Source organism: Frateuria sp. (assembly GCF_035695185.1).
Lineage (GTDB): Bacteria > Pseudomonadota > Gammaproteobacteria > Xanthomonadales > Rhodanobacteraceae > Frateuria_A.
On the sequence record NZ_DASSES010000063.1, the window covers coordinates 1 to 44,925 of the forward strand.

43 protein-coding genes and 1 rRNA gene are annotated in these 44,925 nt (G+C 69.3%); 26 read left to right on the forward strand and 18 right to left on the reverse strand.

Annotation, left to right across the window (positions count from 1 at the left end; genetic code table 11):
• Positions 1–231 (reverse strand): 16S ribosomal RNA (locus tag VFH59_RS04430); the annotation flags it as partial.
• A 442-nt stretch (positions 232–673) separates the two neighbouring features.
• Between VFH59_RS04430 and VFH59_RS04435 the strand changes: the two genes are divergently transcribed.
• Positions 674–1,126 carry a DUF192 domain-containing protein gene (locus VFH59_RS04435; RefSeq protein WP_414655849.1) on the forward strand — a complete coding sequence of 151 codons (453 nt, stop codon included), beginning with the start codon at positions 674–676 and terminating at the stop codon, positions 1,124–1,126.
• A 203-nt stretch (positions 1,127–1,329) separates the two neighbouring features.
• Here the strand turns inward: VFH59_RS04435 and VFH59_RS04440 are convergent, their stop codons facing one another.
• The gene (locus tag VFH59_RS04440) at positions 1,330–1,524 is read right to left on the reverse strand and encodes a rubredoxin (protein WP_325163676.1); all 195 of its coding nucleotides are present in this window, start codon (positions 1,522–1,524) and stop codon (positions 1,330–1,332) included.
• 88 nt (positions 1,525–1,612) lie between these two features.
• Between VFH59_RS04440 and thiE the strand changes: the two genes are divergently transcribed.
• Complete coding sequence (gene thiE / locus VFH59_RS04445; protein ID WP_325163677.1) at positions 1,613–2,251, forward strand: thiamine phosphate synthase; 639 nt, start codon at positions 1,613–1,615, stop codon at positions 2,249–2,251.
• Positions 2,248–3,537 (forward strand): glutamate-1-semialdehyde 2,1-aminomutase, encoded by a 1,290-nt coding sequence (gene hemL, locus VFH59_RS04450; protein ID WP_325163678.1) that lies wholly within the window; start codon positions 2,248–2,250, stop codon positions 3,535–3,537. Before thiE ends, hemL begins: the two co-directional genes overlap by 4 nt.
• Before the next feature lie 243 nt (positions 3,538–3,780).
• On the opposite strand, the gene VFH59_RS04455 is transcribed toward hemL, so the two are convergent.
• Positions 3,781–4,200: a lactoylglutathione lyase gene (locus tag VFH59_RS04455; RefSeq protein ID WP_325163679.1), complete on the reverse strand. Its 420-nt coding sequence runs from the start codon at positions 4,198–4,200 to the stop codon at positions 3,781–3,783.
• Entirely contained in the window at positions 4,197–5,441 is a 1,245-nt protein-coding gene (locus VFH59_RS04460; protein ID WP_325163680.1) for an acetylornithine/succinylornithine family transaminase, read from the reverse strand. The genes VFH59_RS04455 and VFH59_RS04460 overlap by 4 nt, the downstream gene beginning before the upstream one ends.
• 337 nt (positions 5,442–5,778) lie before the next feature.
• Here VFH59_RS04460 and VFH59_RS04465 point away from each other — a divergent pair, with 337 nt between their 5' ends.
• From VFH59_RS04465 to VFH59_RS04490, 6 genes are all read left to right on the forward strand, one after another.
• Positions 5,779–6,276, forward strand: a complete 498-nt coding sequence (locus tag VFH59_RS04465) for a hypothetical protein (protein WP_325163681.1) — start codon at positions 5,779–5,781, stop codon at positions 6,274–6,276.
• A 27-nt stretch (positions 6,277–6,303) separates the two neighbouring features.
• Positions 6,304–6,912, forward strand: coding sequence for a hypothetical protein (locus VFH59_RS04470; RefSeq protein WP_325163714.1), 609 nt, complete (start codon positions 6,304–6,306; stop codon positions 6,910–6,912).
• Between the two features lie 27 nt (positions 6,913–6,939).
• Positions 6,940–7,944 carry a hypothetical protein gene (locus VFH59_RS04475; protein ID WP_325163682.1) on the forward strand — a complete coding sequence of 335 codons (1,005 nt, stop codon included), beginning with the start codon at positions 6,940–6,942 and terminating at the stop codon, positions 7,942–7,944.
• Between the two features lie 126 nt (positions 7,945–8,070).
• Positions 8,071–8,763, forward strand: coding sequence for a C39 family peptidase (locus VFH59_RS04480; protein ID WP_325163683.1), 693 nt, complete (start codon positions 8,071–8,073; stop codon positions 8,761–8,763).
• Positions 8,764–8,774: 11 nt separating this feature from the next.
• Positions 8,775–9,542: a hypothetical protein gene (locus tag VFH59_RS04485; RefSeq protein ID WP_325163684.1), complete on the forward strand. Its 768-nt coding sequence runs from the start codon at positions 8,775–8,777 to the stop codon at positions 9,540–9,542.
• 46 nt (positions 9,543–9,588) lie between these two features.
• Positions 9,589–10,905 carry a hypothetical protein gene (locus VFH59_RS04490; RefSeq protein ID WP_325163685.1) on the forward strand — a complete coding sequence of 439 codons (1,317 nt, stop codon included), beginning with the start codon at positions 9,589–9,591 and terminating at the stop codon, positions 10,903–10,905.
• A 9-nt stretch (positions 10,906–10,914) separates the two neighbouring features.
• Here VFH59_RS04490 and VFH59_RS04495 read toward each other — a convergent pair whose 3' ends face one another.
• Together VFH59_RS04495 and VFH59_RS04500 are read right to left on the reverse strand one after the other, a co-directional pair.
• Positions 10,915–12,261, reverse strand: coding sequence for a sigma-54 dependent transcriptional regulator (locus VFH59_RS04495; protein ID WP_325163686.1), 1,347 nt, complete (start codon positions 12,259–12,261; stop codon positions 10,915–10,917).
• Between the two features lie 143 nt (positions 12,262–12,404).
• Positions 12,405–13,226 carry an NAD(P)-dependent oxidoreductase gene (locus VFH59_RS04500; protein ID WP_325163687.1) on the reverse strand — a complete coding sequence of 274 codons (822 nt, stop codon included), beginning with the start codon at positions 13,224–13,226 and terminating at the stop codon, positions 12,405–12,407.
• A 124-nt stretch (positions 13,227–13,350) separates the two neighbouring features.
• On the opposite strand from VFH59_RS04500, the gene VFH59_RS04505 reads away from it, so the two are divergent.
• On the forward strand, positions 13,351–14,274 hold the full coding sequence (locus VFH59_RS04505) for an ABC transporter ATP-binding protein (protein WP_325163688.1): 924 nt from the start codon (positions 13,351–13,353) through the stop codon (positions 14,272–14,274).
• The gene (locus tag VFH59_RS04510) at positions 14,271–15,674 is read left to right on the forward strand and encodes a hypothetical protein (protein WP_325163689.1); all 1,404 of its coding nucleotides are present in this window, start codon (positions 14,271–14,273) and stop codon (positions 15,672–15,674) included. The genes VFH59_RS04505 and VFH59_RS04510 overlap by 4 nt, the downstream gene beginning before the upstream one ends.
• 30 nt (positions 15,675–15,704) lie before the next feature.
• Here VFH59_RS04510 and mpl read toward each other — a convergent pair whose 3' ends face one another.
• Both mpl and VFH59_RS04520 read right to left on the reverse strand, forming a co-directional pair.
• Positions 15,705–17,075 carry a UDP-N-acetylmuramate:L-alanyl-gamma-D-glutamyl-meso-diaminopimelate ligase gene (mpl, locus tag VFH59_RS04515; RefSeq protein WP_325163690.1) on the reverse strand — a complete coding sequence of 457 codons (1,371 nt, stop codon included), beginning with the start codon at positions 17,073–17,075 and terminating at the stop codon, positions 15,705–15,707.
• Positions 17,076–17,249: 174 nt separating this feature from the next.
• Positions 17,250–17,834 (reverse strand): adenylate kinase, encoded by a 585-nt coding sequence (locus VFH59_RS04520; RefSeq protein ID WP_325163691.1) that lies wholly within the window; start codon positions 17,832–17,834, stop codon positions 17,250–17,252.
• Between the two features lie 171 nt (positions 17,835–18,005).
• Here VFH59_RS04520 and VFH59_RS04525 point away from each other — a divergent pair, with 171 nt between their 5' ends.
• The 6 genes from VFH59_RS04525 to ppa all read left to right on the forward strand — a co-directional run bounded on the left by VFH59_RS04525 (position 18,006) and on the right by ppa (position 25,932).
• The gene (locus VFH59_RS04525) at positions 18,006–19,268 is read left to right on the forward strand and encodes a 6-phosphofructokinase (protein ID WP_325163692.1); all 1,263 of its coding nucleotides are present in this window, start codon (positions 18,006–18,008) and stop codon (positions 19,266–19,268) included.
• 129 nt (positions 19,269–19,397) lie between these two features.
• Positions 19,398–19,727 carry an RcnB family protein gene (locus VFH59_RS04530; RefSeq protein ID WP_325163693.1) on the forward strand — a complete coding sequence of 110 codons (330 nt, stop codon included), beginning with the start codon at positions 19,398–19,400 and terminating at the stop codon, positions 19,725–19,727.
• 214 nt (positions 19,728–19,941) lie between these two features.
• Positions 19,942–21,966 carry a sodium-translocating pyrophosphatase gene (locus VFH59_RS04535; protein ID WP_325163715.1) on the forward strand — a complete coding sequence of 675 codons (2,025 nt, stop codon included), beginning with the start codon at positions 19,942–19,944 and terminating at the stop codon, positions 21,964–21,966.
• Positions 21,967–22,227: 261 nt separating this feature from the next.
• Positions 22,228–24,339 (forward strand): prolyl oligopeptidase family serine peptidase, encoded by a 2,112-nt coding sequence (locus VFH59_RS04540; RefSeq protein ID WP_414655850.1) that lies wholly within the window; start codon positions 22,228–22,230, stop codon positions 24,337–24,339.
• Between the two features lie 40 nt (positions 24,340–24,379).
• On the forward strand, positions 24,380–25,210 hold the full coding sequence (locus VFH59_RS04545) for a 2OG-Fe(II) oxygenase (protein WP_325163694.1): 831 nt from the start codon (positions 24,380–24,382) through the stop codon (positions 25,208–25,210).
• A 188-nt stretch (positions 25,211–25,398) separates the two neighbouring features.
• Positions 25,399–25,932 carry an inorganic diphosphatase gene (gene ppa / locus VFH59_RS04550; RefSeq protein WP_325163695.1) on the forward strand — a complete coding sequence of 178 codons (534 nt, stop codon included), beginning with the start codon at positions 25,399–25,401 and terminating at the stop codon, positions 25,930–25,932.
• A 42-nt stretch (positions 25,933–25,974) separates the two neighbouring features.
• On the opposite strand, the gene VFH59_RS04555 is transcribed toward ppa, so the two are convergent.
• Positions 25,975–26,901 carry a LysR family transcriptional regulator gene (locus tag VFH59_RS04555; protein ID WP_325163717.1) on the reverse strand — a complete coding sequence of 309 codons (927 nt, stop codon included), beginning with the start codon at positions 26,899–26,901 and terminating at the stop codon, positions 25,975–25,977.
• 97 nt (positions 26,902–26,998) lie between these two features.
• On the opposite strand from VFH59_RS04555, the gene VFH59_RS04560 reads away from it, so the two are divergent.
• From VFH59_RS04560 to VFH59_RS04570, 3 genes are read left to right on the forward strand one after another with little or no spacing between them, the layout of a single operon-like run.
• On the forward strand, positions 26,999–28,192 hold the full coding sequence (locus VFH59_RS04560) for an MFS transporter (RefSeq protein WP_325163696.1): 1,194 nt from the start codon (positions 26,999–27,001) through the stop codon (positions 28,190–28,192).
• A 30-nt stretch (positions 28,193–28,222) separates the two neighbouring features.
• Positions 28,223–29,284, forward strand: coding sequence for an aldo/keto reductase (locus VFH59_RS04565; RefSeq protein ID WP_325163697.1), 1,062 nt, complete (start codon positions 28,223–28,225; stop codon positions 29,282–29,284).
• A complete protein-coding gene (locus VFH59_RS04570; protein WP_325163698.1) occupies positions 29,281–30,300 on the forward strand; it encodes a zinc-binding alcohol dehydrogenase family protein in 1,020 nt (339 codons plus the stop codon). The genes VFH59_RS04565 and VFH59_RS04570 overlap by 4 nt, the downstream gene beginning before the upstream one ends.
• On the opposite strand, the gene VFH59_RS04575 is transcribed toward VFH59_RS04570, so the two are convergent.
• Complete coding sequence (locus VFH59_RS04575) at positions 30,301–30,918, reverse strand: ferritin-like domain-containing protein (RefSeq protein WP_325163699.1); 618 nt, start codon at positions 30,916–30,918, stop codon at positions 30,301–30,303.
• Positions 30,919–31,055: 137 nt separating this feature from the next.
• Positions 31,056–31,706, reverse strand: coding sequence for a TetR/AcrR family transcriptional regulator (locus tag VFH59_RS04580; RefSeq protein WP_325163700.1), 651 nt, complete (start codon positions 31,704–31,706; stop codon positions 31,056–31,058).
• Between the two features lie 345 nt (positions 31,707–32,051).
• On the opposite strand from VFH59_RS04580, the gene VFH59_RS04585 reads away from it, so the two are divergent.
• Both VFH59_RS04585 and VFH59_RS04590 read left to right on the forward strand, forming a co-directional pair.
• Positions 32,052–32,711: a protein-L-isoaspartate O-methyltransferase gene (locus VFH59_RS04585; RefSeq protein WP_325163701.1), complete on the forward strand. Its 660-nt coding sequence runs from the start codon at positions 32,052–32,054 to the stop codon at positions 32,709–32,711.
• A gap of 31 nt (positions 32,712–32,742) precedes the next feature.
• On the forward strand, positions 32,743–34,083 hold the full coding sequence (locus VFH59_RS04590; RefSeq protein ID WP_325163702.1) for a TolC family outer membrane protein: 1,341 nt from the start codon (positions 32,743–32,745) through the stop codon (positions 34,081–34,083).
• Positions 34,084–34,134: 51 nt separating this feature from the next.
• On the opposite strand, the gene waaA is transcribed toward VFH59_RS04590, so the two are convergent.
• On the reverse strand, positions 34,135–35,397 hold the full coding sequence (gene waaA, locus VFH59_RS04595) for a lipid IV(A) 3-deoxy-D-manno-octulosonic acid transferase (RefSeq protein ID WP_325163703.1): 1,263 nt from the start codon (positions 35,395–35,397) through the stop codon (positions 34,135–34,137).
• A 169-nt stretch (positions 35,398–35,566) separates the two neighbouring features.
• Between waaA and lpxL the strand changes: the two genes are divergently transcribed.
• A complete protein-coding gene (gene lpxL, locus VFH59_RS04600; RefSeq protein ID WP_325163704.1) occupies positions 35,567–36,478 on the forward strand; it encodes an LpxL/LpxP family Kdo(2)-lipid IV(A) lauroyl/palmitoleoyl acyltransferase in 912 nt (303 codons plus the stop codon).
• Here lpxL and VFH59_RS04605 read toward each other — a convergent pair.
• The 4 genes from VFH59_RS04605 to VFH59_RS04620 form a co-directional block, all read right to left on the reverse strand.
• Positions 36,469–37,248, reverse strand: coding sequence for a glycosyltransferase family 2 protein (locus tag VFH59_RS04605; protein WP_325163705.1), 780 nt, complete (start codon positions 37,246–37,248; stop codon positions 36,469–36,471). The two genes, lpxL and VFH59_RS04605, sit on opposite strands and share 10 nt — an antisense overlap.
• A complete protein-coding gene (locus VFH59_RS04610; protein ID WP_325163706.1) occupies positions 37,241–38,497 on the reverse strand; it encodes an O-antigen ligase family protein in 1,257 nt (418 codons plus the stop codon). Before VFH59_RS04610 ends, VFH59_RS04605 begins: the two co-directional genes overlap by 8 nt.
• Positions 38,498–38,614: 117 nt before the next feature.
• Complete coding sequence (locus VFH59_RS04615) at positions 38,615–39,739, reverse strand: glycosyltransferase (protein WP_325163707.1); 1,125 nt, start codon at positions 39,737–39,739, stop codon at positions 38,615–38,617.
• 87 nt (positions 39,740–39,826) lie between these two features.
• On the reverse strand, positions 39,827–40,033 hold the full coding sequence (locus tag VFH59_RS04620) for a zinc-finger domain-containing protein (protein ID WP_267172059.1): 207 nt from the start codon (positions 40,031–40,033) through the stop codon (positions 39,827–39,829).
• A gap of 255 nt (positions 40,034–40,288) precedes the next feature.
• Here VFH59_RS04620 and VFH59_RS04625 point away from each other — a divergent pair, with 255 nt between their 5' ends.
• Positions 40,289–41,485 carry a Yip1 family protein gene (locus VFH59_RS04625; RefSeq protein WP_325163708.1) on the forward strand — a complete coding sequence of 399 codons (1,197 nt, stop codon included), beginning with the start codon at positions 40,289–40,291 and terminating at the stop codon, positions 41,483–41,485.
• Between the two features lie 109 nt (positions 41,486–41,594).
• Here VFH59_RS04625 and VFH59_RS04630 read toward each other — a convergent pair whose 3' ends face one another.
• Both VFH59_RS04630 and VFH59_RS04635 read right to left on the reverse strand, forming a co-directional pair.
• Positions 41,595–42,173 carry a YceI family protein gene (locus VFH59_RS04630; RefSeq protein ID WP_325163709.1) on the reverse strand — a complete coding sequence of 193 codons (579 nt, stop codon included), beginning with the start codon at positions 42,171–42,173 and terminating at the stop codon, positions 41,595–41,597.
• Positions 42,174–42,194: 21 nt separating this feature from the next.
• Positions 42,195–42,800, reverse strand: coding sequence for a malonic semialdehyde reductase (locus VFH59_RS04635; RefSeq protein WP_325163710.1), 606 nt, complete (start codon positions 42,798–42,800; stop codon positions 42,195–42,197).
• A 136-nt stretch (positions 42,801–42,936) separates the two neighbouring features.
• Here VFH59_RS04635 and VFH59_RS04640 point away from each other — a divergent pair, with 136 nt between their 5' ends.
• Complete coding sequence (locus tag VFH59_RS04640; RefSeq protein WP_325163711.1) at positions 42,937–43,902, forward strand: mitochondrial fission ELM1 family protein; 966 nt, start codon at positions 42,937–42,939, stop codon at positions 43,900–43,902.
• Between the two features lie 83 nt (positions 43,903–43,985).
• The coding region (locus VFH59_RS04645) for an IS481 family transposase (protein WP_325163712.1) at positions 43,986–44,925 on the forward strand (940 nt) is incomplete at its 3' end.

A 44,925-nucleotide genomic window follows, 5' to 3' on the forward strand; every position in this document is an offset into this window, starting at 1 on the left:
ATCGGTCCATCCAACCGCGCGAGGTCCGAAGATCCCCCGCTTTCTCCCGTAGGACGTATGCGGTATTAGCGTAAGTTTCCCTACGTTATCCCCCACGTCTGGGCAGGTCCCGATGCATTACTCACCCGTCCGCCACTCGCCGGCATCCCGAAGGACCCGCTGCCGTTCGACTTGCATGTGTTAAGCATGCCGCCAGCGTTCAATCTGAGCCAGGATCAAACTCTTCACTTAAGTTTTCGACAGTCCGAAGACCGTCTATCTTTCTGAAGCGTTGTCCTAACCGTAAAACGTCAAGCTTTTGAATTGACTCTTAGGTTAGACGCTTGCATTTGTGGACAGTCATCCATCCACCGCAAGGCGCCCACACAAGTCACCTGCGCACACTGTCAAAGATCAATCACTTGCGAACTTTTCTTCAGTTCGCCCCGAGACATTTCGTCCCGGGTGAGCCGCCCATTCTACATTTGTTTCCTGGTCCGTCAACACCCTGTGAGAAGAAATTTCGTCGCAGGAGGTGAGGGGAAAACTCTTCGCGAGGGCGGCCTCGTCGAAGGGGCGAGAATCATAGCGCCGCCGGAGGGTCCTGTGAAGGGGGCGTAGAGCTTTTTTTGCTGCCGTTGGGGTCCGGTTCAACCACTACACTCGAGAACCCGCCTCACGATGGATCCGAGCGATGAAACGACTCCCCCTGGTGTTCCTGCTGCTCACCGCCGCCGGTTGTGCGACCGCTGTACCAAAGGTGCCGGCCCGCGGGGTGGAACTGCACGGGCAGCATTTCACGACGGAGCTTGCAACCGACGACGCGAGCCGTGAGCACGGTCTGATGATGCGCACGCAGCTGCCGGCGGATCACAGCATGCTGTTCGTCTTCCCTGACACGCAGCCGCGCTGGTTCTGGATGAAGAACACGCTGATCCCGCTGGATATCCTCTACTTCGGCGCCGACCGCAGGCTGGTATCGATGCAGTTGGATGTGCCACCGTGCAAGGCCGATCCCTGCCCGGTCTACCCGAGCGACGCCCCGGCACGCTACGTGCTGGAGCTGCCTGCAGGGACGGCCCGCCGCATCGGCGTGGAGACCGGAGACGAGCTGACCGTTGATGGCAGCATCGGCGCAGTGCACTGACCGGCGCCCCGCTGGCAGGGCAACCCCGCCTGGTAGGGAACCAGTCGCGACGGGTCGATCCGCTCCAGCATGTCCCAGTCGTCCTCCAAGGGAATGAACTGTTTCATGAGTGCCTCCGCTGTCGATAGGGAGACAGGAAAACAGACGGCCCGGTCCGCACGATGACGGAACCGGGCCGTTCGATGACGGACGCGGGGCGCGCTTCAGTCGGTTTCGACCATCTCGAAGTCGTCCTTGGTCGCGCCGCAGTCAGGGCAGGTCCAGGTGTCGGGCACGTCTTCCCAGCGCGTGCCGGGCTCGATGCCCTCCTCGGGCAGGCCTAGCGCCTCGTCATAGATGAAGCCGCACACCACACACATCCATTTGCGGTTCGCGGCGGGTCGGGCGTCGGTACTCATCGGATCATGTCTTCGTCTGCAGTGAATGATCCATTCTCGCAACTCGCCCGCCGGAGCGAAAGCGCGACGGTCAGATACAAGGAACCCCATGCCCCACTTTCCCTCGCGTGGCTTGTACGCCATAACCGACGGACCACGCAGCGACCTGCTCGACGTGGCACGGAACGCGCTGCTCGGCGGCGCAGCGCTGCTCCAGTACCGCGACCCGACCGATGACCACGCACGCCGCCACGCCGAGGCCCAGGCGCTCAAGCGGCTGTGCCAGGAACACAGTGTGCCGCTGCTGATCAACGGCGACGCGGCGCTGGCGGAAGCGGTGGGCGCCGCCGGCGTGCACGTTGGGGAGACGGGCGAGGACCTGGCGAGTGCGCGCACCCGGCTCGGTGCGCAGGCGATCATCGGCGTGTCCTGCCTCGACTCGCTCGAACGCGCGAAGGCCATGGTCGCGGCCGGTGCCGACTACGTTTCGTTTGGCGCCTTCTACCCGTCATCGACGTTGCCCCATGCGCGCCTGGCGCCGCCGGATCTGCTGAGTCAGAGCGCCGCACTGGGTGTTCCGCGGGTGGCGATCGGCGGCATCACGCCGGAAAATGGCGCAGTCCTGGTCGAGGCGGGCGCCGACTATGTGGCCGCCATCTCTGCCGTGTTCGGCGTCGCCGACGTGCGCACGGCCGCGCGTCGCCTGGCCGACCTCTACCGTTCCCCCTCCAGCGAGCCCCATCCATGACCACCAACCATGAACTCTTCCAGCGTGCGCAGCGGCTGATGCCCGGCGGCGTCAATTCGCCGGTGCGCGCCTTCAAGTCGGTCGGCGGCGAACCGTTCTTCACGGCACGTGCCAGCGGCGCCTATCTGTGGGACGTGGAGGGCACGCGCTACATCGATTACGTGGGCTCGTGGGGTCCGATGATCGTCGGTCACAACCACCCGCATGTGCGCGAGGCGGTGGAGCGTGCCGTGCAGGATGGCCTGTCGTTCGGTACGCCCTCGCCGGCTGAAGTGACCATGGCCGAGACGATCACGCGCCTGGTGCCTTCGGTGCAGATGGTGCGCATGGTCAATTCCGGCACCGAGGCGACAATGTCGGCGATCCGGCTGGCGCGTGGCACGACCGGGCGCAGCAAGATCGTGAAGTTCGAGGGCTGCTATCACGGCCATGGCGACAGCTTCCTGGTCAAGGCGGGCTCCGGCGCCCTGACCTTCGGCGTACCCACCTCGCCGGGCGTGCCCAAGGCAGCCGCCGACCTGACCCTCACCCTGCCCTACAACGACCTGGCGGCCGCGGAGGCGTTGTTCGCCGAACAGGGCGCGGACATCGCCGGCCTGATCATCGAGCCGGTTGCCGGCAACATGAACTGCATCCCGCCCAAGGATGGCTATCTGGCGGGCCTGCGCGAACTGTGCACGCGCCACGGCGCGCTGCTGATCTTCGACGAAGTGATGACCGGCTTCCGCGTGGCGCTCGGCGGCGCACAGGCGCACTACGGGGTGACGCCCGACCTGACGACCTTCGGCAAAGTGATCGGCGGCGGCATGCCGGTGGGTGCCTACGGCGGGCGGCGGGACCTTATGGAGCAGGTGGCGCCGGCCGGTCCGGTCTACCAGGCCGGCACGCTTTCGGGAAATCCGGTGGCAATGGCAGCCGGCCTGGCGATGCTCGAGCTGGTCCAGGCACCTGGCTTCCATGAGGCGCTCGCTGCACGCACTCGACTGCTGTGCGATGGCCTGCAGGCGGTGGCCGACGCCGCAGGCGTGCCGTTCAGCACCAACCGTGTGGGCGGCATGTTCGGGCTCTTCTTCACCGGGGAAACGGTGACGAGCTATGGACAGGCCACGGCGGCCGACACCGCGCTCTTCAATCGTTTTTTCCATGGCATGTTGAAGCGCGGCGTTTACCTGGCACCGAGCGCGTTCGAGGCGGGCTTCCTGTCCAGCGCGCATGGCGAACAGGACATCGCCGAGACGCTGGAAGCCGCTCGTGGTGCGCTGCGCGAGGCCACCGGGCACGCATGAACTGTCGATCGTCTGCCGTGCCCGGTTGACTCTCGACGGCGCTTCCGCCGACCGGCCGGTGGCACGCGGGTCGGCGATCACGCCGCATCCCCCGGGCCGGGCGCCAGTGCCGGCGGCCAAACCGATCGTCGGGTCACCACGCCCGGGCATGGCCGGCGCCTGCGATCCCGCCGCCAAGGCAAACGGGTCCCGGCCGCGCGGCTGCCGCCCAGGCGCCGGCGGCCGGTCTCGACCGAAGTCCTGCTACCAGCTGCCCGTGTTGGGCATCGACACCCACGGCTCCTGCGCTGGCAGGTGTCCGTCCTGCAGCAACTCGATCGAAATCAGGTCGGGCGAGCGCACGAACGCCATGTGGCCGTCGCGCGGGGGACGGTGGATCGTGTAGCCCATGTCCTTCAGGCGCTGACAGGTGGCGTAGATGTCTTCCACGCGGAACGCCAGGTGCCCGAAGTTGCGCGCCGAGCCATAGTCTTCCTCCGATCCCCAGTTCCAGGTGAGCTCGATCTCCGCCTCGGGGCTGTCCGGCGCGGCCAGGAACACCAGCGTGTACTTGCCTTCGGGAACCTCCTTGCGGCGCACCTCCCGCAAGCCCAGGCCTTCGCAGTAGAAGCGAAGCGAGGCGTCGAGGTCGCGCACGCGGACCATGGTGTGGAGGTATTTCATGGCGATTCTCCGGCAGGGACGGCGAGGAAAGCGATGAGCGCCGTGCGCAGTCGCCGCAGGCCCTCGGCGATTTCCTCATCGGTGACCGTCAGGGGCGGCAGCAGGCGCAACACGTCCGGCCCCGCCTGAAGCAGCAGCACGCCGTGTTCGGCGGCGGCGTCGAGAATGGTGCCGGCCTTGCCGCGATGCGGTCCGGCAAGCGCCGCACCCAGCATCAATCCGCGCCCGCGCACCTCCTCGAACAGGCCCAGGTCGGCGTCCAGGGCCGCAAGGCCGGCGCGCAGTTCGTTGGCCTGGCGCTCCACGTTGAGGAGCACCGCGGGCGAGCCGAGCTTGGCCAGCGCCACGCGCGCCACTGCCGCGGCCAGCGGGTTGCCGCCGAAGGTGGAGCCGTGCGCGCCGACCTGCATCACCCCGCCCACCGCCGGGCCGGCCAACATGGCACCGATCGGGAAGCCGGCGCCGAGCGCCTTGGCCAGCGTCACGATGTCCGGCACGACGCCATCCTGCACGTGGGCGAACAAGGTGCCGGTGCGGCCCATCCCGCACTGGATCTCGTCGAGCACCAGCAACGCGCCATGCCGGTCGCACAGTTCGCGCGCCCGCCTGAGGAAGCCGGGCGCCGCCGGGCGCACACCGCCCTCGCCCTGCACGGGCTCCACCATCACGGCGGCCACATCGTCGTGCGCGAAGGCTGCCTCGAGTGCGCCGACGTCGTTGAATGCGATGTAGCGGAAGCCTCCGGGCAGCGGCTCGTAGCCTTCCTGGTACTTGGGCTGCGCGGTGGCCGTGACGGTAGCCAGCGTGCGGCCGTGGAAGGAGCCCTGGAAGGTGACGATGGTGCGTCGCCCGGCATCACGGCCCTGCGCGGCCGCCCAGCGGCGCACCAGCTTGATTGCCGCCTCGTTCGCCTCGGCCCCCGAGTTGCACAGGAACACGCGCTCGGCAAAGCCGGAAGCCTCGACCAGATCCTGCGCGAGCTTCAGCGGCGGCTCGGTGTAGAACACGTTGCTGCTGTGCCACAGCTTGTGCGCCTGTGCGGTCAGCGCGGCGAGCAGGTCGGGATCCTGGTGGCCCAGGCTGTTGACGGCAATGCCCGCGCCGAAGTCGACGTAGTCACGTCCCTGCGTATCCCACAGCCGCGCGCCGCGGCCATGGTCGAGCACCAGCTCGCGCGGACGGTAGACCGGCAGCCAGTAGCGCCGTGCCAGGTCGATCAGGGAAGCGTCTTGCGTGGACATGGCCTCTCCGGCGGCGCGGGCGCCGTCGCGACTTGCGGGGAAAGCGACCGGGGCGTCGCCCCGCACATGCTAGCACCGCCCTCCTCCGGCGACCCGACGCCTGGGCTGTAACAGCCGCACAAGGTGTATCGCTCCTGTTACACCGCGTGCCGGCCTCGCTGCCATGCGGGCTGGACCGCCCAACCACCCCCGCTGAGGTTCCCGCTGTAACACCGGGCGCATCACCGCTCCCCGGCATGCACGCTGGAGAACCGCGCCACGGCGCGATTTTGCCTTGCCCCGGGGGCTTGGCACGGCGCTTGCCACCAAGGCTCTCACCGAAGGAACGAGCCGTGCCATGGATTCCGCAGTCAGCCCTGCCTCCCGTCTTCTCGCGCTAGCGCCACTCGCGGCCATGCTCGCGTTGCCCGGCCTGCCGTCCATCGGTCATGCGGCGGATGCGCACCGGGCGGTCGACGCCAGGCCGGGCGACATCGTGCTGTTGCGCAACGTCTCGACGCGGCCGGCAGCCCGGCCGGCGCCGCCGGGGATGGCCCTGATGGTCTCGCCCTCACCGCAGCCCGAGGTGGCCGACGCGCTGGGCAGCGGCGAGCTTTCCGACGAGGACATCGCCCAGCTCGGCGCCGCGCCCTCGCCAGCGGCACAAATGCAGTCGACCGTGGGCCGCCCGCTCGACGTCATGCTGGTTCGCGGCAGCGGCGGCACTACGGCGGCAGGCAACGGCGTAAGTAACACGATCGCGACCCCGATGGGTACGGTCGGCGGCGCGACCCGCGGCATCGGCGACCAGGTGCAAGGCGCGCTGGCGCAACTGCCGTTCGGCAACGGGCACTGACCGATGCGCCGCCCGATCATTCTCTCCATGCTCGCCGGGCTGGCCATGCTCAGCACCGGCGTCAGCGCCGGCGACGATGACTACGCCGCCATGCTCGGCTACCTCACCAGCAGCCACCTGGATGGCCATGTCCTGCAGGGCGCCGACGGCAGCATCGTGGTGAACATGGCGGCGGGCGATCTCAACAGCCAGGCCAACCTGCGCGCCTTCGCCAGCGGCCCGGAGGCGCAAGCGTCGATCGACGCGCGCCAGCGGCAGCTCGGCAACCAGGCCAATGCGCCGCTCGTGGCCCAGGCCTCCATCGGGGGCCAGGTCCTTGCCGGCGCGCATGGACTCGTCTCCATCAACCAGGCCAGCGGCACTGCGAATACGCAACTCAATGCGGTCGCTGCGGCGCTGGCCAGCCAGGGCATACGCGAGACGACGGACGGCTCCCTGTCCGCCGCCGTCTCAGCGTCGGCAGAAGTGCAGCCGGGAGCGGAATCCGGTGCACCGGGCGAAGGCACGCGGAGCGTGTCGGTCGCCGCGGGCGCCATGCAGGGGTTCAGCGGCGTGCTGCAGCTCAACCAGACCGCGGGATCGAGTAACGCCACGGGCAACGTCCTGTCGCTGTCCGTGTCGGAACTACCGCGGTGACCCCATAAGAACCGGAGTGAGGACACCATGAACGCATCCATGAAGAAGACCCTGATCGCCCTGGCGGTCGCCACGATGTTCGGCAGCTCGATGGCCTATGCCCACGACCACGGCCATGATCACGACCGGCCGAGGATCGACTCGGCGGCGACTGCCTCGGTCGACAACGACCAGTCCGTCTCGTTCAACCTGACCAGCAACGACAAGCTGAGCAACACCAGCAGCATCAAGGACCACACCGCCGGCCAGGCGTCGGGCAACATCGGCATGAACGTCGCCTCGGGCAGCAACAACGCCCAGGACAACGCCGCCGCGCTCGCCGCCACGGACGCCAGCTTCGCCTTCGGCGTGGCCGATTCGGACGTGGATGTCGAGCAGGGTGGCTGGGGCAACGTGACCATCAACAAGGGCGTGACCAACGCGGCCGACGTCACCGACAACGCCTTCCGCTATGCCTCGGGCAACATCGGCGTGAACGTCGCCTCGGGCAGCAACAACGAGCAGAAGAACGCGCTGGCCGCCTCGGTTGCCACCACCCGCTTCGCGCATGCCAACGTCGATGTGGACCAGAACTCCTCGCACAACGCGGTGAGCAACGCCGGCTTCGTCCAGAAGTACTACGACACCACCACCGTGCACATGAGCGGCACGGTAAGTGGCTTGTCGCTCGGCCTGGGCCTGGGTGGCTATCAGGGCGAAACCAGCAGCACCTCGCACGGTGGCGAGATCGGCCTGTGGACCGTCGGGCCGTTCCCGGCCGGCTTCTATGGCGGCCTCACGGCCAGCGAGTCGCAGGGCCAGGAAGAGGGCCAGCTGGGCTTCGTCGAGGTCTCGCAGAGCGACCTGCTGGCGGACCTGTGCGGCACCGTGCAGACCGCGCGCTGGGTGGTGGTCGATGCCACCAACGACGCCAGCCTGTCGGGCTACGCGTTCCAGCACGCCACCGGCAACATCGGCGTGAACGTGGCCTCCGGCACCGGCAACCTGCAGGCCAATACCCTGTCGATGGCCGTGTCCCAGCCCACCCCGTAACACCTTCGGCCAGGGATGGCCAACGAGGGCGGTACCCGGCTGCAAGGCCGGGTTCCTATGGAACCCCCCGGCCCGACCCCTGCGGGCCGGGGGGCATTCCTCCAACTGGGGACACCCATGCGACTGATGACCCGGACAATCCTGCTCTCCTGCCTCGCGCTCGGCATGCTGGCTACCGCGCGCGCCGGCGAGGTGCGCTTCGGTGGCGTCCTGCCCAACGGCGGGCTCTACGTGCACCCGGTCGAGAGCATGCAGGAAGCGCGCTTCCGCAACCTGGTCCGGCAGCAAACCGACTACAGCTGCGGCGCTGCCGCGCTGGCCACCATCCTGCGTTATGCGTACCACCTGGACGTGGATGAGGCGGTGGTGATCCAGGGCATGCTTGGCGTGTCCGACGGGAACCTGGTCAAGCAACGTGGATTTTCGTTGCTGGACATCAAGCACTACGTCGAGGCGCTGGGGATGCGCGGCCGCGGCTACCGCGTCGACGTCTCGCGCCTGCGCAGCCTGCGCGTGCCCGGCCTGGTACTGATGGACGTGCACGGCTTCCGCCATTTCGTGGTGCTCAAGCAGGTCCATGAAGACACCGTGGAACTGGCGGACCCGATGCTGGGCAACCGCAGCCTGCGGCTTTCCGAATTCCTCCAGGCGTGGCCATCCCGCGCCGTGTTTGTCGTCATCGGCAACGATTTCGACCGCCGCACCGTGCTCCTGCAGCGCGAAGGCAAGGCCAGTGCCCGTGCCCTGTACGCCCGGCAGGGACCCATCACCGACGCCGAATTGCTCGATTTCGGCTTCAGCAACGCCGACCTGTTCTGAGGGACCGCGCCATGTTTCGCCGCTCCTGCCCCCTCCTCGCCTCCGCACTCCTGCTGGCCCCCGCGCTCGGTGCCTACGCGGCCGACCGCGCACCCGGCGCGGGCCTGCACGAGCTGGCCGATCCCGAACTCAACGTCATGCGAGGCCGCTACACGGTCGACAGCAACACCGTCGCCTGGTTCGGGGTCAGCATGATCTCGACCTGGCAGACCGCCAGCGGCCAGCTCCTGCAGGGGACGCTCGCCTTCGGCATGGACTTCGACCATGGCCGCGGGCAGCCCAAGCTGACCTTCACGCCCAGCGTGACCCTCACCAGGGCGGACGCCCCGGTGCCGATGCCCGCCACCGGCACCCGCAGCGTCGACGGCAGCGGCCTGGCCAACGTCGGCGGCCTGCTGCAGAGCGTGCAGGTGGCAGGCGACGGCAACCTCGCCAGCAACGTCACCCGGCTGACCGTCCGCGATGGCCACGCACCGGCATCGACCGGCGCGGCCCCGGAATCCGGCAGCGCCAGCGTGAGCGATGGCGATGCCAGCGTGTCGGTGGGCTTCGACGGCAAGTCCGCCGGCGTGCAGCTGGCCATCGCGGGCCAGGGTACGGTGCAGCAATGGATCCGCAACGGCAGTCTCGGCCAGAGCGTGCAGCTCACGTCGGACGGCCAGAACGTGAGCAACCGGCTGGAGATCGACCTGGTGCGCCAGGTCACTGCGGCCAACACGCCGCTTGCGCTGAACGTGGCGCAGGCGATCGGCCTCACCCGAGGCATCGCAGGGAACTGAGCGCGCGCCACCGCCCGGCCCGCCCTCGGTTCAGGGGAGCAAACACATGCAAAAGACCTTGTTAGCCACCGCGGTGGCGTGCGGGCTGCTCGTCGGCCTGCCCTTCGAACTCGCCGCCCAGAGCGCGCCCACGGCGCAGGACGAAGCACAGGTACAGACCCTGCTGGCGCAGCTGCAGGCCTTGAAGGCCAGCTACGCGCAACAGGTGCGCCAGCTGAGGGAGCTGGACATGCAGGTGCAGGCACTGCAGGCGAAGCTGGCCGGCAAGACCGCACCGGCCACCTTGCCCGCACCGGGCGGTACGCCGCCACCCGCCCAGGTGGCCCAGTCCACGCCGCCGACCGACGAAGGCAGCCGCGCCGGTAGCACCGAGCAGGCCGAAGCCGCCCGCCAGGAGGCCCCCACGCGCAGCCTCAAGGATGCGTTGCAGCAGGAGCATGCGCTGTTCGACCGCAAGTTCACGCTCGAGAACAGCGTCAGCTACGCGCGCTACGACCGTAGCCAGATCACGCTCAACGGCTTCCTTGCGCTGGACGCGATCTTCCTGGGCAATATCGCGATCGAGGACGTCAAGTCCGATTCGCTGACCTACAACCTGGCCGCACGCTACGGCGTCAGCCCGCGCCTGACATTGAATCTCGACGTGCCCTACCTCTACCGCAAGACGGTCTACCAGAAGGGGGGCGCGGGTGGTTCGGCCGCGGCGATCGCCGAGCAGGACACCAGCGGCGCCGGCCTGGGTGACGTCGGGCTGAGCGCAAACTACAAACTGTTCGACGAGACCGATGCGCGACCCGACACCGTACTCACGCTCGGGATCACCGCACCGACCGGACAGTCGCCCTATGGCATCGACTGGAAGGTGCTGCAGCGCAACGACGACCAGTACATCAGCTTTGCCGTGCCGGAAAAGCAGCCGACCGGCAATGGCGTTTGGCAGGCGAACCTCGGCCTGTCCGCGGTCAAGACCATGGATCCGGCGATCGTCTTCGCCAATGCCGGCTACATCTATTCGAAGTCGCGCGATTTCGGCGACATCAACACCGATCCGGAAACGCGGAACCCCGGTACCGTGAAGCTCGGGAACACCTACTACTTCGGTGCCGGCGTGGCCTTCGCCTTCAACGAGCGCACCAGCCTGAGCCTTTCCTTCAGCGACCGGCTGAGCGCCAAGGCCTCGCTGCGCTACAAGGGCTCGTCCTGGTCCAAGGTGATCGGCTCGGACGCCAATGCCGCGACCTTCAACATGGGCGTGACCCACGCACTGAGCCAGCACACCACGCTGGTCTCGATGCTCGGCATCGGGCTGACCCAGGACGCCCCGGACTTCAGCCTGACCTTCAAGGTCCCCTACATGTTCTAGGCACGCAGGTCAGCGCACGGCCTGGGCCAGCTCGTCCAGCGCCAGGCCGTGCTTCTTGCACAGGCGGTAGACGGTCACCCGCGCGATTCCCAGCCGGCGGGCGCATTCGCTGACGTTGAAACGCGTCTCGCGCAGGCAGGCGACCAGCGCGTCGCGCTCGGCCGAGACGCGCACGCGATCCAGCGCGGCCGGCACGTGGCCTGGCCGCACGGGGAGGTCCAGGTCCTGCGCGCTGATCAAGGAGTCCTCGGCGACCACGGCGGCCCGTTGCACCCGGTTGACCAGCTCGCGCACGTTGCCCGGCCAGCCGAACGCCCGCAAGGCCCGGCGCGCCGCCGCGCTGAAGGCGCGCGCGCGGCACTCATGCTGCTCACGGAACACGTCCAGGAAGTGCTGCGCGAGCAGCTCCACGTCGCCCCCGCGCTCGCGCAATGCGGGCATCTGCACGCGCAGGACGTTGAGCCGGTAGTACAGGTCCTGGCGGAACCGGCCGGCGGCGACGGCCTTTTCCATATCCACGTGCGTGGCGGCCAGCACGCGCACGTCCGCACGCAGGCTCTGGCTGCTGCCGACGCGCACGATCGTGCCCTCCTGCAGGAATCGCAGCAGGCTCGTCTGCGCATCCAGCGGCAGGTCGCCGATCTCGTCCAGGAACACGGTGCCGCCGCTGGCGCTTTCGATGTGACCGATCCGCCGCGTGGTGGCGCCGGTGAACGCGCCACGTTCGTGGCCGAACAGCTCCGACTGCACCAGGTTGCTCGGCAAGGCACCGCAGTTGATCGCCACGAACGGGCGCTCCGCCCGCGGTGACAACTGGTGGATGACGCGCGCGGCCACTTCCTTGCCGGTCCCGGTTTCGCCGGTGATCAGCACCGGCAGGTCCACCGGGGCGTACTTGCGCAGGCTGACCCGCAAGGCCCGCATCGCATCGCTGGAGCCGACCAGGCCGGGCATGTCCGGCTCGCTGCGGGCGGGCACGCCGCCCTGGGCCAGGCGATCGAGCGCCTCGTACAGGCGCGGGAAGTCGATGGGGCTGGTGAACACCGCCATGCAGTCGCGCAGGATGGAGGTCACGCGGGGTTCGTGGGCCGGTGTCTCGGGTGAAACCAGCGCGATCCAGGGCACGCCCGGATGTTCGGCCACCATGACTTCCATCGCCCCCAGCGTGTCCAGGTCGCCCTGGCGCAGGTCGGCCAGCGCGACCACGATGTCGCCGTTGCGGGCACCCACGCCACTGGCCTGCACGTCGGCGACACGCACCGGCCAGCCTGAACGAGCCAGTCCATTGCGCTCCGGGCCGTCGGGCCTTCCGAACCAGACGACGCAGCGCCTGGGTGATGCCAATGCCGCGATCATCGCCACCTCCGCCCCTGAACGGATGTCCTGTGTCGATCCAGTCGATACTGCCGACTGCGATGCCGCCCATCCGGGGCGGCGGACTGTGATGAATATCACAAAACCGGGTGTAAAACCTAACGACACCGGCCGTGAAGGCGAGGTCAACCCAGGAACAGGTCCGGCAGGAGGGCGGCGCCGGGCTGGACCGCGTACCGGTCGAAATCGACCACGCCCAGTTCGCGCAGCACATCCTCGTCCAGGTGGAAATGGCCGCTGTGCTCCCGCGCCGGGCGGCGAAGGATGGCATACGCGGCGTCGGCGACGATTTCCGGCCGGCGACACTGTTCCGGCCGCACCCCCTCGATCATGGCGATGGCTGCCGTGGCGATCACCGTACGCGGCCACAACGCATTGACGGCGATGCCGAGGGGAGCGAACTCCGCGCTCATGCCGAGCACGCACAAGCTCATGCCCATCTTGGCGATCGTGTAGGCGGTGTGCGGGGCGAACCACTTCGGATCCAGGCTGGGCGGCGGCGCCAGCATCAGCACGTGCGGGTTGGCCGCGCGCTTCAGGTGCGGCAGGCAGGCCTGCGTGACCAGGAAGGTGCCGCGCGTGTTGACCTGGTGCATCAGGTCGAAACGCTTCATCGGCGTGCCTTCCACGCCGGCCAGCCAGATCGCGCTGGCGTTGTTGACCAGGATGTCGATGCCACCGAAGCGTTCGGCCGCCTGTGCCACGGCCGCGCTGACCTGGTCTTCCTCGCGGATGTCCACCTTGAGCGCGAGCGCCTTGCCGCCCGCCTCTTCCACCGCCGCCGCGGCCGTGTGGATGGTGCCAGGCAGCTTCGGGTTGGGCACGCCGCTCTTGGCGGCTATCACCACGTTGGCCCCGTCGTGCGCCGCGCGCAGGGCGATGGCCAGGCCGATCCCGCGCGAAGCGCCGGTGATGAACAGGGTCTTGCCGGCCAGCGTGTTTTCCATGGCGGTGCCGTGCGTCAGAGGGGATCGCAGGATAGCGCCGCCGGCGATGCCGGATGACAACCATCACTGGACGCGCGCGCCCTCGGCCACCACAGTGCAGTGGTCATCACCGGAGCCGCCGCCGATGGCTACCCTGTTGCCCTTTCCAGCGCCCGCCGCGATCCCCGCGGCAGCACCCCAGGCGGTCCTGCGCATGCAGGGCCTGCGCAAGTCCTTCGAGCGGCGCCAGGTGCTGTGCGGCATCGACTGGGACGTGCCGGCCGGACGCGTGATCGGGCTGCTGGGCCGCAACGGCGCCGGCAAGACCACGTTGCTGCGGTGCGTGCTGGGGCTGGCACCGATCGACGCCGGCACGGTCGAGCTGTTCGGCGAGCCGATGACCGAACCGGGCGGCGCACGACTGCATCGGGTCGGCTTCGTGCCCCAGAATTTCGAGCTGTTCCCCTGGATGAAGGTGCGCGCCTACCTGGACTTCACCGCTGCCTTCTACCCGGGCTGGAACCACGTACTGGCCACGCGCCTGCTGCAGGAATGGGAGCTCGACCCGAAGCAGAAGATCGGCCGGCTTTCGCAGGGGCAGCGGCAGAAGCTCGCCATCGTGCGCGCGATCGCGCCGGAGCCGGACCTGCTGGTGCTGGACGAGCCGGTGGCAAGCCTCGACCCCCAGGCGCGGCGCGCCTTCATGGCCGAACTGCTCGCGCTGATGCGCGGACCGGGCAAGACGGTGATCTTTTCGACCCACATCACCGCCGACCTGGAGCGAGCCGATGCCGACATCGCGCTGCTGCGCGACGGGCGCATCCAGTTCACCCGTCCGCTGGCCGAGCTCAAGGCGCGGTTGTGCCACGCCGTCCTCAACCGCCCGGCCGGCTGGGCTGCGGCGCCCGCGCTGGCCGGCGTGATCAAGTCACGCATCACCGGCGCGAGCCTGCATCTGCTGCTGGAAGACGTTCCCGCCGAGCGGCTGCACCAGCTTGCCAAGGACGAGGACGCCAGCCTGCGCATCGAGATGCCCACGCTGGAAGACCTCTTCGTCGAACTGGCATGAGGGCGATTGCGCAGCTGTGGCTGTTGCCGTGCCGGCAGATGCCGCTGCTGGGCATCCTCGCCCATCTCTTGTGGATGGCGGCGCTGGCCTGCCTGGTGTGGATGACCCCGCATCCGGCCGACGCGGCGCTGGGTGCCGGCCTGCTGGCCATGGGCAGCTGGTTCTGGCATCTGGGCCTGGCCACCACGCTGCGCGGTGCGTGCCAGCCGGAGACCTTCCTGCTGCCGGCATTCCGCCGTCGCCTGGCGGCTTTCGGCCTGCTCGATGCGCTGGCCTGGGTCGGCCTGCCGGCGATGCTGGCGCTGGCCCGGGGCGTGCCGCACGTCCCGCTGGGCGCCGCGCTGCTGCTGCTTGCCGGCGCGATGGGCTTCGCCATGGGCGTGGAGCGCTGGGTGAGCCTGCTGTTCTGGCCTTTGCTGGTGCTGGCCGGCTGGATGCCGGGCCTGGCCGGCGTGATTGTCCAGGACGCACTGAACTCGCCCCTCACGCTGCCACTGCTGCTGCTCGTGGCGGCGTTGCTGCTGCGCGTCGCACTGCGCCCGATGCTGCAGGTGGCCGACCGGCCGCCGGACGCCTCGCCGCTGGAAGGCATCGCCCTGGGGCGCAACGTCGGCACCGGCACGGCGCCTCGTCGAAGCGCCCTGGGCCAGCGCATCGAGGGCTGGTTCGATGCGATCGCACAGCAGGCGATGGACCGGGCGCTGGCCCGCTACCGGGAGCAGCCGTCCGCCAGTCGACGCCGCACCCTGGTTCGCCGCCTGCTGCTGCCGCATGACAACGCGGCGGCGATCGGGCTCCGCATCGCGATCATGGCGGTGTTCGCCACGCTGTACGTGGTCGTGGCGCTGCATCGCCAGCATTTCAACGCCACCGTGGTGGGCGCCTACGCGGTGCTGATCGCGCTGGCGCGGTTCCCGCAGATCGGTCGCGGCATGCAGCGCATGCGCCCCAACCTGGCCGACCTGTACCTGACGCTGGCTCCAACCACGCGCACGGAGTACCAGCAGACGCTGGCCGACGCCCTGCTGGTCCTGGTGCCGATCGGCACGCTCACCGCCGTTGCCTATACCGCGCTGGGCATCGTGCTGACGCATGCCACGCAGCCGGGGCTGATGCTGCTGGTCACGCTGGTGGTCGCCACCGGCGGCGGCCTGGTGGCGCTGGCGGTCCACCTGGTCGGACCGCAGCACGCGGTCGGCCGGCAACTGGTCAACGCGGCCGTGCTGATGGGCACGATGGCGGTCTACTGGGGCGGCGTCTGGCTGGTCGACACGCTCGGCTACGGGTTCGGCGGCGGCCTGCTCGCACTGGTCACGCTCGGCTTCGGGCTGGGCGCGTGGTTCGCCGCACAGCGCGAGTACCAGCGGCGGGCGCCATGCTTCGAAACACCCCTGGCGTGACACCTCGCTTCCGCGCGAGGGTGCGCCAGCTCAGCCCAGCACGTCCACGAAGCGCCGTGGCGCGTTTTCGAACCCGCCGTTGGACATGAACACCACATGGTCGCCCGGCCGTGCCTGCGCACGCAGGGCATCGACCAGTGCCTCCACCGTCGGCGCCGTCCGCCCACGCCCTTGCAAGGCCTCGGTCACCCGCGCGGCGTCCCACGGCAGTTCGGGGCGGTGCAGGAACACCACCGCGTCCGCGTCGGCCAGCGAGGGCGCCAGCCCGGCCGCATGGGCACCCAGGCGCATGGAATTGGACCGCGGCTCCAGCGCGACCAGGATGCGGGCCTTGCCGACCTTCGCGCGCAGGCCAGCCAGGGTGGTGGCGATCGCGGTCGGGTGATGCGCGAAGTCATCGTAGACGCGCACCCCGCCGGCCTCACCCACCAGCTCCATCCGCCGCTTGACGCTCTGGAAACTGGCGAACGCCGGCAACAGCGCGCGTGGGTCGGCCCCGGCCGCCGTCGCAGCGGCGAAGGCCGCCAGTGCGTTGAGCACGCTGTGGTTGCCCAGCAGCGGCCAGCACACCTCGCCGATCGCGCCGCCGCGGTAGCTCACCTCGAACGCCGAGCCGTCTGCCTCGATCAGCCGCGCCTGCCAGTCGCCCCGGCCGATACCGAAGGTCTCCACGGGGGTCCAGCACCCCATCGCCAGCACCTCGGCCAGCGCGGCGTCGTGCGCGTTCACGATCAGCCGGCCGTTGCCCGGCACGGTGCGCACCAGGTGGTGGAACTGACGCTGGATCGCGGCCAGGTCAGGGAAGATATCCGCGTGGTCGTACTCGAGATTGTTGAGGATGGCGATACGCGGACGGTAGTGCACGAACTTCGAGCGCTTGTCGAAGAACGCGGTGTCGTATTCGTCGGCCTCGATCACGAACGGCGCCGCCTGATCACCCAGCCGTGCGGAGACGCCGAAGTTGCCCGGCACGCCACCGACCAGGAAGCCGGGCGCCATGCCTGCCCGATCCCGGAAGGCATGGTCCAGCAGGTGCGCCAGCAGGCTGGTGGTGGTGGTCTTGCCGTGGGTGCCGGCGACCGCCAGCACCTCGCGCCCGGCCAGCACCGTCTCGCCCAGCCACTGGGGGCCGGACACGTAGCGCAGGCGCGCGTCGAGCATGTGTTCGACCGCCGGGTTGCCACGGCTCATCGCGTTGCCGACCACGACCAGGTCGGGCGCGGGCACCAGATGTTCGGCGGCATAGCCGTCCATCAGGCGGATGCCGAGCGCCTCGAGCTGATGGCTCATCGGCGGGTAGACGGCGGCGTCGGAGCCTTCGACGGTAAGGCCGAGTTCGCGCGCAAGCGCGGCGACGCCGCCCATGAAGGTGCCGCAAATGCCGAGGATGTGCAGGCGCATGTGTTTGAAAAACCCTCCCTCTCGCCGGATGGTGCTCCCCTCTCCCGCCGGGAGAGGGGCTGGGGGTGAGGGTACGGGGCTTGCGGGGTGAACGGGCTTTCGTGGCTCGGAGCATCCTCGCTCCGCCGGCCCCACCCCAACCCTCTCCCCGGCGGGGAGGGGAGTCGAGGCGCGTCAGCCGTTGGCGGCGGCCGACTCGCGCTCCAGCGCGCGCTTGATACGGGCGGTCACTTCATCCAGTTCGCCGACGCCATCGACCACCTGCAGCTTGCCGCGCTTGGCGTAGAAATCGGCCACCGGCGCGGTCTGCTCGGCATAGACGCCCAGGCGCTTGCGCACCGTGTCGGGGTTGTCGTCCGCGCGGTTCTCGGCCTGGAAGCGGATCTGGCAGCGACCCACGATCGCCTCGTTCGGCACCTCGAGCTTGATCACCGCGTCCAGCGGCTGGCCGATGCGGGCCAGCAGATGGTCCAGCGCATCGGCCTGGGCCAGGTTGCGCGGATATCCGTCGAGGATGAAGCCGTTGCGCGCATCGTCCTGCGCCAGGCGTTCCTCGAGCATGCCGAGCAGGATGTCGTCGGAGACCAGCTGGCCGGCGTCCATTACCGCCTTGGCCTTCAGCCCCAGCGGCGTACCTGCGGCCACGGCGGCGCGCAGCATGTCGCCGGTGGAGATGTGCGGTACGTTGAGGTCGGCCTTCAGCCGCGCGGCCTGCGTGCCTTTGCCCGAACCGGGCGCACCGAGTAGGACGAGTCGCATAATGCTCCAGGGCGTGTGGTCCGCACGCACGCTGCGGCGGTTCGTCAGATTTCACCCAAGGGGCGTCAAAGTACCGTCTGGACCCGGTAGCGTCAAACCGAACCGCGCCCAGATGCGCGGCAAGTCGCTGTTTCGCAAGGGTACATGCGTGTGCCTGCCAAGGAGATCGTCATGAGTCCTGCTTCCCGCCCCGGCCGCCTGCTCTACGCCCAGTCGGGCGGGGTCACCGCGGTGATCAACGCCACCGCCGCCGGCGTGATCGAAACCGCGCGCGCGCGCGGGGTGCCGGTGTACGCCGCGCGCAACGGCATCCTGGGCGCGCTGCGCGAGGACCTGATCGACACCACCAAGGAGTCGAAGTCCAGCATCGCCGCGTTGCGGCACACGCCCGGCGGCGCCTTCGGCTCCTGCCGTTACAAGCTCAAATCGCTGGAAGACAACCGCGCCGAATACGAGCGACTGATCGAGGTGCTGCGCGCGCACGACATCCGCTGGTTCCTCTACAACGGTGGCAACGACTCGGCCGATACGGCACTGAAGATCTCGCAGCTGGGCAAGGCGATGGGCTACGACGTCCGTTGCATCGGCGTGCCCAAGACGGTGGACAACGACCTGGCGGTGACCGACTGCTGCCCCGGCTTCGGCTCGGTGGCCAAGTACACCGCCGTGTCGGTGCTCGAGGCCAGCCTGGACGTCGCCTCGATGGCCGACACCTCGACCAAGGTGTTCGTGCTGGAGGTGATGGGCCGCCACGCCGGCTGGATCGCCGCCGCCGCGGGCCTGGCCGGCGAGGGTCCGGATGCGCCGCCGCACGTGATCCTGTTCCCCGAGAACGTGTTCGACGAGGCCGCCTTCCTGGCCAGGGTCAAGGCCACGGTCGAACGGGTCGGCTGGTGCACGGTGGTCGTCTCCGAGGGCGTCCGCGACGCGACCGGCCGCTTTCTGGCCGAGGGCGGCACGCGCGATGCCTTCGGCCATGCGCAACTGGGTGGCGCCGCATCCGTGTTGGCGCAGCGGGTCAAGGACCGCCTCGGCTACAAGGTGCACTGGGCGCTGCCCGATTATCTGCAGCGCTCGGCGCGCCACCTGGCCTCGGCCACCGACGCGCTGCAGGCCTATGCGGTGGGCCGCGCCGCGGTCGAGTTCGCGCTGGCCGGCATGAACGCGGTGATGCCGGTGATCGTGCGCACCTCCGGGTCGCCCTATCGCTGGAAAATCGAGCCGGCGGAGCTGAAGAAAATCGCCAACCGCGAGAAGAAGCTGCCCAGGGGCTTCATCCAGCGCGACGGTTTCGGCATCACCGCCGCCGCGCGCCGTTACCTGTCCCCGCTGATCCGCGGTGAGGCGCCGCCGCCGTACGGGAAGGACGGCCTGCCCGCCTACGCCACCCTGCGCAACCTGCCGGTAGCCAGGCGTTTGCCTGCCTTTCCCTGAGACGACAGGCGCCGGTTTCCTTGCTGAGCATCACGTGAAGGGTGCGTGCAGGCGGCTACCATGTGTTCAGACGCAGCTTCCTACGCTGCCAGCCACCCGGGCCGCTGCGCCCGGTCAAGGGAGAGACACATGAAGATCCTGCTGAGCGCCCTGTTTGCCCTGCCCCTGCTCGTCGGCAGTGGCGCGGCGCTGGCCGACCACGGCCACGGGCACGACCACGGCTACGGGCACGACCGCGGCCATGACAGGCACGACCATGACGAGGGCTGGCACGGGCACCGCCATCACCACTGGGAGCGCGGCCACCGCTACGACGGGCGCGTCGTGGTCATCCACGATTACGAGCGTGTGCGCCTGCGTCCGCCGCCGCGCGGCTACCACTGGGTGCGCGACGACAACAACGACTACGTGCTGGTCGCCATCGCGACCGGGATCATCCTGGACTACGTGCTCAACTGAGCCCACCGTGGTCCTGACGCGGCCGGGGCGCCCTCGCCCCGGCCGCTTGCGTTTCCGCCCCGGCGCTGCGGCGCACAACAATCAATCACACGACCCCTGCCTATACTCGCCGAGGCCGCTGTCGAAGCGGCCTGGGGCGAGCTGCCCGTGAGGCAACCCGCCTGTCGCGGTATCCACTCACCTGGGGAGGCACCGAATGCAGCAGCAGGACGGTATGTGGTTGTGGATCGCGCTGGGGTGCGCGGTTCTCGCGATTCTCTACGGCGTGGTCTCGGTACGCTGGGTTCTCGGTCGCTCGGCCGGCAATGAACGCATGCAGGCGATTGCCGCGGCCATCCAGGAAGGCGCCCGCGCCTACCTCAACCGCCAGTACGGCACCATCGCACTGGCGGGCGTCGTCCTGCTGGTCCTGATCGGCTTCTTCCTGAGCTGGTACACCGCCATCGGCTTCCTGATCGGCGCGGTGCTCTCCGGCGCCACCGGCTACATCGGCATGAATGTCTCGGTACGTGCCAACGTGCGTACCGCCGAGGCCGCGCGCAGCGGCATGCGCGCGGCGATGGACGTGGCGTTCCGCGGCGGCGCGATCACCGGCATGCTGGTGGTCGGCCTGGCGCTGCTGGGGGTGACCGGCTACTGGCTCGTCCTCAATCACCTGCACGTGCCCGATCCGCTGCATCCGCTGGTCGGCCTGGCCTTCGGCAGCTCGCTGATCTCCATCTTCGCGCGCCTGGGCGGCGGGATTTTCACCAAGGGCGCGGACGTGGGCGCAGACCTGGTCGGCAAGGTCGAGGCCGGGATTCCCGAAGACGACCCGCGCAACCCGGCGGTGATCGCCGACAACGTGGGCGACAACGTGGGCGACTGCGCCGGCATGGCCGCGGACCTGTTCGAGACCTACGCGGTGACGGTGATCGCCACCATGCTGCTCGGCGGACTGATGTTCACTGCCGACCCGCACGCGGTGCTGTATCCGCTGGTGCTCGGCGGCGTCTCCATCATCGCCTCGATCATCGCCACCTTCTTCGTCAAGGTGCGCGAGGGCGGCTCGATCATGGGCGCGCTGTACAAGGGCGTGATCGTCTCGGCGGTGCTCTCGGCGGTCGGCTTCTGGTTCGTCACCCGCATGCTGCTGCCGCAGGGGCTGGCAGGCGTGGACGGCGGCATCGCGAGCATGTCGATCTTCTGGTGCGCGCTGATCGGCCTGGTGCTGACCGGACTGATCGTGTGGATCACCGAGTACTACACCGGCACGCAATACAAGCCGGTGCGGCACATCGCGCAGGCGTCGACCACCGGTCACGGCACCAACATCATCGCCGGCCTGGGCGTGTCGATGAAGGCCACCGCCTGGCCGGTGATCGTGGTGTGCCTGGCGATCTGGGGCGCGTTCCACTTGGGCGGCCTGTACGGCATCGCCATTGCGGCGACCTCGATGCTGTCGATGGCCGGCATGATCGTGGCGCTGGATGCCTACGGCCCGATCACCGACAACGCCGGCGGCATCGCCGAAATGGCCGACCTGCCGCCGGAAGTGCGCGGCATCACCGATCCGCTGGATGCCGTGGGCAACACCACCAAGGCGGTGACCAAGGGCTACGCGATCGGCTCGGCTGCGCTGGCCGCACTGGTGCTGTTCGCCGACTACACGCACAACCTGGCGGTCAACAACGCGGGCCAGACGTTTACGTTCGACCTGTCCGACCACATGGTCATCATCGGCCTGCTGATCGGCGGCCTCATCCCCTACCTCTTCAGCGCGATGGCGATGGAAGCGGTCGGCCGTGCCGCCGGCGCGGTGGTCGAAGAGGTGCGCCGCCAGTTCCGCGACATCGCCGGCATCATGGAAGGTACCGGCAAACCGCAGTACGACAAGGCGGTGGACATGCTCACCCGCTCGGCCATCCGCGAGATGATCGTGCCCTCGCTGCTGCCGGTGGTGGTACCGATCGTGATCGGCCTGCTGCTGGGGCCGAAGGCGCTCGGCGGCGTGCTGATCGGCACCATCGTCACCGGCCTGTTCGTGGCGATTTCCATGACCACCGGCGGCGGCGCCTGGGACAACGCCAAGAAGTACATCGAGGACGGCAACTACGGCGGCAAGGGCTCGGAGGCGCACAAGGCGGCAGTTACCGGCGATACGGTGGGCGATCCGTACAAGGACACGGCCGGGCCGGCCGTCAATCCGCTGATCAAGATCATCAATATCGTCGCTCTTTTGTTGATCCCGTTGTTGTAACCGTGAGAAGCAGACGGTTGCTGCAGACCCCGGAAGGCGAACCCGCATGGCGCGTTCGCCCCCTCTCCCCGCCGGGGAGAGGGTGGGGGTGAGGGGCCGCTCTTGCGATGGACCACCTACCGAAGGCCCTTGCGGGCCTTCGCTTTTTGTAGAGCGCACGAACGGAGCTCCCCGCGAGCCCCGGCCCCTCCCCAGGGCCGACTTCCCCCACAGGCGCCACGTCGCTCACCGCCACACTCATCCGTTCCACAAGGAACCGACATGATCCACACCGCACGCTGGCTCACCCTCGCGCTGGGCCTCACACTGGCAGGCATGACGCACGCAAAGACTTCCGCGCCCGATGGCGCCCACGCCGCCGATCCGTACCTCTGGCTCGAGGACATCGACGGCACGCGCGCGATGGACTGGGTCAAGCAGCAGGACGCGGCCACGATCGACGGTTACGCCCGGTCGCCCGAATTCGAGCGCCTCGACGCACGCCTGCTCGAGGTGCTCGACTCGGACGCGCGCATCCCCTTCGTCGAAAAGCTCGGCAGTCACTACTACAACTTCTGGCGGGACAAGGCCCACCCGAAAGGCCTGTGGCGGCGCACGTCGCTCACGGAGTACCGCAAGGCCGAGCCGGCCTGGGAGACCGTGCTGGACCTGGACGCACTGGCCGCAGCCGAACACGAGAACTGGGTCTGGCATGGCGCGCAATGCCTCAAGCCGGATTACCGCCGCTGTCTCGTCTCGCTCTCCCGCGGCGGGGCCGACGCCGACGTGGTGCGCGAGTTCGACCTTGCCGGAAAAACCTTCGTCGAGGGCGGCTTCACGCTCCCGGAGGCCAAGAGCCAGGTCGCCTGGGTCGACCAGGACCATATTTTCGTCGGCACCGATTTCGGCCCCGGCTCGATGACCGAGTCGAGCTACCCGCGCATCGCCAAGCTGTGGACCCGCGGCACCCCGCTGGCACAAGCGCGGACGATCTACGAGGGCAAGCCGGAAGACCTCGCCATCAGCGCCTACCGTGACCTGACCCCCGGCTACGAGCGCAGCTTCGTGCAGCGCGCGCTGGCCTTCTACGACAGCGAGAGCTACCTGCTGGGCAAGGACGGCCAGCTCGCCCGCATCGACGTCCCTACCGACGCCGAGACCAGCGTCGAGCGCGAATGGCTGCTGATCGAGCCGCGCAGCGACTGGACCGTCGGCGGGCACACCTACAAGGCCGGCTCGCTGCTGGCCACGGACTTCGACGGCTACATGGCCGGCAAGCGCGACATCACCGTGCTGTTCGAGCCATCCGACACCACCGCTCTGGATGGTTACTCCTGGACGCGCCACCACCTCATTCTCAATGTGATGGACGACGTGGTGAACAAGCTCGAGGTGCTTACCCCGCAGCACGGGGCCTGGAAACGCCGGTCGCTGCGTGGCGCCCCGGCGCTGTCCTCGATCGACGCCGCCGGCATCGACGCGGACGAGGGCGACGCCTATTTCCTCACGGTCACCGGCTTCCTGCAGCCGACGACGCTCTACTACGGCACGATCGGCCAGGGCGATGCCGAGGCGGTCAAGCACAGCCCCGGCTTCTTCGATGCGTCGAAATATCAGGTGAGCCAGCACTTCGTGCAATCGAAGGACGGCACCCGCGTGCCGTATTTCGAGATCGCGCCCAAGGACCTGGCGCTCGATGGCAGCAACCCCACGCTGCAGTACGGCTACGGCGGCTTCGAGATTTCCTTGCAGCCGAGCTACAGCGGCAGCATCGGCCGTGCCTGGCTGGAGCGCGGCGGCGTCTACGTCATCGCCAACATCCGCGGCGGCGGCGAATACGGCCCGCGCTGGCACAAGGCCGCGCTCAAGGCCAAGCGCTTGCGCGCCTACGAGGATTTCGCCGCGGTGTCGGAGGACCTGATCCGGCGCAAGGTCACCTCGCCCCCTCACCTGGCCGCCATGGGCGGCAGCAACGGCGGCCTGCTGATGGGCAACATGCTCACGCTGTACCCGCAGCTCTACGGCGCGATCGTCAGCCAGGTGGCGCTGCTGGACATGAAGCGCTACACGCACCTGTCCGCCGGGGCCTCCTGGATGGCCGAGTACGGCGATCCGGACAAGCCGGCCGAATGGGCCTGGATCCGGACCTTCTCGCCCTACCAGAACGCACAGCCCGGCAGGCCCTACCCGCCGGTGCTGTTCACCACGTCCACCCGCGACGACCGCGTGGGACCGGCGCATGCGCGCAAGATGGCGGCGAAGATGCAGTCGATGGGCTATGCCGCGGACTTCTACGAGAACATCGAAGGCGGTCACGGCGGTGCGGCGGACAACCAGCAGTCGGCCTTCATGCACGCGCTCGAATACACCTGGCTGTGGCAACACGTAAAATGAGGCTTCCGGCAGCCGCCCCACCGCCACCCGCATCCGACGCATGAGAGCTTCGTCCGGCAGCATCAGCCCCCAGTTGCGCGAATGGATCCTGGCCACCGCGCGCGCGGGCCACGGCGTGCCGGAGGTGCTCAAGCTGCTCAAGGACGCCGGCTACCCGCCCGCGCAGGGCCGCAGCGCGGTGGCGGAGGTGCTGAAGATCCCGCTGAGCTCGATCAACGCGAACGCACCGGCCGGCCGGCGTACCCGTGCGCCTACCGCGCCGAAGGTCACCGTCGACGGCCGCGACGTGCGCGTAAGCGCCGGCATGGAGGCGCCGATCGTGCGCGTGCTCGACGGGTTGCTCGATCCGGGCGAGTGCACCGCCTTGATCGACGCCGCACGACCGCGGCTGGATCGCGCCATGACCGTGGCCGAGGACGGCAAGCACCAGGTCGACGAGCGGCGCACCAGCGCCGGGATGTTCTTCAAGCTGGGCGAGACACCGCTGGTGCGCGACATCGAGGCGCGCCTGGCCGGGTTGCTGGACCTGCCGGTCGAGCATGGCGAAGGCCTGCAGGTCCTGCACTACCTGCCCGGCCAGGAATACGAGCCGCACTACGACTGGTTCGATCCGACCCAGCCAGGCTATGCGGCGGTGACCGCCCGTGGCGGCCAGCGCATCGCCAGCGTGGTGATGTACCTCAACACGCCCGAGGAGGGCGGCGGCACCGCGTTCCCGAATGTGGGACTGACGGTCACGGCCCTGGCTGGTTCGGCCGTCTATTTCGCCTACGAGGGCGGCGACACCAGCTCGCTGCACGCGGGCCTGCCGGTGACCCGCGGCGAGAAGTGGATCGCCACCAAGTGGCTGCGCGAGCGTCCACTGCGCTGATTTTCCGCCTCCCACTTACGGTGCGACGCCCCCCCGCCCCGGTGCCTGCGCGCGACGCTCAGGCCGAACGCTTCCGATGAGGCCCGGATAGCCGCCCGCTAAACGCCGCCGGCTCCCTTCGCTGCATTGCAGCAGCGTTTGCCGTATCCTTTCGCGCCTCGCTTTTTCCTCCCCCTTCAAGGATTGCCATGGGTCTGCATCACGTCCCCGCCGGCCGCAACGTGCCGGACGAAATCAACATCGTCATCGAAATCCCCAAGGACGCCGAGCCGGTCAAGTACGAAGTGGAGAAGGAAAGCGGGGCGATCTTCGTCGACCGCATCCTGTCCACGCCGATGCGCTACCCGTGCAACTACGGCTATGTGCCGGGCACGCTGGGCGGCGACGGCGATCCGCTGGACGCGCTGGTGATCCTGCCGCTGCCGTTGATCCCCGGCTCGGTGATCCGCTGCATCCCGGTCGGCATGCTCAAGATGACCGACGAGGCCGGCAGCGACGAGAAGCTGATCGTGATCCCGGCGCCGAAGATCTTCCCGGGCTACGCGCACATCAGCGACATCAAGGGCGTCTCGCCGCACTGGCTCGAGCGCATCGGCCACTTCTTCGAGCACTACAAGGACCTGGAAAAGGGCAAGTGGGTGAAGGTCGACGGCTGGGTCGGCGCCGACGAAGCGAAGGCGGAGATCCAGGCGGGCGTCGAGCGCTACAACGCCGCCAAATAATCGTCCTGCCAGGGCGCGCCGCCTGAAGGCGGCGCGCCTTTTTCATGCCTGCGCATCGGCCGCCCGTTCCCACGGCGGCACCTCGCCCAAGCATTCGGCCAGGAAATCCACGAACGCGCGCACGCGCGGCGGCACCAGCCGGCGCTGGGGCATCACAGCCCAGATGGCACTGTCGGGCAGGGTGTACTCCGGCAGCACCACCTCCAGCCGGCCCTCGCGCAGTTCCTCGTGCACGTGCCAGTGCGAGTGCAGCGCGATGCCCTGCCCGGCCAGGGCCGCGTCGCGAACCAGTTCGCCCAGCGTGGTCTCGAAGCGCCCCTGCACGCGCACGACGTGTTCGTGGCCCTCGGCATCGATCAGCCGCCAGGTGTCCTGCCGCCCGTTGCGGCCGGTCAGCAGGACGCATTCGTGCTGCGCGAGTTCGGCGGGCGTGCGCGGCCGACCGCGCCGCGCCAGGTACGCCGGCGAGGCGCACAGCATGCGGCGGTTGGAGGCGAGCCGGCGTGCGATCAAGCTCGAATCGTCCAGCGCACCAATGCGGATCGCCAGGTCGTAGCCCGCGCCCACCAGGTCCTGCATCTCGTCGCTCAGGTGCGCGAACAGGCGCAATTTCGGATGACGGGCCAGGAACTCCGGCAAGAGCGGGGAGATGTACTGGCGGCCGAACGCGGCCGACAGGGTCATGCGCAGCGTGCCGGACACGCTGCGGGCACTCTGGCGCAGGTCGGTGGTGAGGGCGTCCAGGTCTTCCACCAGCGCGCGCCCCTGCCCGGCCAGCAGCCGCCCTTCCGGCGTGGGGTGCAGGCGTCGCGTGGTCCGCTGCAGCAGGCGCACGCCGAGCCCTCGCTCCAGCCGTTTCAGGCGCTGGCTGGCGACCGCCACCGACAGGTCCAGGCTGCGTGCGGCCGCACTGATCGAGCCCAGATCGAGCACGCGCAGGAACAAGGTCAGGTCGTCCAGCCGGTCCACGATTCTCAACAGATGGTTGAAAGCGATTCGCCATCCTGCGCCTTTCCGGCGAAAGTGCAACCGCCTAGCCTGCGCGCTCCCCACGGAGCCCCGCCCCATGAAACCTCCTTCCCGCAGGCCGACGGCACTGGTCGCGCTGGCCGCCGGCGCCTTCGGCATCGGCACCACCGAATTCGTCATCATGGGCCTGCTGCTGCAGGTCGGCAGCGACCTGCACGTGGGCATCGCCGCGGCCGGCCTGCTGATTTCCGGGTACGCGCTCGGCGTATTCGTCGGCGCGCCACTGCTCACCGCCGCCAGTTCGAAACTGCCGCGCAAGACCGTGCTGCTGGGGCTGATGGCGATCTTCACGCTGGGCAATCTTGCCTGTGCGCTGGCGCCCAGTTATGCCGTGCTGATGGCCGCACGGGTGGTCACCTCGCTGGCGCACGGCACCTTCTTCGGCGTCGGCTCGGTAGTGGCCGCCGGCCTGGTCGCACCCGAGCGCCGCGCCTCGGCCATCTCGCTGATGTTCACCGGCCTCACGCTCGCCACCCTGCTGGGCGTGCCGGCCGGCACCTGGCTGGGACATATCGCCGGCTGGCGGGCAACGTTCCGGGCGGTGGCCGGGATCGGCGTACTGGCCTTGCTCGTGATCGGCGCGCTCGTGCCGGCCGACCGCGACCGCCACGCGCCGATCCCGCTGCGCGCGGAGCTGCGCGCCGTGGCGCAGCCGGCGGTGCTGCTCGGCCTGGCCACGACAGTGCTCGGCTTCGCCGGCGTGTTCACCGTTTTCACTTACGTGCAGCCGCTGCTGACCCGCGTGAGCGGTTTCCCCGACGCCACGGTGTCGCCGATCCTGTTGCTGGTGGGCGTGGGCCTGGTGATCGGCAACCTGCTGGGCGGACGGCTGGCCGATCGTCGGCTCGCGCCGGCGCTGGTCGGCAGCCTGCTGGCGCTGGCCGTGGTGCTGGCGCTGACCGGAACGGCGCTGCACGCCCGGCTACCCGCGGTGCTGGCGATGGGGCTGTTCGGCGTCGCCGCCTTTGCCACCGTTGCGCCCCTGCAGCTGTGGGTGCTGCAGAAGGCGGCCGGCGCGCCCAACCTCGCTTCGAGCCTGAACATCGGCGCCTTCAACCTCGGCAATGCGCTCGGCGCCTGGCTCGGCGGTGCCGTGATCGAACATGGCGCAGGCCTTTCCGCGGTGCCGTATGCCGGCGCACTGGTGACTCTCGCGGGCGCCGCGGTGGCACTGGCAGGCCTGCGCGCGGCGCGCCGGTCGCCGGCACGGCTCGTGGCCTGCGAGCGCTGATTTTCCCCACCCCCAAAGGAGTCCTGCGTCATGGAATATCGTTTTCTCGGCTATTCCGGTTTCCAGGTGCCCGCCCTGGGCTTCGGCGCCGGCACCTTCGGCGGCAAGGGTCCGCTGTTCGCCGCCTGGGGCGCCACCGACACCGCCGAAGCACGTCACCTGGTCGATCTCTGCCTGGAAGCCGGGGCCAATCTGTTCGACACCGCGGACGTCTATTCCGACGGCGCATCGGAGGAGATCCTCGGCGCCGCACTGAAAGGCCGGCGCGAGCGCGCCATCGTCTCGACCAAGCTGACGCTGCGGGCGGGCGAGGGGCCCAACGACGTCGGCGCTTCGCGCCATCACCTCATCGGCGGGGTCGAGCGTGCACTGAAGCGGCTGGGCACCGACTACATCGATCTGCTGCAGCTGCATCACTTCGATGCGATGACGCCGGTCGAAAGCGTGATGGCGACGCTGGACGACCTGGTGCGCGCCGGCAAGGTGCGCTACCTCGGCGCCTCCAACTTCTCCGGTTGGCAGCTGATGAAGTCACAGGCCGCCGCCGACCGTCATGGCCGCGCGCGCTTCGTCGCCAACCAGGCCTACTACTCGCTGATCGGGCGCGACTACGAGTGGGAGCTGATGCCGCTGGGTCTGGACCAGGGCCTGGGCGCGGTGGTGTGGAGCCCGCTCGGCTGGGGCCGGCTCACCGGCAGGATCCGTCGTGGCCAGCCGCTGCCGGCCGGCAGTCGCCTGCACGACACCGCGCAGTACGCACCGCCGGTGGAAGAGGAGCGCCTCTATCGCGTCGTCGACGCGCTGGAGGCGGTCGCCGCCGAAACCGGTCACAGCGTGCCGCAGGTGGCGATCCGCTGGCTGCTGCAGCGGCCGACCGTGTCCACCGTGCTGATCGGTGCCCGCAACGAGGCGCAACTCAAGGACAACCTCGGCGCGGTCGGCTGGTCGCTGGACGCGGGGCAGATGGCCCGGCTCGATGCCGCCAGCGCGGTGGTGCCGCCCTATCCCTACTATCCGTACTGGAACGGCATGTTCGCCGAGCGCAACCCGCCGCCGGTGCCGCTCGCCCCCGCCCCCGCAGCAGCCGCATGAAGGCCGTCGCCCTCACCCGCCGCCTGCCGATCGACCATCCGCAGGCCCTGCTCGATCTCGAGCTGCCCACACCCACGCCCGGCGCCCACGACCTGCTGGTGCGCGTGGAGGCGGTCTCGGTCAATCCGGTGGACGCGAAGCTGCGCACCGCCGGACCGCAGCCCGAGGCCGCGCGGCCATCGATCCTGGGCTTCGACGCCGCCGGCGTGGTCGAGGCGGTCGGCGCCAACGTGCGCCAGTTCGCCCCCGGCGACCGCGTGTACTACGCCGGCGACGTCACCCGCCCGGGCAGCAACGCGCAATGGCAGGCAGTCGACGCCCGCATCGCGGCGCCGGCGCCGCGTACGCTCGATGCCGCGCAGGCGGCGGCTCTGCCGCTGGTCTCGCTCACTGCCTGGGAGCTGCTGTTCCAGCGCATGCCGTTCGACAGCGAACAGGGTGGTCGCGGCCGCACACTGCTGGTCATCGCGGGTGCGGGCGGGGTGGGCTCGATGGCCATCCAGCTTGCCCGGCGCGCCGGCTTCCGCGTGATCGCCACGGCCTCCCGGCGCGAGAGCGCAGCGTGGTGCCGGCAGCTCGGCGCAGACGAGGTGGTCGACCATCGGCAACCACTGGCGCCTCAACTGGCTGCGCTGGGCCTTGCGCAGGTGGATGCGGCGATCAACCTGGCCGACACCGACCGCTACTGGGCAGACTTGGGCGAGCTGCTCGCGCCGCAGGGCCATGTGGGGCTGATCGTCGAACCGCGCGGCCCGCTGCCACTGGGCGGCGCCTACAAGAACAAATCGATCGGCATCCACTGGGAGTCGATGTTCACCCGCTCGCGTGCCGGTACCGCGGACCTGGCCGAGCAGGGACGCCTGCTTGCGCGCGTGGCGCAGCTGATCGATGCGGGTGAGCTGCGCGGCATCGCACGCGAGACGCTCTCGCCGATCGACGCGGCCAACCTGCGCGAAGCGCACCGGCGCATCGAGGCCGGCAGCAGCATCGGCAAGCTGGTGCTCGCCGGCTGGTAGTCAGTGCTGCCAGCCGGACCCGGCGTTGGACGACGGCTGCGCGGCCGGCTGTGGCTGGGCCGGCCGTGCCGGTTCGCCCTTCTCGCCCAACTGCGCCAGCAGGCTGGCCATGTCCTCGGCGTGCTCCTCCTCCTGCGCCAGCACCTCTTCCATGATGCGGCGGGTGGTGGGGTCGTCGGCACCGATGTATTCGATGATCGCGCGGTACGTGTCGATCGCGATGCGCTCGGCGATCAGGTCTTCCTTGATCATGTCGACCAGGTCGGCGCCTTCGGCGTAATCCGCGTGCGACCGGCTCAGCAGGCCCTCCGGATTGAAATCGGGTTTGCCGTCGAGCTGGGTGATGCGCTCGGCGATGCGGTCGGCGTGTTCCTGTTCCTGCTGCGCGTGCTCGAGAAACTCCGCCTTGACCGCCTGCGAGTGGATCCCCGAGGCCATGTAGTAGTGATACTTGTAGCGCAAGGTGCAGACGATCTCGGTGGCCAGCGCCTCGTTGAGCAGCTTGATGACGGTGTCGCGATCGGCGCTGTAACCGGCCGTGATCGCCCCCTGGTCGATGTGTTCACGGGCGCGCTTGCGGATCGCTTCGATATCGGTCAGGAACGGCTTGCTCGCCATGTCTGTCCCTCGGATGGTGGGTTCCCGGGGCAGGCTAGTGGCGGCGGCGCGAAACGGTGGTGAAGCAGGGGGTGACGCCCGGTCGGCTACTCATCATGACAGCCGGGGGATCGGCCGCGGCGGCCGACCCTGCGCGCTCAGCGCGGCAGGTAGGCGCGCAGGAACATCTTCACGCCGGCGCGGGCGGTCGCCTCGATCTCGGCGGCGTAGCTGTCCGGGCATTCGCAGCAGCCGAACATCTGCCGCATCATCAGGTTGCCCTTGATCAGGGTGAGGAACTGCACGCAGGCGCGGGGCACGTCGTCGATGTCCAGCTTGCCGGCGTCGACCGCCTGCTGCAGCAGACGTTCCATCAGCCCGTGCGTGCGCGTGGCGCCCTCTTCCCACATCAACCGGCCGTAGCGCGGATTGCCCTGACGGCAGTCCGACAGGATCGCGCGGAAGGTGCCGACCGTCTCGGCGTTGCAGTCCAGCCGCGCATGGGTCAACGCCACGCGCAGCAGCGTGTCGGCGACGTCCTCGCGCGGGTCGAAGTGATAGGTTTCTTCCGGCAGCAGGTCCTGCACGCGGGCGCGGATCACTTCGCGGAAGAGGTTGTCCTTGTCGCCGAAGTGACTGTAGACGGTGAGCTTGGACACGCCCGCCTCGGCGGCCACGGCGTCCATGCTGGTACCGGCGAACGCGTTGCGGATGAACAGCGCCTTGGCCGCTTCCAGGATCGCCGCGCGCTTCTCCATGTCCTTCGGGCGACCGGGGCCGGGAGTCTTGGCGTGGGCGGGACAATTCATGGATGACACCTTGGTCGGGAACGGCTTCACACGGAACGGGAAGATCTTTATTATACGGATCGGTTTACTTATTTCCAGTTCCCTTGGAGGCGGTCATGCCGCCGACCGTTCCGCTGTCCTGCGGGCAGTGTACCGCCACGCAGGCCGCATGCCGGGCGTCCGCGCCCGGGCGAGGAGAGTGCCAGTGTCCGCGGACACCGCGCCAGGCATGACTTCCGTCAATCCGGCGCGGTGACTTCCGGCACTTCGGGCACCCGCCTCGAGGCCGCAGGCTAATCACACTGTCGCGGCGGCCTCCGAACGCTTATCCTTTTGATCTTTTTTGATTCTTGCGGACGTTAGACCATGGCGATGAATTTCGAACAGGCACGGCAGAACATGGTCGAGAGCCAGGTGCGCCCCTGGGATGTGCTCGACGTGCGCGTGCTCGATGCGCTGGCGCAGGTGCGCCGCGAGGATTTCGTGGCGCCGGAGCATCGCCAGCTGGCGTTCGCCGACCTGTGCCTGCCGATCGGCCACGGCCAGGTGATGATGAAGCCGGTGATCGAGGGCCGCGTGCTGCAGGCGCTCGAGCTGAAGCCGGGCGACCGCGTGCTGGAGATCGGCACCGGCTCGGGCTTCCTCACCGCCTGCATCGCCAAGCTGGCCGCGCACGTGACCAGCGTGGAGGTGCACGGAGACCTCACCGCCGCGGCGCAGACGCGCCTCGCCGCCGCCGGCATCGCCAATGCCACCCTGGTGACCGCCGATGCGGTGCAGGACTGGCAGCCGCAGGACAAGTTCGACGCGATCGTGGTGACCGGCGCGGTGTGGCAGGTCCCGCAGCGCTTCCTGGGCTGGCTCAAGCCTGGCGGCCGCCTGCTGGCGATCCGCGGCGAGTCGCCCGTGCAGCAGGCCGTCCTGCTGACCCAGACCGGCGTCGGCGGTTTCCGCGAGGAATTCCTGTTCGAGACCGACCTGCCCTACCTGGCGCATGCCGAGCCGCCCCGACGTTTCGTTTTCTAAACTTCCAATCGATTGCATGAGGCAACCCCCGATGCGCTTGAAGCTGCTGACTCTTGCCCTGGCCCTGTCGGCGATCTCGCTGCCCGGTCACGGCGAGGACCTGATGGACGCCTACCGCCAAGCGCGCGCCAATGACCCTGTGCTGTCGCAGGCCGAGGCACAGCGCCTGTCGGTCGGCGAGACGGTGACGCAGACCCGTGCGCTGCTGCTGCCGCAGCTGTCCGGCCGCGCCACTTTCAGCCAGTCCAGCGGCGCCAATGCGCAGACCGTCACCGAGGGCGGCGCGCCGATCAATGCCGGCCACCTGCGCAGTCGCGACGAGTCGCTGGAACTCAGCCAGACGATCCTGGACCTCAGCAAGATCGCCGACCTGCAGGCGGCCAGGTCGCAATCCGATGCGCAGTCCGCGCAGTACGACGCCGCCCTGCAGGAACTGCTGGTGCGCGTCACCGCGGCCTACTTCGGCGTGCTCACCAGCCAGGACGAACTGGCCTACGCCAAGGCCAACGAGGACGCCTTCCGGCAGTCCTACGAGCAGGCCGAGCAGCGTTTCAACGTCGGCCTGTCGGCGGTCACCGACGTCTACCAGGCCAAGTCGTACTACGAGCTGGCGAAGGCGCAGACGGTCGCCGCCAACAACTCGCTCAACGACGCGCGCGAAGCGCTGGCACAGATCACCGGCAAGCCGGTCGGCGACCTGAAGAAACTGCGTGACGACCTGCCGATGGTGCCGCCCAAGCCGGCCGACCCGAATGCCTGGGTGCAAGAGGCGCTGAAGACCAACCCGAGCGTGATCGCGCAGCAGTACAACGTCGAAGCCGCCTCGCACAGCGTCAACTCGGCGCGCGCGGGCCACCTGCCGACGATCAACGCCTCGGTCAGCCGCGGCACCTCGGCCAACTGGCTGGAGAACATGGGCGGGGCCTTTGCCGACCGCAACGGGCGCTACGGCACCACCGTGGGCATCACGCTGACCGTGCCGATCTTCTCCGGCTTCGCCACGCAGTCGCGCGTGCGCCAGTCGATCTACCAGCGCGATGCCGCCGAGGACTCGCTCGAGGCCCAGCGCCGCCTGGTCACCCGCGACACGCTCAACTTCTACCGCTCGGTGATCGCCGGCATCAGCCAGGTGGAGGCCAACAAGGCCTCGGTCGAATCGGGCCAGAAGGCGCTTGAAGCCACCCGCGCCGGCTTCGACGTAGGCACGCAGACGATGCTCAACGTGCTCAACGCGATCCAGACCCTGACCCAGGCCGAGAGCAGCTACTCGCAGTCGCGCCACACGCTGATCCTCGACCAGCTGCAGCTCAAGCAGGCGGCAGGCACGATCGACGTGAAGGACCTCGAGGCGGTCAACTCGCTGCTCGAGTGACGCTTCATCCATCCCTCCCCGCGATACCGGGGAGGGATGCAGGGTGGCCTGCTATTCCTCCAGCACGCGGTCGATCAGTTCCATCACCCTGCCCACCGCACCGCGCTCGCTGTCGAACACGCGTCGTGCCTGGCGGCCCATCCGCTCGCGCTGGCGCTCGTCGCGCAACAGGTCCAGGACGTCGTGGCCGAGCCGGTCGACGTGCATCACCCGGCTCGCGCCTCCCTCGCGGATCAGCGTGAGCGTGATCTCCTCGAAATTGAACGTGTGCGGCCCGACCAGTACGGGCCGCGCCAGTGCGGCAGGCTCCAGCACGTTGTGCCCGCCGATCGGGACCAGGCTGCCACCGACGAAGGCCAGGTCGGAAGCCGCATAGAACGGCATCAGTTCGCCCATCGCGTCGATCACGAACACCTGGTGTGCGGCGGGCACCTTCTCGACGCTGCGCGTGGCGACGGTGAATCCCAGGCTGCGCGCCGAATGCTCGACGAGCTTGAAGCGCTCGGGATGCCGCGGCGCGATCAGCAGCAGCGCGTCGGGCAGCCGGCGCAGCACGTCCAGATGCGCTTCCAGCACGGCCAGCTCTTCGCCCTCGTGCGTGCTGGCGGCGATCCATACCGGCCGGCGCGGCCCCCATTGCGCACGCAGCGCGAGGCCCTTGTCGACCGCGCCATCCGGCACCGGCATGTCGAATTTCAGGTTGCCGCTGACCACCAGCTGCGAGGGATCGGCCCCCAGCAGCCGGTAGCGCGCCGCGTCGGTGCGCGATTGGGCGGCGATCTGGCGTACGGTGCGCAGCGCCGAACGAACCAGCGAGCGCAATGGCCGATAGCCCCGCATCGAGCGCTCCGACAACCGCGCGTTGACGATCAGCAGCGGAATGCCGCGCCGCCGACAGGCGAAATACAGATTGGGCCAGATCTCCGTTTCGACGATCAGCGCCAGCCGCGGCCGCACCCGCTTGAGGAAGCGGTGCACCGCGAAAGGCAGGTCGTAGGGCAGATAAACGTGGAACACGCTGTCGCCGAACAACTGGTGCACGCGCGCCGAGCCGGTCGGAGTCACCGTGGTGACCACCAGCGGCGCGTTGGGGTAGTCGCGCCTGAGCGCCTTGATCAGCGGCTCGGCCGCGTTGACCTCGCCCACGGACACCGCGTGCACCCACAGGCTGCCGCTGAACTGCGGCTTCTGGAACAGGCCGAAGCGCTCCGGCCAGCGCCGATGGTAGTTGCCGTAGCGGGCGCCACGGATCAGCAGGCGCAGCACGATCAGCGGCGTCGCCAGGTACATCACGAAGGTGTAGAGGTAGCGCAACGGGAGGCCAGGCCAGGAGGACGCCGGGGATTATAGGGCGAGCCCTCTGCGCGCTCTTCCCTTCACCGGGGGAGCGGTTTGCGGGCCCGCGCACGCGGAGGCCGACACTCGCAAGGATCGCCACCGAAGGAGCAGCCCCCGACGCTACAATCCCCCGGATATGCCCGGCATGCCCCGCCCTTCCTTCGCGCCCGCCCTGCTCGCCCCGCGCCACTGGCCCGCCTGGCTGGGCGTGGGAATGATCTGGCTGATCGCCCGACTGCCCTACCGGTGGCTGATGGGATTGGGTCGCCTGCTTGGAGCGCTGATCCGCCGCGTGCCTTCGCGCCGGCGCGTCGTGGCGGAGGCGAACGTCGCGTTGTGCTTTCCCGGCCTGGATGCCGGCGAGCGTGCGGCCCTGGTCGACGCACACCTGACCGACATCGGCCTGATGCTGGTCGAGTTCGCGCTGGGCTGGATGGGCTCCGACCGCGCGATCGAGCGCATCCCCACCTGCATCGAAGGCCTCGAGCATCTGGAGGCGGCGCGCGCGCAAGGCCAGGGCGTGCTGCTCGTGGGTGGCCACTTCTCGCACCTGGAATTGTGTGCGCGGCTGATCTCGCGGCGTATCCCGATCGCCGGCATGTACCGGCGCATGGACTCGGCCGTGTTCGAGTGGACCGTACTGCGCGCGCGGCTGCACTATGCCGCCGCCATGTTCGAGAAGGACGACATCCGCGGCACGGTGAAGTACCTGCGTGGCGGCGGCACGGTGTGGTACGCGCCCGACCAGGACATGCGAAGCAAGGACAGCGTGTTCGTGCCGTTCTTCGGCGTGCCCGCGGCGACCATCACCGCGACCCATCACCTGGCGCGCATGGGCCAGGCGCAGGTCATCCCGTTCTTCCACCAGCGCCAGGCCGGCGGCGGCTACGCGATGCGGCTGGGTGCGCCGCTGCCGATGGGTGGCGACGCGGCGGCCGACACCGCCCTGGTCAACGCCAGCATCGAGCAGATGGTGCGTGCCGCGCCGGCGCAGTACCTGTGGGTGCACAAGCGATTCAAGACCCGCCCGCCCGGCGCGCCGGAGATCTACGGCTGACGCGGTCGGCGCGGCGTGCCTGGCGCGCGGCGCATGCGCGCCTCATGCAGCTTGGCGTACTTGAGGAATGCGTAGAACGCGTGCACCCGGGCAGCGATGAAACCCGCCCAGCCGGCGCGCCAGTGGCCACGCAGCAGGTAGTAGCGCAGGAACGCGATCGTCGGATAGGCCACCAGCCGCCAGCCCAGCCAGGCGCGTTGCCGCCCGGCGTCCTGGTTTGCCTGCAGGGTGGAGTAGCGATTGGCCTTCTCGACGCGGCCGGCGATGTCCGGCTCGCCGAAATGATCCAGCACCACGTCGAGCCTGCCCACCGGGCCGTCCACCTCGACTGCCTCGTGCACGCTGTGACCGCTCATGCGCGCGCGCTCGCGGTCGAACAGGCGCACGTAATGATTCAACCGCGCACGCGGCGATTGCCAGCGCCAGAACACCCATTCGCGCCGCCACAACTGGTAGCCGGCGCAGGCCGGCGCCTCCAGCGCCCGCTGCACGGGAGCGGCGGCGGCCGGCGGCAACGCCTCGTCCGAATCCAGCAACAGCACCCAGCGGTGCCGGGCCAGGTCGATCGCGGCCTGCTTCTGTGCGCTGTAGCCGGCAAACGGCTGGACCTCCACGCGTGCGCCGTGCCGCCGCGCGATCGAAGCCGAGGCATCGGTCGAGCCCGAATCGAGGACCACGATCTCTTCCGCCCAGCCGACCGAGCCCAGGCACGCATCCAGCGTGTCCGCGTTGTTGTAGGTGGTGACCACGACCGACAACGGCTCACGCATGGTCGTCCCCGCCGACATACAGCGCCGCGCACCACAGTCCCAGCAGCCAGGCGAACAGCAGGCCCCACCAGGCCGAGTAGAAGGCCAGGTGCGTGTTGAGCGGGAACAGCATCACCGCCAGCGCCACGCTGGCCGGGAAGGCCCGTGCGCGCGCCGCCGGGCCTTGCCGGCGCCATGCGTGGAGCGCCCAGGCCGTTGCCGCCAGCCAGAGCACCAGGCCGATGGTACCGGTCTCGCTCAGCACTTCCAGCACCAGCTGGTGCGCGTGGCAGGCACCCTCGCCCACGCCGCACGCCTCCTCGACCAGGAAGTGGTCGTTGCCCGGCGCGTAATCGGGGTAGGCATAGCGGAAGCCGCGCACGCCCACGCCATTCCACGGATGGTCGGCGATCATCCGCGCACTGGCGCGCCAGATCGCCGGCCGGCCGGTCAGCGCCTCGTCCAGGCCCTGCGGGTTGTCGGCGAACACGGCCAGGGTCCGCTCCATGCGGTCCTGGAACCGGCTCGAGGTGCGCCAGGCGAGGCCACCGGCCAGCGCCGCCAGCAGTGCGCCCAGAGCGCACCAGAGGGCGAAGCGCCGGACCGAGCCGGCCTCACGCCAGGCGAACGCGAGCGCGACCAGCCCATAGCAGAGCCAGCCGGCACGCGAGCCGGCCAGCAGCACCGGGCCCAGCATCACCAGGAAGCACAGCACCAGGCCCCCGCGCCCCCAGCGCTCGCGCGCCGCCCACAGTGCGAACGGCGCGAGCACCGCCAGGGTGGGACCGAGCTTGAGGTTGTCCGCGCCGAAAATGCCCGAAATGCGCTCGGCCTCGGCATGGCCACCCAGGCTCCAGCCGGTGAGCGCCTGCAGCCAGGCGTCGGCGACCCACACCCCGATCACCACCGCCACCGCGAAGTACATCGCATGCAGTTTTCCTTCGCGGCGGATCGCGAAGCAGGCATACAGGCCCAGCGGCACGTAGCGCAGCAGGCCCGCGGTGGTGCCCCAGCTCTTTCCCGGTACCACCGCGTCGAGGGCCGACAGCAGCGCCGCGCCGATGTAGCAGGCCAGCAGCGCCAGCAGCAGGCGCGCGCCGCCATGCCCGCGCAACGCCCACGGGTGGCGCACGAACAGCAGGATCGTGCCGAGCAGGCACAGCAGCGTTCCCAGCTCTGAACTGCGCCCGAACGGCAGCAGCGCGATCACCAGCCAGAACGGCAGCAGCGGGGAGCGCAGGGCGTTGGCCATCGGACGGGTCGCAGGCATCGGGCGATTGTAAGGGCCGGCACCGCCACGCGGCTGGCCTGCGTGGGAACAGCCAGGGCGCCGGCCACGCGTGGATCGATCGGGTGGCGTGCCGCCCGTTACCGATCCGGGACGCGGTCAGCCCGCCACTTCCCCGTACAGCGCCAGCACCGCTTGCTGCATGTCCGACAGCCGGTAGCTCTGCAGCATCGGGATCGGCGGGGCCACGCGCAACAGTTCGGCAGCGCGCTCGACCAGCTTCTCGCGGTCGCCCAGCGGCACGCGGCCGGCCGGGTAGAGTTCGGCCAGCAGCTCGCCCACGCCGCCATGGGCGTAGCCCAGTACCGGCCGGCACAGCGACAGCGCCTCGACCACGGTGCGCCCGAACGACTCGGGCCGGGTCGACAGCTGCAGGATCAGCGCAGAGACCGCGTAGATGTCGCGCACGTCGTTGCGCGGCGGCGTCAGCACCACCTGGGCCTCCAGGCCGTGCCGGCGCACCAGCTGCCGCAGCTCCTCGACGTAGGCCTCCCGGCCCGGCTCGATCACGCCCAGCAGCAACAGCCGCGCCTCGATGCCGCGACGCTTGAGCTCGGCGGCCAGTTCGATCGCCTCGTGGTGGCCCTTCAGGCGGGTGCCGCGTCCCGGCAGGGTCAGCAGCGGCGCACCGGCCAGTTGCGGGTACTCGGCGAAGAAGGCCTTCTGCCAGGCGTCATCCGGACGGTGTCCGTACGGGAAAGCCTCCGGATCGATCCCCCGCGGGATCACCTTGACGCGTGCCGGGTCCAGCCAGCGGTAGTGGCTGAGCACGTAGTCGCGCATGGTCTGCGACACGGCGATGACGCGTTCCCCGCGCAGCAGGATCGAGCTGTAGCGGCCTGGAGAATTCAGGCCGTGCACGGTGGTGACGAAATGCGGGCGCGGCGTCAGTCCGCGCAGCGCCCACCAACCCAGCCAGGCGGGCAGCCGCGAACGGGCATGCACGACGTCCGGTCCGAGTTCGCGCAAGCGCCGTCGCAGCGCAGCCAGGTGAAACAGCGTGCGTGGCGACTTGGTGCCGATGTCCAGGGTGATGTGCTCGCTGCCCTCGGCCTCCAGCTGCGCCACCAGGCGGCCGCCCGCGGAAATCACGACCGACCGGTGCCCCGCCGCCACCAGCGCACGGCCCACCTCCAGCGTCGAACGCTCCGCCCCGCCCGTATGCAGCGCCGGGATCAGCTGGACGACGACCAGACGCCGGGTGGGGGTGACGACGGCAGACATGAGGGGTTGTTGGGTGGCCTTCATCCGCCGTAGCAAGCAGCGATCGTGCCGAATGCCCCCGTTCAGGAGCCGGCGGGCGCCCGACGGCTAGTCGCGCAGGACGTAATGCGCGCCACAGTAGGGACACACGGACTCCCCGCCGTCCTCGACGATCGGCAGGTAGACCTTCGGATGGGAGTTCCACAGGGACATGGCCGGCATCGGACAGGACAGCGGCAGGTCGTTGCGCGTCACTTCGTAACGATTTTCGGCATTCGCCGGAATCGGCGCGGCCTCGGAAAGGGGGCGCGACATGGCAGGCTCCAGAAGGGCATCTCAAACCCGGCATGGTAGCAGGGCGCACGCCCGGCGAGATGCCCGCGCCCGTCGCGCCCCCGGCAGCGCGGCGCACTGGACTTCGCCGCCCGGTTGCCCTCAACTGTGCATGGCGTCGCCCAAAGGGGTGGGCGACGCCCTGGGGGCGACCGTGGACGGGCAGCGGCCGGCGGATGGCTGCGGGCCTGCCCGAGGGCATCCGTCGCCGAACTCATCCGTCGCAAGGGGAACACCATGGACTTCGGAAAGATCATCGCGCGCGCCAAGGGCATCCTGGCCACGCCCAGGACCGAATGGCCGGTCGCCGCCGCCGAGCCGGCGACCGTCGGTGGCCTGTACACCGGCTACATTCTCTGGATCGCCGCACTACCGGCGATCGCCGGCTTCATCAAGGGCAGCCTGATCGGCACGGGCTTCCTCGGCGTGGTCGTGCGTACGCCGGTCGCCGCGGGCATCGGCGCCATGGTGCTGCACTACCTGCTGACGCTGGTCGTGGCCTACCTCATGGCGTGGATCGTCAACGCGCTGGCCGGCACCTTCAATGGCCAGAAAGACCTGGTGCAGGCGCTCAAGGCGGTGGCCTATTCCTGGACCGCCGCGTGGGTCGCCGGCGTTGCCGTGATCATTCCGTGGATCGGCTGGCTGATCGCCCTGGCCGGCGCGATCTACGGCATCTACCTGCTCTACCTCGGCCTGCCCTTCACCATGAAATGCCCGCCCGAGAAGGCCGGTGGCTACACGGCGCTGGCCGTGATCATCGCCATCGTGCTGAGCTGGATCGTCGGCCTGGTCGTGGCCGGCGTGATCGGCACCGCCGCCTACACCGGCGCGGCCATGTCCGGCACCCACCTGGGCAGCACCGGCGACAACCTCAGGGTCGACCCCGACAGCGCGCTGGGCAGACTGGCCGCCATGGGCGAGCGTGCCGAGCAGGCCAGCAAGGGTGCGGCGGCCGGCAACGGCGGCGAGGTGCAGGCGCTGTCCACCGAGCAGGTCAAGGCGTTCCTTCCCGACACCCTGCTCGGCCTCAAGCGCACCAGCAGCTCGGCCCAGCGCAACAGCGCGATGGGCATGCAGATCACCGAGGCGCGTGCCGAGTACGGCGACGACGGCGGCCGCACGCTCACGCTGGAAGTCACCGACATGGGCTCCGCCAAGGGCCTGATGGCGATGGCCGGGGCGCTGGCGCCGGAGGAAGAACGCAGCACCGACCACGGCTACGAGAAGACCTACACCGCCGATGGCCGCCTCACCCACGAGCAGTGGGACGATCAATCGAAGAGCGGCGAGTACAGCGTGGTGATCGGCGGGCGCTTCACGGTCAATGCGCACGGCGAGGCCGGCAGCATCGACGACCTCAAGCAGGCGGTGGCCAGCGTGGACCTCGACAAGCTCGAGGCGATGCGCGAGGAAGGCGTGGCCAGGCATTGACCGCACCGGCGGCGTCCCTTCCGTGGCCGGCCGAAGCCGGCCCCGGGGATGACGAAGCCCGCGCCATCCGGCGCGGGCGTCGTTCCTTTCCGAGCCGGGGCGGGCGCGACTAACCGCCCACCGAACCCTCGGTGGTGATGTGCAGGCTGATCTCGTCGCTCACGCTGGGCGCGTGCGCCCCGACACCGAAATCCGAACGCTTGAGCGTGCCGGAGGCGTCGAAACCGATCGACGGCTTGCCGGTCATCGGGTGCTTGCCGATCCGGTTCAACGTGGCCTCGAGCACGACCGGTCGGGTCACGCCATGCACGGTGAGATTGCCGGTGATACGGAAGTGATCCTTGCCGAGCACCTCGACCCGGGTGCTCTTGTAGGTCACCAGCGGGTACTTGGCCGCATCGAAGAAATCCGGCTTGGCCAGGTGCTCGTCCAGCGCCGGCACGTGCGTGTCCAGCCCGGCCATCGGCAACGTCACCTCGACGCTGGCCTGTTCGGGATGGTTGGGGTCGAACACCAGCGTGCCCTGTCCCAGGCCAAGTTCCGCGGTCGGGTGGGAGAAACCGAAGTGGCCCCAGCTGAACAGCACCATCGTGTGGTGCGGATCGAGCCGGTAGGTCGCCGGCGCCGCCTGGGCGAGTGCTGCGGTGCCGAGCAGGCCGGCGAAGAGGAGGGCTTTGAACGTGCGCATGACGGCTCCTTGTGGGGTGTCTCAGACGATGCGGCAGGCCTCGTCGAACGCGAAGCGCTCTTCGCGCGGCCGCAACACGGCAGGGTTGCCGTAGCCGATGTTGATGAGGAAATTCGCATGCACCTGGGTGCCGCCGAAGAACGTCTCGTCGACCAGTGCGTTGTCGAAGCCGGACATCGGGCCGCAGTCCAGCCCCAGCGCGCGCGCCGCCATGATCAGGTAGGCGCCCTGCAGGCTGGAGTTGCGGAACGCCGTGGCGTCGATCGTGGCAGGCTTGCCGGCGAACCAGCCGATCGCATCGGGGGATTCCTTGTACAGCCGCGGCAGGTGCTCGTAGAAGGCATGGTCGGCTGCGACGATCACCGTGACCGGCGCGGCCATGGTCTGCGCCAGGTTGCCCCGGTCCAGCGCCGGCTCCAGCTTCGCCTTGGCCTCCGGCGAGCGCACGAACACGAAGCGTGCCGGCGAGGAGTTGGCGCTGGTGGGCGCCAGCTTCGCCAGGTCGTAGATCGCGCGCAGCTGCGCCTCGGTCACCGGCTTGTCCAGCCATGCCTCGGCCGAGCGGCGATAGGTGCGCGCTTCGCGGAACAACTGGTCGAGGGCGGCCTCGGAAAGCACTTCGCTCATGGGTATCCTTTGCGGTCGTGGCGCGCCATCCGGCGCGGGCGATCCGCAAGTGTAAGGCCAAGGGCGTGGATGGTCGGGTGAGGAACGGGGAACCCAGCATGCAGATTTCGCCAACAATCGCCCGGATGGCGCCCGCGTGAGTGCGCTGCGCGACGAGTGCTGGGCGATCACCGACGATGCCGCCGGCAACCGGCGCCAGGCCCTGGCGCTGGCCGAGCGGCTGGGCCTGCCGGTACGCCCGCTGGTGCTGGAGCCACGCGGGCCGTGGGCCTGGCTGGCACCGCGGCTGGCCCTCGGCGGCACGCTGGCCTTGCCGGCGGTCGAGCGCGGGCGCTTCGCGGCGCCGTGGCCGCGCGTGGCGGTCGGTTGCGGGCGCGCCGCGGCGCTGTTCACGCGCATGCTCCGGCCGCTGTCGGGCGGCGCCTGCCGCACCGTGCAGATCCTCGACCCGCGCATGGCGCCGGGGAACTGGGACATCGTGATCGCGCCACAGCACGACGGCCTGACCGGCGCCAACGTGCTCGCGCCACTGGGCTCGCTCAACCCGGTCGACGCGGAGTGGCTGGCCGACGCGCACGACGCCTGGGAGGCACTGGCCGAACTGCCTTCGCCCCGCATCGGCGTGCTGCTCGGCGGCCCGCGGCACGGCATCGCGATGGACCACGCCTGGACGCAGGCCTTCGCCAACGGACTGCGCGCCATGCACGAGCGGCACGGCGGCAGCCTGCTCGTGCTGGCTTCGCGCCGCACGCCGCCGCGACTGGCCGAGACCCTGCGCGAAGCCCTGTGCGACCTTCCCGGCCTGCATTGGCAGGGCCGCGCCGACGGCCCCAACCCCTATCCCGGTGTACTTGCCTGGGCCGACCGCCTGGTGGCCACCCCCGACTCGGTCAACATGCTTTCCGAGGCCTGCGCCGTCGGCTGCGCCGTGCACACCTTCGCCCCGCGGCCGCTGCCGGACAAGCTCGCCCGCTTCCACCGCGCCTTGCGCGAGGCCGGCCTGCTGCACCCCTTGAACGCGGACGCGCCCGAACGCCAGCCACCGCTGCGCGAGACCGAGCGCATCGCGGCGGGCGTGCGGCTGCGGCTCGGTTGGCGCTAGCTGTGATCTCTAAGTAGGTTGTTCACCCGGGGCGATCCCGGGATTCTGGAGGTGCGACCCAACCAGCACACCAGGAGCCCCGGATGAACCTGCATAAACATGCCCGTCTTACGCCTCGAGGTCGAGCCCTGCTCGTGGAGCGGGTGCTTGAGCACGGCCTGCGGGTGGAGGAGGCGGCCCATGCAGCCGGAGTGAGTGTGCGCACGGCGTACAAGTGGCTGGCGCGCTTCCGCGAGGAGGGCGCCGCCGGGCTGCTCGATCGATCCTCGCGGCCGCACCGCTGCCCGCATGCCACGGATGCAGCGGTCGCCAAGCAGGTTATGGAGCACCGTTGCGAGCGCTGGACCTACCGCCAGATCGCCCAGCATCTGGCGATCGCCGTCAGCACGGTCGCTCGCCTGGTCAAACGGGCCGGCCTGCATCGGCTTGCGGAGCTGGAACCGGCCCGCCCGATTCACCGGTACCAATACCCGGCACCGGGCGACCTGCTGCACCTGGATATCAAGAAGCTGGGGCGCTTCTGGCGCCCCGGCCACCGCGTCACCGGCGACCGTCAGCAGACCTCCGACGGAGCCGGCTGGGAGTTTGTGCACGTGGCGATCGATGACGCCTCGCGCGTGGCTTTCGGCACCATCGAGCCCAACGAGCGCGGGCATAGCGCATGCCGCGCCCTGCTCAAGGCGCTGCGTTACTACAGCGCGCTGGGTGTGCGCTTCACCCGCGTCATGACCGACAACGGGGCCTGCTACAAATCCCGGGCCTTCCGGCGCTTGCTGCGCCGCCTTCGGTTGCGCCACCTGCGCACCCGACCCTACACACCGCGCACCAACGGCAAGGCCGAGCGTTTCATCCAGACGGCCTTGCGCGAGTGGGCCTACGCGCGCAGCTATGACCACTCGGCCCAGCGCGCCGCGCACTGGTGGGCTTGGCTGCATCAGTACAACTGGCACCGGCCACACGCCAGCCTGGACTACCGGCCACCTATCACCCGCATCGCCATGAACAACCTGGTGGGTTTACACA

What these genes read in the sequence shown, in the direction of transcription:
- VFH59_RS04545 (WP_325163694.1), top strand. Translation starts at nt 24,380, where the DNA reads ATGAGAGCTTCGTCCGGCAGCATCAGCCCCCAGTTGCGCGAATGGATC.
- VFH59_RS04565 (WP_325163697.1), top strand. Translation starts at nt 28,223, where the DNA reads ATGGAATATCGTTTTCTCGGCTATTCCGGTTTCCAGGTGCCCGCCCTG.
- VFH59_RS04465 (WP_325163681.1), top strand. Translation starts at nt 5,779, where the DNA reads ATGGATTCCGCAGTCAGCCCTGCCTCCCGTCTTCTCGCGCTAGCGCCA.
- VFH59_RS04485 (WP_325163684.1), top strand. Translation starts at nt 8,775, where the DNA reads ATGTTTCGCCGCTCCTGCCCCCTCCTCGCCTCCGCACTCCTGCTGGCC.
- VFH59_RS04570 (WP_325163698.1), top strand. Translation starts at nt 29,281, where the DNA reads ATGAAGGCCGTCGCCCTCACCCGCCGCCTGCCGATCGACCATCCGCAG.
- VFH59_RS04535 (WP_325163715.1), top strand. Translation starts at nt 19,942, where the DNA reads ATGTGGTTGTGGATCGCGCTGGGGTGCGCGGTTCTCGCGATTCTCTAC.
- lpxL (WP_325163704.1), top strand. Translation starts at nt 35,567, where the DNA reads ATGCCCCGCCCTTCCTTCGCGCCCGCCCTGCTCGCCCCGCGCCACTGG.
- VFH59_RS04455 (WP_325163679.1), bottom strand. Translation starts at nt 4,200, where the DNA reads ATGAAATACCTCCACACCATGGTCCGCGTGCGCGACCTCGACGCCTCG.
- VFH59_RS04590 (WP_325163702.1), top strand. Translation starts at nt 32,743, where the DNA reads ATGCGCTTGAAGCTGCTGACTCTTGCCCTGGCCCTGTCGGCGATCTCG.
- VFH59_RS04525 (WP_325163692.1), top strand. Translation starts at nt 18,006, where the DNA reads ATGAGTCCTGCTTCCCGCCCCGGCCGCCTGCTCTACGCCCAGTCGGGC.
- VFH59_RS04510 (WP_325163689.1), top strand. Translation starts at nt 14,271, where the DNA reads ATGAGGGCGATTGCGCAGCTGTGGCTGTTGCCGTGCCGGCAGATGCCG.
- VFH59_RS04540 (WP_414655850.1), top strand. Translation starts at nt 22,228, where the DNA reads ATGATCCACACCGCACGCTGGCTCACCCTCGCGCTGGGCCTCACACTG.
- VFH59_RS04460 (WP_325163680.1), bottom strand. Translation starts at nt 5,441, where the DNA reads ATGTCCACGCAAGACGCTTCCCTGATCGACCTGGCACGGCGCTACTGG.
- VFH59_RS04495 (WP_325163686.1), bottom strand. Translation starts at nt 12,261, where the DNA reads ATGATCGCGGCATTGGCATCACCCAGGCGCTGCGTCGTCTGGTTCGGA.
- VFH59_RS04505 (WP_325163688.1), top strand. Translation starts at nt 13,351, where the DNA reads ATGGCTACCCTGTTGCCCTTTCCAGCGCCCGCCGCGATCCCCGCGGCA.
- VFH59_RS04630 (WP_325163709.1), bottom strand. Translation starts at nt 42,173, where the DNA reads ATGCGCACGTTCAAAGCCCTCCTCTTCGCCGGCCTGCTCGGCACCGCA.
- VFH59_RS04520 (WP_325163691.1), bottom strand. Translation starts at nt 17,834, where the DNA reads ATGCGACTCGTCCTACTCGGTGCGCCCGGTTCGGGCAAAGGCACGCAG.
- VFH59_RS04615 (WP_325163707.1), bottom strand. Translation starts at nt 39,739, where the DNA reads ATGTCTGCCGTCGTCACCCCCACCCGGCGTCTGGTCGTCGTCCAGCTG.
- VFH59_RS04500 (WP_325163687.1), bottom strand. Translation starts at nt 13,226, where the DNA reads ATGGAAAACACGCTGGCCGGCAAGACCCTGTTCATCACCGGCGCTTCG.
- VFH59_RS04625 (WP_325163708.1), top strand. Translation starts at nt 40,289, where the DNA reads ATGGACTTCGGAAAGATCATCGCGCGCGCCAAGGGCATCCTGGCCACG.
- VFH59_RS04575 (WP_325163699.1), bottom strand. Translation starts at nt 30,918, where the DNA reads ATGGCGAGCAAGCCGTTCCTGACCGATATCGAAGCGATCCGCAAGCGC.
- hemL (WP_325163678.1), top strand. Translation starts at nt 2,248, where the DNA reads ATGACCACCAACCATGAACTCTTCCAGCGTGCGCAGCGGCTGATGCCC.
- thiE (WP_325163677.1), top strand. Translation starts at nt 1,613, where the DNA reads ATGCCCCACTTTCCCTCGCGTGGCTTGTACGCCATAACCGACGGACCA.
- VFH59_RS04610 (WP_325163706.1), bottom strand. Translation starts at nt 38,497, where the DNA reads ATGCCTGCGACCCGTCCGATGGCCAACGCCCTGCGCTCCCCGCTGCTG.
- VFH59_RS04435 (WP_414655849.1), top strand. Translation starts at nt 674, where the DNA reads ATGAAACGACTCCCCCTGGTGTTCCTGCTGCTCACCGCCGCCGGTTGT.
- VFH59_RS04620 (WP_267172059.1), bottom strand. Translation starts at nt 40,033, where the DNA reads ATGTCGCGCCCCCTTTCCGAGGCCGCGCCGATTCCGGCGAATGCCGAA.
- VFH59_RS04560 (WP_325163696.1), top strand. Translation starts at nt 26,999, where the DNA reads ATGAAACCTCCTTCCCGCAGGCCGACGGCACTGGTCGCGCTGGCCGCC.
- mpl (WP_325163690.1), bottom strand. Translation starts at nt 17,075, where the DNA reads ATGCGCCTGCACATCCTCGGCATTTGCGGCACCTTCATGGGCGGCGTC.
- VFH59_RS04585 (WP_325163701.1), top strand. Translation starts at nt 32,052, where the DNA reads ATGGCGATGAATTTCGAACAGGCACGGCAGAACATGGTCGAGAGCCAG.
- VFH59_RS04635 (WP_325163710.1), bottom strand. Translation starts at nt 42,800, where the DNA reads ATGAGCGAAGTGCTTTCCGAGGCCGCCCTCGACCAGTTGTTCCGCGAA.
- VFH59_RS04530 (WP_325163693.1), top strand. Translation starts at nt 19,398, where the DNA reads ATGAAGATCCTGCTGAGCGCCCTGTTTGCCCTGCCCCTGCTCGTCGGC.
- VFH59_RS04440 (WP_325163676.1), bottom strand. Translation starts at nt 1,524, where the DNA reads ATGAGTACCGACGCCCGACCCGCCGCGAACCGCAAATGGATGTGTGTG.
- VFH59_RS04580 (WP_325163700.1), bottom strand. Translation starts at nt 31,706, where the DNA reads ATGAATTGTCCCGCCCACGCCAAGACTCCCGGCCCCGGTCGCCCGAAG.
- VFH59_RS04605 (WP_325163705.1), bottom strand. Translation starts at nt 37,248, where the DNA reads ATGCGTGAGCCGTTGTCGGTCGTGGTCACCACCTACAACAACGCGGAC.
- ppa (WP_325163695.1), top strand. Translation starts at nt 25,399, where the DNA reads ATGGGTCTGCATCACGTCCCCGCCGGCCGCAACGTGCCGGACGAAATC.
- VFH59_RS04480 (WP_325163683.1), top strand. Translation starts at nt 8,071, where the DNA reads ATGACCCGGACAATCCTGCTCTCCTGCCTCGCGCTCGGCATGCTGGCT.
- VFH59_RS04490 (WP_325163685.1), top strand. Translation starts at nt 9,589, where the DNA reads ATGCAAAAGACCTTGTTAGCCACCGCGGTGGCGTGCGGGCTGCTCGTC.
- VFH59_RS04475 (WP_325163682.1), top strand. Translation starts at nt 6,940, where the DNA reads ATGAACGCATCCATGAAGAAGACCCTGATCGCCCTGGCGGTCGCCACG.
- VFH59_RS04470 (WP_325163714.1), top strand. Translation starts at nt 6,304, where the DNA reads ATGCTCGCCGGGCTGGCCATGCTCAGCACCGGCGTCAGCGCCGGCGAC.